This is a genomic window from Bacillus sp. SW14 (genome assembly GCF_047608225.1).
In the GTDB taxonomy this organism is placed as follows: Bacteria; Bacillota; Bacilli; order Bacillales; family Bacillaceae; genus Bacillus; species Bacillus subtilis_G.
In genome coordinates this window covers 2,245,087-2,302,757 of record NZ_JBLKRW010000001.1, presented here as the reverse complement: position 1 = coordinate 2,302,757, position 57,671 = coordinate 2,245,087, and the positions used below count along the sequence as shown (strand labels likewise).

23 protein-coding genes and 3 pseudogenes (1 of these 26 running past the window's edge) are annotated in these 57,671 nt (G+C 45.9%); 5 read left to right on the top strand and 21 right to left on the bottom strand.

What is annotated here, in order from left to right; genetic code table 11:
* Positions 1–87: 87 nt before the first annotated feature.
* Both ACMX2I_RS12110 and ACMX2I_RS12105 read left to right on the top strand, forming a co-directional pair.
* Positions 88–1,587: a cellulase family glycosylhydrolase gene (locus ACMX2I_RS12110; RefSeq protein WP_414957071.1), complete on the top strand. Its 1,500-nt coding sequence runs from the start codon at positions 88–90 to the stop codon at positions 1,585–1,587.
* Positions 1,588–1,661: 74 nt separating this feature from the next.
* Complete coding sequence (locus ACMX2I_RS12105) at positions 1,662–1,928, top strand: YnfE family protein (protein WP_414957070.1); 267 nt, start codon at positions 1,662–1,664, stop codon at positions 1,926–1,928.
* A gap of 460 nt (positions 1,929–2,388) precedes the next feature.
* Here the strand turns inward: ACMX2I_RS12105 and ACMX2I_RS12100 are convergent.
* The 4 genes and pseudogenes from ACMX2I_RS12100 to ACMX2I_RS12085 all read right to left on the bottom strand — a co-directional run.
* A pseudogene (locus ACMX2I_RS12100) lies at positions 2,389–3,422 on the bottom strand (choline esterase).
* A 583-nt stretch (positions 3,423–4,005) separates the two neighbouring features.
* On the bottom strand, positions 4,006–5,277 hold the full coding sequence (gene xynC / locus ACMX2I_RS12095) for a glucuronoarabinoxylan endo-1,4-beta-xylanase XynC (RefSeq protein WP_414957069.1): 1,272 nt from the start codon (positions 5,275–5,277) through the stop codon (positions 4,006–4,008).
* 71 nt (positions 5,278–5,348) lie between these two features.
* Complete coding sequence (locus ACMX2I_RS12090; RefSeq protein ID WP_414957068.1) at positions 5,349–6,887, bottom strand: glycoside hydrolase family 43 protein; 1,539 nt, start codon at positions 6,885–6,887, stop codon at positions 5,349–5,351.
* A 470-nt stretch (positions 6,888–7,357) separates the two neighbouring features.
* Positions 7,358–7,558, bottom strand: a pseudogene (locus ACMX2I_RS12085) (6-carboxyhexanoate--CoA ligase); the annotation flags it as partial.
* A 195-nt stretch (positions 7,559–7,753) separates the two neighbouring features.
* On the opposite strand from ACMX2I_RS12085, the gene ACMX2I_RS12080 reads away from it, so the two are divergent.
* The 3 genes from ACMX2I_RS12080 (at position 7,754) to ACMX2I_RS12070 (ending at position 9,782) form a co-directional block, all read left to right on the top strand.
* A complete protein-coding gene (locus tag ACMX2I_RS12080; protein ID WP_414957067.1) occupies positions 7,754–8,212 on the top strand; it encodes a GtrA family protein in 459 nt (152 codons plus the stop codon).
* 6 nt (positions 8,213–8,218) lie between these two features.
* On the top strand, positions 8,219–9,112 hold the full coding sequence (gene galU / locus ACMX2I_RS12075; RefSeq protein WP_414957066.1) for a UTP--glucose-1-phosphate uridylyltransferase GalU: 894 nt from the start codon (positions 8,219–8,221) through the stop codon (positions 9,110–9,112).
* Between the two features lie 73 nt (positions 9,113–9,185).
* Positions 9,186–9,782 (top strand): DedA family protein, encoded by a 597-nt coding sequence (locus tag ACMX2I_RS12070; protein WP_148961693.1) that lies wholly within the window; start codon positions 9,186–9,188, stop codon positions 9,780–9,782.
* Positions 9,783–9,830: 48 nt separating this feature from the next.
* Here the strand turns inward: ACMX2I_RS12070 and nrnB are convergent, their stop codons facing one another.
* The 17 genes and pseudogenes from nrnB to ACMX2I_RS11985 all read right to left on the bottom strand — a co-directional run.
* Complete coding sequence (gene nrnB / locus ACMX2I_RS12065) at positions 9,831–11,030, bottom strand: oligoribonuclease NrnB (RefSeq protein WP_414957065.1); 1,200 nt, start codon at positions 11,028–11,030, stop codon at positions 9,831–9,833.
* Positions 11,031–11,199: 169 nt separating this feature from the next.
* On the bottom strand, positions 11,200–12,735 hold the full coding sequence (locus ACMX2I_RS12060; protein ID WP_414957064.1) for an acyl-CoA carboxylase subunit beta: 1,536 nt from the start codon (positions 12,733–12,735) through the stop codon (positions 11,200–11,202).
* A 10-nt stretch (positions 12,736–12,745) separates the two neighbouring features.
* Entirely contained in the window at positions 12,746–13,528 is a 783-nt protein-coding gene (locus ACMX2I_RS12055; protein ID WP_414957063.1) for an enoyl-CoA hydratase, read from the bottom strand.
* A 17-nt stretch (positions 13,529–13,545) separates the two neighbouring features.
* Positions 13,546–14,448, bottom strand: a complete 903-nt coding sequence (ldeG, locus tag ACMX2I_RS12050) for a hydroxymethylglutaryl-CoA lyase (RefSeq protein WP_414957062.1) — start codon at positions 14,446–14,448, stop codon at positions 13,546–13,548.
* Positions 14,449–14,462: 14 nt separating this feature from the next.
* Positions 14,463–14,684 carry an acetyl-CoA carboxylase biotin carboxyl carrier protein subunit gene (locus ACMX2I_RS12045; protein WP_087991394.1) on the bottom strand — a complete coding sequence of 74 codons (222 nt, stop codon included), beginning with the start codon at positions 14,682–14,684 and terminating at the stop codon, positions 14,463–14,465.
* A gap of 14 nt (positions 14,685–14,698) precedes the next feature.
* The gene (locus tag ACMX2I_RS12040; RefSeq protein WP_414957061.1) at positions 14,699–16,033 is read right to left on the bottom strand and encodes an acetyl-CoA carboxylase biotin carboxylase subunit; all 1,335 of its coding nucleotides are present in this window, start codon (positions 16,031–16,033) and stop codon (positions 14,699–14,701) included.
* A gap of 9 nt (positions 16,034–16,042) precedes the next feature.
* On the bottom strand, positions 16,043–17,689 hold the full coding sequence (locus ACMX2I_RS12035; RefSeq protein ID WP_414957060.1) for an AMP-binding protein: 1,647 nt from the start codon (positions 17,687–17,689) through the stop codon (positions 16,043–16,045).
* 42 nt (positions 17,690–17,731) lie between these two features.
* Positions 17,732–18,874 (bottom strand): acyl-CoA dehydrogenase family protein, encoded by a 1,143-nt coding sequence (locus tag ACMX2I_RS12030; RefSeq protein WP_414957059.1) that lies wholly within the window; start codon positions 18,872–18,874, stop codon positions 17,732–17,734.
* Between the two features lie 385 nt (positions 18,875–19,259).
* Positions 19,260–19,727 (bottom strand): GNAT family N-acetyltransferase, encoded by a 468-nt coding sequence (locus tag ACMX2I_RS12025; protein WP_414958332.1) that lies wholly within the window; start codon positions 19,725–19,727, stop codon positions 19,260–19,262.
* Positions 19,722–19,826 (bottom strand): annotated as a pseudogene (locus ACMX2I_RS12020) (alanine acetyltransferase); the annotation flags it as partial. The gene ACMX2I_RS12025 and the pseudogene ACMX2I_RS12020, both read right to left, overlap by 6 nt.
* Positions 19,827–19,940: 114 nt before the next feature.
* Positions 19,941–21,473, bottom strand: a complete 1,533-nt coding sequence (locus tag ACMX2I_RS12015) for a glycoside hydrolase family 10 protein (RefSeq protein WP_414957058.1) — start codon at positions 21,471–21,473, stop codon at positions 19,941–19,943.
* Between the two features lie 152 nt (positions 21,474–21,625).
* Positions 21,626–22,018, bottom strand: a complete 393-nt coding sequence (locus ACMX2I_RS12010) for a DUF1360 domain-containing protein (RefSeq protein ID WP_414957057.1) — start codon at positions 22,016–22,018, stop codon at positions 21,626–21,628.
* A gap of 109 nt (positions 22,019–22,127) precedes the next feature.
* Positions 22,128–25,958, bottom strand: a complete 3,831-nt coding sequence (locus ACMX2I_RS12005; RefSeq protein ID WP_414958331.1) for a non-ribosomal peptide synthetase — start codon at positions 25,956–25,958, stop codon at positions 22,128–22,130.
* 7 nt (positions 25,959–25,965) lie between these two features.
* Entirely contained in the window at positions 25,966–36,777 is a 10,812-nt protein-coding gene (locus tag ACMX2I_RS12000; RefSeq protein WP_414957056.1) for an amino acid adenylation domain-containing protein, read from the bottom strand.
* Between the two features lie 25 nt (positions 36,778–36,802).
* Positions 36,803–44,470, bottom strand: coding sequence for an amino acid adenylation domain-containing protein (locus ACMX2I_RS11995; protein WP_414957055.1), 7,668 nt, complete (start codon positions 44,468–44,470; stop codon positions 36,803–36,805).
* Positions 44,471–44,489: 19 nt separating this feature from the next.
* Positions 44,490–52,172: an amino acid adenylation domain-containing protein gene (locus ACMX2I_RS11990; RefSeq protein WP_414957054.1), complete on the bottom strand. Its 7,683-nt coding sequence runs from the start codon at positions 52,170–52,172 to the stop codon at positions 44,490–44,492.
* 24 nt (positions 52,173–52,196) lie between these two features.
* Positions 52,197–57,671, bottom strand: the 3' portion of a protein-coding gene (locus tag ACMX2I_RS11985) for an amino acid adenylation domain-containing protein (protein ID WP_414957053.1). Its footprint extends 2,211 nt past the window's final position; 5,475 of the gene's 7,686 nt are visible here — the last part of the coding sequence; the start codon falls outside the window, past its right edge; its stop codon occupies positions 52,197–52,199.

Below are 57,671 nucleotides of genomic sequence, written 5' to 3'. Positions count from 1 at the left end.
TCGTGGTAAAAAAGCGAAAGGGAGGAGAGCGGTGAGTTACTAGGCATATTTTTTACATATTGATTTGAAGGAGGAAGAATATCATATATGAAACGTTCAGTCTCTATCTTAACCGTATGTTTATTCATTGCATTACTAGTGACCGGCGGCTTGGCGGCTCCAGAAACATCTGCAGCAGGGGCAAAGACGCCGGTATCCATAAATGGCCAGCTTAGCATAAAAGGCACACAGCTAGTCAATCAAGATGGCAAAACGGTGCAGTTGAAGGGGATCAGTTCACACGGATTGCAATGGTTTGGCGATTTTGTCAATAAAGACACCTTAAAATGGCTGAGAGACGATTGGGGCATTACGGTTTTCCGAGCGGCAATGTATACGGCAGACGGCGGTTATATTGATAATCCGTCTGTGAAAAACAAAGTAAAAGAAGCGGTTGAAGCGGCAAAAGAGCTTGGGATATATGTCATCATCGACTGGCATATCTTAAATGACGGCAACCCAAATCAAAATAAAGAGAAGGCAAAAGAATTCTTCAAGGAAATGTCAAGCCTTTACGGAAACACGCCAAACGTTATCTATGAAATTGCGAATGAACCAAACGGCGATGTGAACTGGAAGCGTGATATTAAACCGTATGCGGAAGAAGTAACTTCCGTTATCCGGAAAAACGATCCCGACAACATCATCATTGTCGGTACCGGTACATGGAGCCAGGATGTGAATGATGCTGCCGATGATCAGCTTGCGGATAACAATATCATGTACGCGCTTCATTTTTATGCCGGCACACATGGCCAGTTTTTACGGGATAAGGCAAACTATGCCCTCAGCAAAGGAGCGCCTATTTTTGTGACGGAATGGGGGACAAGCGATGCTTCCGGAAATGGCGGAGTATTCCTTGACCAGTCACGGGAATGGCTGAATTATCTCGACAGCAAGAACATCAGCTGGGTCAACTGGAATCTTTCTGATAAGCAGGAATCGTCTTCAGCTTTAAAGCCGGGAGCATCTAAAACAGGCGGCTGGCCGTTGTCAGATTTATCGTCTTCAGGAACATTTGTAAGAGAAAGCATTCTCGGTACCAAAGATTCGACGAAGGACAGCCCTGAAACGCCGGTTCAAGATCAACCTACACAGGAAAAGAGCATCTCTGTGGAATCCAGAGCAGGGGATGGAAGTGTGAACGGAAACCAGATCCGCCCGCAGCTTCACATCAAAAATAACGGCAACTCCACGGTTGATTTAAAAGATGTCACTGTCCGTTACTGGTATAACGCGAAAAACAAAGGTCAAAACTTTGACTGTGACTACGCGCAGATCGGATGCGGCAATGTGACCCACAAGTTTGTGACGTTGCATAAACCTAAGAAAGGCGCAGATACCTATCTGGAACTTGGATTTAAAACCGGAACGCTGTCAACCGGAGCAAGCACAGGGGATATTCAGCTTCGTTTTCATAATGATGACTGGAGCAATTACGCACAAAGCGGGGATTATTCCTTTTTTCAATCAAATACGTTTAAAACAACGAAAAAAATCACATTATATAATCACGGAAAACTGATTTGGGGAACAGAGCCAAAATAGTTCAGCTTTTGGCGGGCATCAGCACTGATGTCCGTTTTTAGCATCTTAAACAGCAAAACAAGGAGGATTACGTTGTGGATGACATATTGAAACAGTATATGGTGCTGTTCAAACATATGAATGATGTGATAAACGGCCCGGACTATCCAGATAAGGAAAAAGATATTCAAAATCAAAAAGAACAGATCGAACCTTACGAGACACAGCTGCAGCAACGTTTTTCTACGGATTATGACTACGATGAATTTGCTGATTCAGCTATTAAATGTGCATATGGCGATATGACGCTGGAAGATTTAGAAGCCGTTTATTATGAATTAACAACACCATTTTATGATTGAGTTTTAAGAAGCGTAAAATTTCATTTTCTGTCTCACCAACTTAAGTATACTTTGATATTGAGACGGGAAATGATTTATTTTGTTTACTTCCTAGAATATATATTATGTAAACTAATAAAATGAAAACAGACAGCGTTCACTTACTTTCTTCTCGCACTCATTCCGAGGTAGAATTTATAAATAATATATCTCGATCCATTTTTAATTTGTCTGACTCACAAACAAAGGATTGACTTTGGAAAGACCCCTTTTTGTAGTGTAATATTAAAAAACCTCTACGTCCTTAATAAATTAAATTGGTCATAGGTCATAAAGGTTTTTCAGTTTGAGTATTTTAATTTGTCTCATTCATTCCTTTCATTTTTCTCAAGTGTTTTTTTAAAATAATTATTATAAAAGTTTTTAGACAAAACAAACGGCTAACTCTTTGGCATGCTTTATCAGCAACCTCTTGATTATGTCACTTGTTGCTGGTCTTCTTGATCAAGTCCACGTCATCGTATGCCAGACTTTCCACACTTGCAGCCTTCTGCAGTATGTAATGATCAAAAAAGTTCTTCGTATAGTCTGTAACAAGATTTCGCATCTCCATAGCATCCCGTTCGCCTCTGAGTTCCTCATTAACACTGGTAAACACGATGTCGCAGTAATCTAAATGCGCAACACGATCAACAGAGAAATAGTAGGTTTCCATGCTATTGTTAGCGCCAATTATCGCATTCATGTTATAGTTAGGTTCACAAAACAGTAGCAAAAAGGGTTTCTTTAGGTCGCTGTCGAGAAGGCCGAACGCACCGCTATCCAAGCCAATCCCGCAGGCGAACCGGTCGTCGTCCCGGCAAACAATCGCCGTCGTAGGCCCTCCATAAGAATGTCCGACTATGCCCATGCCGATGTCAAGCAACAATCTGTCCTTAAAGATGGAATTCAGTTCTCCAGAGTCCAGTTTGTAAAGATAATCGGCTACATACCTTACATCTTCTGCCTGTAATTCACTATACTCTGTTAACTTGGAAACTATAGGCAGTGTAAGAACGTTACGGCACATCTCAATGGCAGTTTCATCGTCAGGCCGCATCTCCATCTTACCAGCCAACGACAGCATCTCCGGATCTTCAGAAAACGCCATAATGACATCCGAAAAATCCTTTGATACATTAAACAGGCGCCCATCTTTACGCTTATACATCGTGCTATTCTGATGGCCGATGCTTACCACAACATATCCCATGCTTGCCAAGTCTGTACAGATCACTGTACCCCATTCTGGAGAACCGCCCCCGCCGCAAGCATAGAATAACACCGGATAGCGCTTTTCCTTCACGGAGAGAGCAAGGTCGTCGTAACACTGGGTCTTGATATCTATAGAGAAAACATCCTTAACGCCGTCAATTCTCTTTTAGAGTGATCTGATACCGTGTACTCAAAATCCATCTGGGTTCGACCGACAGTATAGCCGCCAATTGGTTCTGGAAATGCGTCATAAGTTTTCATTCTCTTGTTCCCCCTTAATTAATAAAAGTGGCGAATGTGAAATACATACATTGCGCTATAAGCGCTTTTCAAAACTGTTTTAGGGTCTGTTTCAACAAGAACCCAAAAATCATATTCTAGATCACTGAACAAACGAACATTCCTTTTACCGAACTTGCTGCTTCTTTTAATGTTAATGGGCGAATACATGTACACACCTCTTTTAACAAGATATTTCTATAAAATTTCGCCAAGGTTCTACAATACCCTTCTATAAATATTCATAATGTCTCAGTAATAGTGCATCAGTCGTTCAGAATGGATTCAGTTTTACTTTCCCAAATAATAATGAATCCACTTTACTTTCTGCAAAGAGAACATAAAAATGGATTCATTAAATGATAAAATACTTATTTGACTAGTGTTTACAACGCATAAAATGGATCTATGTTTACTTCCTTGTACACTTCTTCTCCCTCTAATTTAGTATCTTCTTCAAAATGACGCACGACACGAAAAAAGCGATTTTCTGATCAGAAAATCGCTTAAATTCAGACATTCTATTGAAAATGAGACTTGATCGGCACCCTTTGCCTTAGTACCCTTAACGATTTGCGACAAATGTTGTCACGCTTTGAGCTGGAAGATGGGCCCAAAAATGATTGCCCGTTACATTGAGATTCGTTCCAGGTTGAAGATTGCTGCTTCCGCTTGTTATCCATCTAGATACCTGAGAAGCAGATCCATTCTGCAAAACAAAGTTTTGGTTAACTCCTGTGTTGCTTTTGTTAATGGCAACAATAACGACCTTGTTGTCACCTTTATAGGCTGACACGTAAACGTTCGGATTAGGATTTTTCGTTGCATCAATCCTTACATATCCAGGGCGCACAAACTTTGAGAAATGAGCCATATTGTAGCCACGTTTGCTGATCGTGCCATCTTCTTTCATAGGACCATATGATCTTCGGATGTACCACCAAACATAAGCTTGAAAATCCCCTTCAACCATCGAATTGTGAATATGTTGTGAAACATCCAAGGCCTCGGGCCATCGATCCGCCGAGTTGTTATCACTGTTCGGATAGTATACTTCCGTCATCCAAAGGTCCTTCCCCGCTCCTTTTTGTTTAAAAAGAGGATAAGGGAATTGACTGACCTGAGTTCCATACAGGTGGGTTCCGAGAATATCCATATTGGCAAGAGCCTGAGGATCGTTCAAGATTGGGTCAGACAAATTCTTCAAGTATTGAAATGACTCGGGTGCAATGACACGGGCATTTATCGAGCCTGCGTTTTCTCTCATAAAGCGAAGTATTTCTTGCGGCGTCCACCACGTCCACTCGTGAGCGTAATCAGGCTCGTTTTGGATGGAAATCGCATACAGATTCACTCCATTACTCTTCATGAAGGTAACGAAATCGTTAAGGTGCTGCGCGTATGCGGCGTACTTATCGTATCTTAGGCGTTTAGCTGATGTGTCACCATTATGATTGAAGGTCTCAACCATATTGCTTGGAGGATTCCAGGGAGAAGCAAAAACGATTGCTCCATGTTTGATCGCACTCTTTGCAGTCTCCAGTTCTCTGTACCAATTATTTCTATTTTCATCCACATGAATTCTTAAGATTGAAAAACCTAACTGATTCTGTCCATTGCCAAAAGCGGTTTCTCTTTGAGCTGCTGTCAAATCTCCAATCCAAGCCGGGTGGTTCATGCCTCCAAAACCGCGAATCACTTGTTTATCTGCAGATAAATTAACTGTTACATCACTTGCTGCCAAAACTTCAGTAGCGCCTGGCCCGGCTAACATTACTGACAGCATAGTGAAACATACCAATAATACACAAATTGGTTTTTTTACCCTTGAAATCATTTTTTCCTCTCCTTGTCTTTTATGGTATTAAAAAATCTATCTGTCTCCTTTTATATTGCAAACAACCGGTGCTATCTTTGCGTAAACTGCCAGTAATCAAAATTAAACAAGTTTCCTGTACCTGTTCCGGTAAATACAAAGAAAACTTTGTGCACACCGGTTGCGCCGCTTACTGCAGTTTCTATTTCTCTCCAGGTTTGCGCTCCACCTGTGGAAGGTACATTCAGGGTTCCTGCAAGCTTGCCGTTTGCGCTATCGAGACGCACTTCTATTTTTCCGCCTCCAGCAGATGCTACATTTGCTTTAAACGTCCTGGCACCGCCTGACCCGAAGTCTGCATTTCCTACAGCAATCCAGTCTCCGTTATGAATGTTTGTGACATGTTGATTATTGACTGGCCCGCCGGGTGCTGAGGATGCCTCTGTCAAAATCCGTCCGTTCCAGGCAAACGTTTCCGCTTCTACCCGGTTATATGGATTCAAGTTGGAAAGCTGTGTTACGCCTGCATAATTTGCCGCAACCTCTTGAAGGGATCCATCTGCATTATGCACCAGCTTATTAATATGGGGAGAACGGTATCCTTTGCCGGCCCCGAACAGAGCGGAACTGACAGTTTGAGCATGGTACACCACATACCACTCGTTTTTTAAATTGAAAACAGCATGATGGTTGTTTCCGCCGCCTCCGAAAAATGCACCCGGGTTTTTCAGGAAGTGCCCTCTATACGTAAAGGGACCCATGGGACTTGAGCTGGTCATATAGCCGATCTCACCTGGGGGTTTATCGGCCGGATGCGTGCCCCCGAAATTGATGCAATAGGAATAATAATATTTTCCGTCATGCTTATGCATTCCCGAATCTTCAAACATAAAAGGCGCATCAATCGTAGATGCACTTCCAACAACACTGGTCATATCAGGCCCTAATTTCATGACTCTTGCTGTTTTAGGATTGGCCCATTGCCCCTGCGTGGGATTTGAACCGCCCGGAACGCCTCCGCCGGCATATAGGTAACCGGCACCATCATCATCTACGAATACTGCCGGATCAAAAAGCCATACAACACCGGACATTCCTGGCGTATTTGGCGTTACCAGCGCTTTTCCGATCGGATCTGTCCATGGGCCGGTCGGGCTGTCTGCGGTGTGAACCCCGATACCTCCGCCACCGTTTGCGAAATAAAGGAAAAATTTATCCTTACCATTGATCTTTTTCACCGCGGCTGACGGGGCCCATGATGCTCCTGCCCATTTGGCAATCCCCCGGCCGCCATTCGCCCCATTGGCACCCGCTATCGGAATCGCTCCGTGATCTGTCCAGTTCACCATATCCGCTGAAGATATGACGAATATTTTATTCAAATTGGCAAATGAATTATCCTTAATCGTTCCGTCGCTATTATATTCATAGTCATCGCTTGACATATAGATGTAGACTCTTCCGTTATAGGTCAGCGCAAACGGATCTGCTCCCAAATGATGGTCTATAAGCGGGTTTGAATTGCCTGGATGTTTTGCAATTGTAGTACTGGCAGCATACGCAGACTCCCCAAATAAGCAACTCAATAATAAAGCAAGGACCCATAAACATACGCTACACTTTTTACTCATAACTTAACACTCCTCCTTTTTCTTTAAAATGGGGGTCTTTTAACATTTGAGGACAAATTGTAGACCGGCAGCAAAAGCAGACTCCGCAGATAAGCAACTCAATAATAAAGCTAGAACCCATAAACATAGGCTACACTTTTTTCTAATAACTTGACATCCTTCTTTTTCCTTAAAATGGAGGTTATTTTTTACCATTTGATGACAACTGGTCATGAAGAACGCATAAATTGGACGATTTCTAGAGTAAGCCTTACAAACACAGGAGTATTACTCTCGCCTTTTTAATAAAAAACGCCGCTGACTGCCAGGCCAGCGGCGTTTTACACTTGATCATTTACATTTTGTCAAACTTTGCGTCTCCCGCAAACGATCCCATTGACAGTTGTTCATCAAGAACAAGTCCTTGATGATGCCGTTCTTCAATCCTTTTGATAATAGATCGAATTGCATCCACATTTTCTTCGATATTATAAAGTGCGGATCGTTTTGATCGGTTCATTAGCGCTTTTAAGCTGAATCTGTCCTCTTGAATGCGAGAAGCCATTATGTAATAAGCCATTCACCGCTTCCTGTAAACTGCTGTAAGTGATGAGCCGTTCTCCGCCGGAAATGTGTTTTCCGCCTTGTTCATGGGGGCGTCCTGGGAAGCTCTTATATGTTTCTTCCTGCATCACATTCCCCTCCTTTCTCATCTTAAAAAATAATGCTAACTAACATGATTATTAACACCTATACAGAATATTAAAGTTTCTAGCAAAATGTTAACGTAATGAATCTGCAAGGCCTCATTATTTTTTCATGTTTTGTTCATATTTTAGTAATTGTTTATTCAACACTGTCCGCTAAAGTAATTCATATCAACAAATGTGACAGCCATCTGCATTTTTTATGAAGGGAGGTCAAAACCGAGTGCCGTTATGCTGAAAGAAAAAATAAAAACATTAGGCCGTTTTTGCACCGTGGGCGTCGGCAATACGCTGATAGATTTTGGTGTCTTCTTTCTTCTCACCGCTTGTCATGTCCCTTATCTGCTGGCACAGATCTGCTCCTATTCGGCAGGTATCATCAACAGCTATGTGTGGAACCGGAATTGGACGTTTCGTGTAAAACGTAAGGCTGACGGAAAAGAGATCGTGCGCTTTCTCATGATTAATATTGCCGCGTCGGGGATCACCTTTTTGCTGCTTTATTTGTTTCAAAAAGTCGGCTGTTCGCTTTTGGTGAGTAAGCTCGCCGCCACTATCGGCGGAATGATGATGAATTTTATCGGAAACCGAATCTGGGTATTTGGAGATTCGCTGAAAAACATACAGGATCAGGAGTGAAGATGAATGAGAAAAAAAGTGAGAAAAGCGGTCATTCCCGCAGCGGGTTTAGGAACGAGATTTCTGCCGGCGACAAAGGCGCAGCCGAAAGAAATGCTCCCGATTGTCGACAAACCAGCAATTCAATACATTGTAGAAGAAGCCGTAGAGTCAGGAATTGAAGATATACTGATTATTACAGGGAGAAACAAACGCTCGATTGAAGATCATTTTGACCGATCGGCGGAATTGGAATTCAATCTGCGGGAAAAAGGCAAGACGAAGACGCTTAAGGAAATGCAGCAGATTGCCGATTTGGCCAATATTCATTATATCCGCCAGAAAGAACCGCTTGGATTAGGTCATGCTGTGCTGTGTGCGGAGCATTTTATCGGAGATGAACCGTTTGCCGTCCTCTTAGGCGATGATATTATGGTGTCTGAAAAACCGGCTCTTCGGCAATTAATGGATGTATACGCCGCTTATGGCACAGAGGTTGTCGGCGTACAGTCTGTTCTTCCTGAGGATGTCAGCAAATATGGTATTATTCAGACATCAGGCTCTCAAGGCCATGTGTATGAAGTGAACGATTTAGTTGAAAAGCCGTCTCTGGAAGAAGCCCCTTCCGAAATTGCAGTGATGGGACGATATGTACTGAACCCTTCTATCTTCCCTGTTTTGAAGTCGATCGGGAGAGGCGCAGGCAATGAGATTCAATTAACAGATGCACTTCGTGAGGTTTGCCGCACCCAGCCTATTCATGCGCGGCTTCTGGAAGGAAAACGATATGACATTGGCGATAAATTGGGCTGTTTTAAAGCAAGCACCGAAATCGGCTTAATGCGTCCTGAAATGAGATCTCAGCTTTTAGCTTATTTAGAAGAAGTGCTCAAACGGGAAACAAAAGAAGTGCTGCGATAAAAAAATTTGTAACCATCTTGCTCGTCAATCAGTCATATAATAGTGAAAAAGATAAGGACAGGTTGTGAAGAATGTGGGCAGTTTGATAAGCGAAATTTTAACTTGGCTGACGAATATGGGATATGCGGGCATTGCAATTGGTTTGATGATCGAAATCATACCGAGTGAAATTGTATTGGCCTATGGCGGCTATATGGTATCGGAAGGCACGATTGGATTTATTGGCGCCATTATTGCGGGTGTTATAGGAGGCACCATTGCCCAGATCTTTATTTATTGGATCGGTCGCTATGGCGGCAGACCGTTTTTGGACAAATACGGGAAGTACTTATTGATTAAAAAGCATCATATTGATATGTCAGAAAACTGGTTTCAAAAGTACGGCACGGGGGTTGTCTTCTCGGCACGTTTTATACCGGTTGTCAGACATGCGATATCCATCCCCGCAGGCATTGCCAAAATGCCGTTTTCCAAATTTGTGGTCCTGACTGTACTCGCGATCATTCCGTGGTCTATCCTGTTTGTTTATTTAGGCATTCAGCTCGGAAGCCAGTGGGATGATGTTGAGAACATTGCGGGCACTTATACAACACCGATTATGATACTGGCTATTGTCGTGATTGCCCTTTATTTTGTGATTAAAAAACGCACAGCCATTTTTAAACGATAGCTGGCGGATATGCATAGGGATGATTGATGCACCCCTATGCATATTTTTTTATCTGCGCTGTTGGTTTGCCAGCTTCAAGTGTTCCGCTAAAAATGCGACAAATACTTCATCACGCACGAGCGATGCGGCATAATTTCTTTTCATAAACCATTCTGCTTCTTCAAAAGATGTGAATGTTTCATCCTGTGTTTCCCCGTTAATTTGGATATTCCACTCGTTGTCTAAAGGAAACAGAAAAAATCTCATTTGTGCGCGATTTTCATATAATGATCCGTTGGCAGACCCCTTTAGGTTATAGAAGTTACGGAAAGCATCCGGCCTGACAGGATCAATTCGGAATGCTTCAGCAACAAACAATTCGTATACTTCGTCGGTTATAGAACAGCCGGATGCCTTTGCATGTCCTCCGCCTCCGTATCGGCCGGCGATTTCTGACACATCGATGTCATCGTGAATGGTGCGCAGGCTGACTCGTTTTGACCCCATGCTTAAAATCGCAATGTAATCAAGATGCGGATTTTCTTTTCCAAGTCTGTTTCCAAGCTCTGAATGGTACGATTCTGCGTGAACGATGCCCGCACAGTGTTCGTGAACAAAGGTTTGCACCAATTCCCTTTTCTTCCTGCGAAGGTAGCGCTCGATTTTTTCGTCTTCTAAATCAAGCAGCTTTTCTTCAAATTCATCAAAGAAAAATTCATCATGCGCAGAAAGACGCTGAATCATTTTTTTTTCAAATTCATCGATTGACAGCAAAAAGAAAAGGTCATTAAGCCGCTTCGCCTGTTTTTGATCGTACCGCTCCCATTCCCATGTATCATATTGGCGGACGAGTTCTGTGAATTGATCTAAGGCATTTGTCGGTTTCATGAAGCCATTTTTAACGAGATAGTCATATAACAGCGATGTGGCCGATGAAAGCCGTCCATCATCGTATTCCACTTGGACAAATCCCCATTCATGCTCATTTAAATGAAGAGCTGTTTTATGATGGTCAATCAGCTTCACTTTTCCGCCCGCATGAACATACTCATTCAATCTCTCTTCGTTTTCTTCGTTAACAGCGAGATCGGTGATGAATAACGCGTCTTGTCTGTTGTTCTCTTTCGCTTTTTCTAAAAAGTGCTGCACCTGAGCGTTTAAGCCGTTGACAGAGTTATACCGGATCTCAACATCTTTCCCGAAAGCCAATTTTGCTACGATTCCGCACCCTACTCCGTCCAAGTCGTTATGTGAATATAAATGATACATCATGTAGGCCCCTTTTTATGATGAACTGATAATTGCCGCTAGTGAGGCAGCCTTTATTTACTATTCTAAAAAACATAGCGTTTTATGCAAAGTTGATTAGTTAACATAATGTGATTATTGTTAATAAAGAAAGAGCGCCTTTTGCGCTCCTCCCTCATTCCTTGCTTTTTTACACCGGATAAACCGGATGCTTTCGATTGGTAAATGTCATTTCCTTTGTCATATATGCCTTGAGCCGTTTGGCCAGTTCATCACGCAGCGAATTGGCTGGAATGACGGCATCGATGATCATCTCTGAAGCCAGGCGGTATATATTGATGTCCTCTTTGTATTCCTCCCGTTTGCTGCTGATAAATGGCACCCTCTCTTCTTTCGGCAGCTCGGCGATTTTTTTCGCGTAGACGGCGTTTACAGCTGCTTCTGGGCCCATGACGGCGATTTGGGCGGTTGGGAGCGCCAAGCAGCAATCCGGTTCAAATGCCGGCCCTGCCATTGCGTACAACCCCGCTCCGTACGCTTTTCGGACAATGACAGAGAGCTTGGGAACAGTTGCCTCTGACATCGCTGAAATCATTTTTGCTCCGTGCCTGATGATGCCGGCTTGTTCTACCTTTGTGCCGATCATAAAGCCGGGAATATCTGCTAAGAACAGCAATGGGATATGAAACGCGTCACATAAGGTAATAAATTTAGCCGCTTTGTCTGCTGAATCATGGAATAAGACGCCTCCTTTTACCTTCGGCTGATTTGCAACAATGCCGACAGGCTGCCCGTGAATTCGTGCGAGGCCCGTTATTAATTCAGGTGCGAATAAAGCTTTGATTTCAAAAAATGAGTCTTCATCAATGACCCGCTCTATCAGCTCATGCATATCAAATGGCGCATTTTGGTTCTGCGGAATGACGTCGGCAAGCGGGCTGTCGAAGTGTTGTGGCGGGCGTTTATCCTGAATGGGCGCTTTAGCTTGATAATTAGCCGGAAAGTACGATAAATAAGCCCGTGCCAGACGTATGGCTTCTTCTTCAGTGTCTGCAAGAATATCTCCGCACCCTGAGATTGAGCAATGCATACGGGCGCCGCCCATTTCTTCGAGAGACACTTTTTCGCCAATGACCATTTCCGCCATCCTTGGTGAGCCTAAATACATGGAGGCGTTACCGTCTACCATGACGACTATGTCACAAAAGGCCGGGATATAAGCGCCTCCTGCGGCAGACGGCCCGAATAGCAGGCAGATTTGCGGAATGCGCCCTGATAATTTGACTTGATTGTAAAAAATTCTTCCCGCGCCGCGTCTCCCTGGAAATACATTGATTTGGTCGGTGATTCTAGCGCCTGCCGAATCGACTAAATAAAGGAGCGGACAGTTTAATTTTTCCGCTGTTTCTTGGATTCTGATGATTTTTTCAACGGTTTTCGCTCCCCATGAGCCTGCTTTTACCGTTGAGTCATTGGCCATGGCGCAAACGGTTTGGCCGCCGATTTTGCCGATGGCTGTTATGACTCCGTCAGCGGGAAGCCCGTCTGACATGCATTCCGCAAAAAAAGCGTCTTCAAGCTCGATTTCATCGTCAAACAAAAGAGCAAGCCGTTCTCTGACAAAGAGCTTGCCTTTTTCTTGGTTGCTCTGATGATACTTTTCCGCCCCGCCTTGTCGTATCCGATCGGCCCGTTCTGTTCGTTCCTTTTCATAATCCATGAGCATTGCCTCCCTTTTATATTCCCTTGTATACGGCCCGTCTTTTTTCTTGAAACGCCTGAAGTCCTTCTCTTCTGTCTTTTGTCGGAATGGTATGTTCATATGCTTTTTGTTCAATCGCCAGACCTGTAGCGAGATCTGTCTCCAATCCTTTATTGATTGCGAATTTAGCCTGACGGACAGCGATCGGCCCGTTGGCAGAAATGGCTGCGGCCAGTTCCTCTGCTTTTGGCATGAGGTCACAGGGTGCCGTGACATGCTCTACAAGGCCTATCTCCTTTGCTTCGTGTGCAGTTACGCGTCTGCCTGTATAAATTAATTCTTTTGCTTTTCCTCTGCCGATCAGCCGCGGGAGCCTTTGGGTTCCTCCAGCGCCTGGGATAATGGCTAACCCTGTTTCCGGAAGGCCCAGCACGGCAGATTCAGTTGCGATTCGAAGGTCGCATGCCAATGACAATTCAAGACCGCCGCCCAATGCGCTTCCGTTTATCGCAGCTATAACCGGCTGCGGCAGGGCTTCAAGCAAAGCCGCGGTTCTTTGAATGAGAGATACACTTTCAAGAACCTGATCTTCTTTCAGCTTTAGCCGTTCTTTTAAGTCTGCCCCCGCGCAAAACGCTTTTTCGCCGGTACCTGTGAGGATGACGCAGCGGATGTTTGCATTGAATTCAATTTCCTGAAGAATCACATGCAGGTTTCTGAGCATTTCCGCTGAAAGAGCATTTGCCGCCTGAGGCCTATGTAAAGTGATCACGGCAATGTGGTCGTTTTGAACGGTAAAAAGAATAGATTCTTCCATTGTATTTGTCCTCTCTTTTATGAAGATGATTTAAACACCTGTAAATTTCGGCTCGGCAGTTGTTTGCCCATTTTCTCTTCTATCCATTTGGCCGCAGAAAGCAGTTTATCGAGCTTTACATTTGTTTTGATGCCCATGTGTTCAAGCATATACACGATGTCCTCAGTTGCGGCGTTTCCTGACGAACCTGGAGCATATGGGCAGCCTCCAAGCCCGCCTGCCGAGCCGTCGAACACAGTGATGCCCATTTGGAGCGCTGTGACCATGTTGGCCAGCGCCGTTCCTCTCGTATCATGAAAATGCAGGGCCAATTGATTGGCGGGGAATCGTGGCAAAAGAGCTTCAAGCACGGTTTCAACTTGGGCGGGATTTGCCGCTCCGATTGTATCTCCAAGCGACAGTTCAGAAATTCCAAATTCAAATAGGGCTTCAGAAAGGCGAATCACTTGTTCAATGGGGACATCTTTTTCGTATGGACAGCCGAAAACGGTTGAGAGGTAGGCTCTTGTTGTGAGGTTTGCTTTTATTGCGTCATCGTTTACTTGTTTGAGAATGTGAAGAGTTTCAGAAGTCGATTTGTTGATGTTTTTTCTATTGTGCGTCTCGCTGGCGGACATAAAGACGCAAGCTTCGTCAATGCCTCCTTCAAGCGCATTCTCCAGTCCCTTTTGATTCGGAACAAGTGCCGCGTACGTTACCTCCTTTACACGGTCGATGCCTTTTGCGACGTCTATCGCATCTCGAAGCGCCGGAATCCATTTCGGGTGCACGAAGGATGTGATTTCGATGTAGGAAATCCCTGTCCGGGAAAGCTGGTTGACCCAAGTGATTTTATCTTCTGTTGCGATCCATACGGGCTCGTTTTGTAAGCCGTCACGCGGACCGACTTCTTTGATCTTCACTTTTTTAGGATATGGCATGTTCTTCCTCCAGATTATTGAGTGGAATCGCTCAGTACGAGCAGCACATCTCCTTCATTTGCGAAATCGCCCTCATGTTTTTTGACTTCTTTTACGATTCCGCTTCTGTCTGAAACGATCGGTATTTCCATTTTCATTGATTCCAGAATGGCAACTTCCTGGCCTTTTTCAATTTGGTCGCCGGCTTTTACGTGCACTTTCCACAGGTTTCCCGCCATTTGTATCTTAACTGTCATGACAACTGCCTCCTTTATAGGTGTTGTTTCAAAAAGTCAGTCGTAACATCCCCTTCTTTAAATGCTTTAGATGCCGCAGCCTGTATGAGAAGCGGAAGATTTGTTTTGATTCCCTCTATCAGATAGTCGCGGAGCGCTGTCTCCAGTTTTTCAATTGCCTCCTCTCTGTTTTGGCCTTTGACAATCATTTTGGCGATCATCGGGTCATAAAAAGGGGTGACAGTACTGCCTTTCGCTACCGCACATTCGTGTCTGACGCCTGTTTGGCCAGGGAGTGAAAACGCAGAGATCGTTCCCGGTGACGGATAGAAGGTCTTCGGATCTTCCGCGTATATTCTGACCTCTATCGCATGCCCGTTTCGTTTGATGTCTTTTTGAGAGAATGTGAGAGTTTGGCCCGCAGCAATACGTAACTGCTTCTCTACTAAGTCTAGGCCTGTTATTTCTTCAGTCACGGGGTGTTCAACTTGCAATCTTGTATTCATTTCGAGGAAATAAAAGTTTTGATTCGGATCAACTAAAAATTCAATGGTTCCTGCGTTCGTATAGCCGATCGCTTTGGCTGCTTTTACTGCCGTTTGCCCGATCTTCATTCTCAGTTCATCATCTAAAAATGGGGACGGCGCTTCTTCAATGACCTTTTGATGGCGTCTTTGAACTGAGCAATCGCGTTCAAACAGGTGTACTGTATGGCCATGCTGATCGGCCAAAAGCTGAACTTCGATGTGGCGGGCATGTTCAATGACTTTCTCTATATACATCGACCCGTCGCCGAAAAAATCTGCGGCGCGCTTTTTGTTCCCCTCGTATGCCTTTCTTAATGCTTCTTCGTTCTGAACAAGCTGCATTCCGATGCCTCCTCCGCCCGCTGAAGCTTTCAGCATGACAGGGTAGCCGATTTGACGTGCGGTGAGGCAAGCTGCCTGAATGTCTCCGAGGGATTCAGAAATGCCGGGAACGACAGGGACTCCTGCTGCCTCCATTGCTTTTCGCGCTTCAATTTTGCTGCCCATCTTTGCGATGATATCGGGTGCAGGGCCGATAAACACGATGTTTTCTTGCTTGCAGCGTTCAGCGAATCGGCTGTTTTCTGATAATAACCCGTATCCCGGGTGGATCGCGTCGGCGTTTGCTTTTTTTGCCGTCTCTATCATTCTCTCTATATTTAAATAACTTTCACTCACTCTTGATTCCCCGATCAAATAAGCCTCTGTGGCCGCCTTTGTATGGGGTGCGTCTCTGTCTGCTTCTGAATAAACCGCGACCGTTTTGATGCCGAGGCGGCTGCACGTTCGGATAATTCTCATTGCGATTTCTCCGCGGTTGGCGATTAGTACTTTTGTAAACATGGCTTCACCTCATTGACATGATAAGTTGAACAGTTCAATCGTTTTTTCACGCAGTTTATATTTTTGAATTTTACCTGAAGCCGTCATCGGGTACTCGTCTGTAAAAATCACATAACGCGGAATTTTATGGCGGGCGATTTTCCCTTTGCAATAGGATTTAAGCTCTTCAGATGAAACGCTTTTTCCGTCTTTTAGTTTAATCCACGCTGCGGCCTCTTCCCCGAATTTGGCATCAGGCACACCAACGACCTGTACATCTATAATAGCGGGATGCCGGTATAAAAATTCTTCGATTTCCCGAGGGTAAATGTTCTCACCGCCTCTGATGAGCATATCTTTTAATCTTCCGGTGATGCGGCAGTACCCGTCTTCATCCATGACAGCAAGATCTCCGGTAAACAGCCATCCGTCGTAATTGATTGCTTTTCTAGTCGCTTCTTCGTCTTTATAATAGCCTTTCATGACATGGTAGCCGCGGGTGCATAGCTCTCCCTGCACGCCTCTTTGAACTTCTTGACATGTTCCGGGCTCTACAATTTTCACTTCTGCATGAGGCAGGGCGCGGCCTGTTGTATCGACTCTCCTTATGAAGGAATCATTGGCTCTCGTTTGCGTAATGACCGGTGAGGCTTCGGTTTGTCCATAGGCGATCGTAATATCTTTCATGCCCATCTTTTCAATGACAGCTTTCATCACTTCACTTGGACAGGGAGAGCCGGCCATGATGCCTGTTCGGAGCGTCGATAAATCATATGCTTCAAAATCGGGATGATGCAGCTCGGCGATAAACATGGTCGGCACGCCGTGGAGCGCTGTACATTTCTCTTTTTCGACCGTTTTAAGGACGGTAACGGGATCAAATTCCTGTACAGGTATCATGGCTGCCCCGACGGACACACACGCCAAAACCCCGAGCACGCATCCGAAACAGTGAAAAAACGGGACAGGGATGCACATGCGGTCTTGAGAGGTTAATGCCATACATTCAGCGATATTGGCAGCGTTATTGATGACATTAAAATGGGTCAGCATCACACCTTTAGGAAACCCTGTCGTTCCTGATGTGTATTGCATGTTGATCACATCGTCTTTTTCAAGGCTGTTCATTCTTGCTTCCAGCTCAGCATCTGTCACTGTTTTTGCAAATCTCTCTGTATCCCCCCAATGATACATGCCCGGCAAAGGTTTATCGCCAATATAGATCAGCATTTTTAAAAAGGGATAGCGTTCTGATGTCAGCTGCCCGGGCTCGGCGGTTTGCAGCTCTGGAATGAGGCTGTTCAGGATGTCTGTGTAAGAAGTGCCCCGGTATGAATCCATGACAATAAGCGCCGCGGCATCCGATTGCTTTAACAAGTAATCGAGCTCGTGTGCTTGGTAATTGGTATTGACGGTCACGAGCACGGCTCCGATTTTTGCGGTGGCGAACTGAACGGCCAGCCATTCGGGGATATTTGAAGCCCATATGGCTACGTGGTCTCCTTTCCCAATCCCCATCCGCATGAGTGCTTTAGCGGTTTGACGGCACAGGCTGTCAAATTGGGCGTACGTATAGCGGATATGTCTGTCTGGATAAACAACCGCTTCTTGGTCGGGATAGGTTTCAGCGGTTTGTTCCAGCAGTCTGCCGATTGTGGAATGGATGAGTTCAGCCATGCATTGTTCCTCCTTTCTAAGAGGTGGGAAAGCGTTTACATTTTACGTTAAAAGCTGTCTGGCGATCACGATACGCTGAATTTCAGATGTGCCTTCACCGATTTCCATTAATTTTGCGTCCCGCAGCATCCGCTCTACCCCATATTCCCTCATATAGCCTGAACCTCCATGGATTTGAATAGCTTGATTGCAAGCTCTTGTCGCCATTTCAGATGCAAAGAGCTTGGCATACGCCGCTTCTTTTGTGAACGGTCGTTTATGGTCTTTCAGCCATGCGGCTTTTAACACCATTTGCCGCGCCAGATCAATTTCCATCGCCATGTCGGCAAGCTTAAATTGTATCGCCTGAAAGGAAGAAATCGGCTGTCCGAACTGCTTCCGTTCTTTCGCATATGCCAATGATGCTTCAAGTGCGGCTTGGGCAATGCCGACTGCAAGAGCGGCGATAGAGATTCGTCCGCCGTCCAGCGTGTATAGAAACTGCTTAAACCCTTTTGTTGGATCACCGAGTAAGTTGCCCGCAGGCACTCTGACATCTTCAAGCAAAATTTCCGCTGTGTTTGAACCTCGGACGCCCATTTTATCGTACGGGCTCGTAATCGTAAGTCCGGGTGTGTCGGTTGGCACAATCAATGCGGAAATGATGTTTTTTCCGTCTTTGTTTTTGCCTGTTACTGCGGTCACAATCACCGTGCGTGCGTAGCTTGCATTTGTGATCCAGCATTTTTCGCCGTTAATCACGTACTCGTCACTGTTTGTTACCGCTTTCGTTTGAGTGCCTCCTGCATCTGATCCGGCATTTGGTTCCGTTAGGCCGAATGATCCGAGTGCTTTGCCCGACGCCAGCGGAGTCAAATGCGCCTGTTTTTGTTCTTCTGTTCCGAAGTAATAAAGCGGGCTTGCGCCGAGCGAGACCGCCGCTGCATAGCTTAATCCAGTACTGCCGCAGGCTTTGCCGATTTCTTCAACCGCTAAGGCATATGAAATCGTATCTCCTCCCGATCCGCCGTATTCTTCTGGAAATGGAATGCCCATCAGCCCGATTTCACCCATTTTTTTAAATGTTTGAATCGGGAACTCGCCTGTTTGATCTACATGTTCAGCGTGAGGAGCAATTTCTTTTTTCGCAAAATCCTTTACCATTTCACGCACCATTTGCTGTTCTTTTGTCAGCTCAAAATTCACGTGGTTTCCTCCTTCACATCTTTGTAACATCCTATTAGGCGAGTTCTGTAATCATTCCCTGACAAAAGAAGTCTGAAAATTAAAATGGGGTCATTTTTTATGTAAAAACATCTACGGGATGAGCATACATCCACATCGCAAACGCAATGGCGTGCCTATTTAATAGTGTCGGGAACTGTGATCGATCCAGTTTTTGATAGAGAAAGAACATAGGCATAAAACAAGAGCGGTGCCCGGTCAGGAAAAAAAAGTGCAGCAAAAAGGGTTCTTCAGCCGAATCAGTTAAAATGGCGTATGACCAGACTAGATTGGAGATTCGCCCCGCAATTAAGTGAGCTCTTCTGTCAGACATTGATATTCGGATTGTATTTGAAAAAAGAAAGACTTATATGTATTCGTTTTTAAGAAGGCCGTATATCTCTACATCAACAACTCCTTTACCTGACCAATAGGACTCCTGCCTGAGCAATCCTTCTTTTATAAAATTGTTTTTTAAGAGGACGTTTTTTGAAGCTTCATTTTCAGGCATGACTTCAGCTTGAATCCTGTTTACATTGACGTTTTTAAATAAAAATGCTGCAAGCATGCGGACGGATTCTGTAGCAAACCCTTTCCCCCAGTATTCTTCACCTAAGTAGTATCCAATTGTCACCATGTTTACTTTTTGATTAAAATCCATCGCTTCAATAATCCCAACCAGTGTATTCTCTTGATTCTTCGGAAAAATCCCCCACTTAATTCTGCTTTTTTTGTTGTAATCCCGATCAAAATGGCCGATCATTTTATGTATTGTTTTTATGTTATGTTTCGGGATGATGCCGCAATATTCAAATACTCTGACATTATCATAAATCGAAAATACGTCCTGTACGTGCACCTCTTCAATTTTACTTAAAACTAGATTCTCAGATTCCAATACTGGGAAATGTCCAAAAACCGCTTCCATATTCATATGAGTCTCTCCCTTGCTTTTTTTCTTTAACAAATTCAGCGGCTTATCATAAGAATCCTGTCTCCAACATCACTTTTAAAAAAAGACGACTTTGAAAGCCGTCCTTCTCACTTCTTATTTTGTCTTTCGTTTGGAAGCTTTGCTTTCGTTATGGAGCTGGTCTGCTGAAGTGACATAATACGTATACTTCTTATTTGGGTCTGCTGTTTCATCTAAGAAGGTTTGCTGCCCATTTGTTTTTCTCACGGTTCCCAGCAAGGTTTTGGTCGATTCCCCTTCGGCTCTGTATATCGCATAATAGGTAGTTTCTTTCGTTTTTTGATTTGACGGGTGGTCTTGAATGAGCAGCAGATTGCCGTTTTTGTCTTTGGTGACCTTCATAAGCTTTGGTTTTTTTGGTGCGGCACTGTCAAGCCAAGGCATTTGCGGAACCAATGCCGGTTTGCTGTAAAGCTTGGTGATGAGCCTGTCTTTAATGCCAAGCGGATTTTTGTTGAGGTCTTTGAGACTGAAGTGCATGCTTCCTTTTACAAGCTCAAGCTGACGGTTTAAGGTGATTTGTCTTACATACTCCTCAGGGTCGGACCATGGCGGATCAAAGTTGTTGTTGATTTTATAAGCTGCCTGCCCAATATATAAATGAACAGGCCTATTGTTGACTTCATTGCTCCACCAATCAGCCAGCACGTCGTAAGCCGCTGCGTTAAAGCCGATGCTCCAATAGATTTGCGGCGCAATATAATCGATGTCTCCTTCTTGAATCCAATGTCTTGTGTCGGCGTATAGGTCGTCATAATTCCTGACGCCTGCTTTGGTATTTGAGCCGGTCGGGTCATCTGCCGCGTTTCTCCATACACCAAATGGACTGATGCCGAATTTGACGTAGGGTTTCGCGGCCTTGATCGTTTGGTTGATTTGTTTGACTAGCTGGTTCACATTATCACGCCGCCAGTCATCAATATTGGAAAACGTGCCTTTTCCATATTGTTCATATTGTCTTTGATCAGGAAACTCCTGTCCCGCTATTTTATAGGGGTAAAAATAATCATCCATATGAACAGCATCGATATCATAATGTTTTACGACTTCCTCAATGCTTTTCACGATAAAATCTCTCGCTTTAGGAATGCCCGGATGGTAATAAAGCTGGTTTCCATAAGCGGCAACCCATTCTGGATGCTTTCGTGCCGGATGATCCTCAGACAATTTATCGAGATCCGTATGATTCATCGTAATACGGTAAGGATTAAACCATGCGTGAAATTCCAAATTTCGTTTATGGGTTTCTTCAATCAAAAATGCTAGCGGATCATAGCCCGGGTCTTTGCCTTGGACACCGGTTAAGTACTCAGACCAAGGTCCGTAAGCGGACGGATAAAAGGCATCTGCCGTCGGTTTAATCTGAACAATAACGGCATTCATTCCCATTGTCTGTACATCGTCAAGCAGTTTGATATACTCTTGTTTTTGTTCTTCCGTTGTTAAACCTTTCTTTGACGGCCAATCAAGGTTTAAGACGGAAGCAATCCATACGGCTCTTAGTTCCCTGTCAGGATGCGCATTGGCCATAAATGGAACGGAGATGACAAACGTTCCGATAATCAAGCTGACAAGGAAACGGACAATCGGCTTTTGGCGAACCTTCATTCTGTTTCTTCTCCCCCATTACATCACTTTCACTTTTCGCTATTACGGTATTCCCGGGCTGTAAAAGGGTGCTTAATCGGTTTGAAGAAATCAGGATTTACGTCTATATCACCAGATAAACGAAAAAAGTCCTGAAGCATATTTGCTCTGCTTTAGGACTTTTTATCATTTATCATGGTTTGCAGGTTCTTTAACACATCAACGAGTTTTACGCCGACACCGACAGCTGTTTCAAGAATCGCTTGTGCTCCTGCGATGGCTAAAATAAAGATGACTGGAACTGCAATACGAGGCAAAAAGAGATAGCCCAATCCGATCAAGATCGCACACCAAACGCCCGCACACCAGTAGCAATTGAGCATATACCCAAAGTTAGAAGCCGGAACGTTTTTTACATCTACATGCCCGTTTTGATCAACGATCCTTTTCTTCTTCATAAAAGGTTTTCGGATAAATTCTGTGATTTTGTCGAATACAATCAAATGTGTCAGCCTGTAGCTGGCAAGAATCAGCATGATAAAAGTAAGCCAAGAAAGATCATCCATGACAAGCCTCCAAGAAAAAGGATGATGTTATCATTCCCTAGTGTCCTTTATCCATTCTTGATACAAAAAAGAAGACGGACAGAGAAAGGGTCTCTATCCGCAAATCGCTTTATCGTTTGTGCAGTATTGCTTGATTTGTAGTGATCTTGTCTAAAACGTCAAGGATGATGGCAGCGTTCTTTTCAGCATATGTGCTTTCCAGCATGTCTTTATGAGCGCCGAAACCAGTGTATTCGCTGTAGCTTCCGAAGGCGGCGCCTTTCCATTTCGTTAAGCCTGTATGCCCGGTTTCGGTTTGAATTCCAGCTTCAATAAAATGAATGTTTGCTTTGACCTGCCCTTCATTCAGCAGCTGCGCCCAATATTCCTGATAGTTTCTTTTTTTCGTCATCACCTTTTTTCTGACCGCTTCAGGCAGGTAAGCTGCCGATTCGTCATGTCCAGCATCGATAGGGATAGGCTGTTCTTTTAGATAAGCGTCCACGATAATAAAGTCACTGACTTCCAATCCTCTCTGCTCCATAGCCTGTACCACTTCAAAAGCAAGGTTGCCTCCCGCGGAGTAGCCTAATAAAACGTAAGGGCCTTCAGGCTGTATGTCTGTGATGCTATTGACATATTGTTCAATGCGGGTGTCATGTTCAATAAAGTGAAATCCATAGACAGATGCCTTGTTATTCAGCAATAAAGCAAGATCTTTGAAATAACTGCCAAATCCTGATATCGGCGGAAAGCAGAAAAGGTTTTGCGCGCCTTGCTGATTTAATTTGATCACATGTTGTTCATCTGCCGCTGTCAGCTGTTTGGAATAAAGTTTTTCGGCAAGCTGAGCGATGGTCGGATATTCGAACAAGAGATCAATCGGTATGTCTATTTGCTGCTGATGCTTTAATGTGTGTATGACTTGCAGTGCTTTTAGCGAATGTCCGCCAATAGCAAAGAAGTCATCATCAATACTGATGGTCTGGACACCAAGAACATGTTTCCAGATGTTCGCCAACTCTTCCTCAACCAAGTTTCTGGGCAGTGTGATGTTCTGGCGTTTGTCAGGTTTATTTTCTGGTATAGGAAGAGCGCTGCGGTCTATTTTTCCGTTTCCGGTAAGCGGCATCCGGTCTACACGCACCCAGTGCTGCGGGATCATATAGTCCGGGAGCACACGCGCCAAATCTGCGCGGATTTCCTTTTCTGTTCGTTTGCCATCGCTGACGTAATGAGTGTGCAGCTGCGCCTCTCCGTCTTTTTCTTTCATTGTCACTGCCGCTTCCTGCACACCTTCCATTTCTAACAGGCGCGCTTCAATTTCGGCGGGCTCAATTCGTTTTCCCCTGATTTTCATCTGCCTGTCAATCCTGCTGATGTATTCTAAGTTTCCATCGGGCAGCCAGCGAGCTAAATCACCGGTACGATATATTCTTTCTCCAGACAAGAAAGGATGAGGAGAAAAAACATCATTTGTCAGGTCATCTCTGTTCAAATAGCCTTTTGCGACCCCATCACCGCCGACACAAAGCTCGCCGGGAACACCTATTGGCAAAAGGCGTCCTTGTGTATCTAAGATGAATGCGGTACTATTGCTGATTGGTTTTCCGATCGGAATCGGCCCTGCATAGTCTCTTTTTATCTTAAAAAATGTTGAAAATGTTGTGTTTTCCGTAGGCCCGTAAATATTATGAAGTGCGAGATCTGGACAGGCGTGTCTGACAGCATTCATAAGGGCAGGCGCGAGTGCTTCTCCACCGACATATAACGTATGGAGCCCGCGGAACATGTCTGCTTGTACCTGTGCCAGCTGATTAAAAAGAGCCGTAGTTAAAAATAGCACTGTGATGCCATTTTTAAGCAAATACGCCCCAAACCGATCAGGTGCCAGCATTGTCGATTTATCAATGATATGAAGACTTGCACCATTTAATAGCGCACCGAACATTTCAAAGGTGACGGCGTCAAAGCTGATAGATCCAGTCAGAATAAATCGGTCATCAACGGACGCAGACGTGTAATTGCTGTTTTTGACAAGGGACACGACATTGCGATTGGTGATCATGACGCCTTTCGGCCGGCCTGTTGATCCTGAGGTATACATGATGTATGCAAGATCGTCCGGGCTGGAGCCGACGTTGATAGGGGTATCATTCTCTTCCATCCAGGCATGTGCATCTGAAGTCATACATGTTCCTGAGAACGAAGCGTTTGCCTCTAACCCTTTTTGGATAATTAGTATTTTCGCTTGTGTTTCCTCGAGCATAAAGCTGACACGTTCAGGCGGGAGCTCGGCGTCAAGCGGGAGGTATGCTCCTCCTGCTTTTAAAACGGCAAGCACACTGATCATGAATTCGGCAGAATGAGCAGCCAATATGCCGGCTGTCTCGTTCTGCCGAAACCCTTTTTGATATAACGCTCTGGCGAGTGAATTAGAGCGTTGATCAAGTTCTTTATACGAAAAAGTCAAATTCCCACACACAAGTGCGATATGGTCTGGCGTCTTTTCTGCTTGTTCACGAAATAAATCTATAATTGTATGATTCTTTGGATATTCTGTTTTTGTATGGTTGAACTGTGTGACAATCTGCTCTTTTTCTGTAGCATCAAGAAAAGAAAAATCAGCAATTGGCGTATCAGGGTGATGGGCCGCTGTGCTTAGCGCTTGTGTAAATTGCCTCTTGATACAGCTGATCCAGGCAGCATCGTAAATGAACGCATTATAGCTGAATTTGATGATCAGTTCTTCGCCGGGAGCAACGACAAGATTAAAGTGATATCCTGATTGCTCGGATACCTTCACTTGATCGATTTGCAGCGGTGAATCCGCGGAATCGGCGATTTTCTGCTGTATCGGATAGTTTTCAAAGACAATAATGTGATCAATCAGTTCCTGTTTTAAAGCGGTGTTTGCCTGAATATCAAATAAAGGCTGGCAGGTAAACGGCTCAGCTTCCAGCATTTCTTTCTGGCATCGTCTGACCAGCTCCTGAAACGTTTCGCCTTGAAATGTTTTAATGCGAACCGGAATGGTATTGATAAACAATCCTATCATTTGTTCCACACCCGGAATTTCTGACGGTCTGCCTGAGACAACCGCGCCAAATACAACGTCGTCAGTGCGGTTATATTGCTGCAGCATCAAACCCCAAACTGCCTGAATAAAGGTGGCAAGCGTGACGCCATGTTGTTTGGCAGTCTCTTTGAGCTTGTCTGTCAGTGGTTTATTTAATGAAAATATCAAATCTTCACGTTGATAACCCTCTTTTGTTTCTTCATCAGACACACGAGGCAGCGGTGATGGGGTGCTGTAGTTTTTTAAATAGGAATCCCAGTACTCCGCCGCTGTTTCTTTGTCACGGTTTGTCAGCCAGGAAATATAGGTGCTGTACGGACGGACAGGGTCTAAAGAAAGCGGTTTTCCTGTATGAATCGATTGATAAATCCGCATAAATTCCTGAAGAACGATGCCAAGGCACCAGCCGTCCATTAAAATGTGATGGTGGCTCCAGATGCAAACATGCTCCTCTTCAGCTGTTTTGAATAGATAAATCCGCATCAGCATGTCTTTTTGCAAATCAAAGCCTTTTTGCTTGTCCTTCTCCTTAAAGCATTCAATATACTCATTCTGCCCGTTTGTGGGCAGATGGGAAATGTCTTCGCTGTACAAATGGAATTCGCGTTCTGTCATCACGACTTGCCGAGGTCCCGACAAATGCGGGACGTGCGGCAAAAACACGGTTCTGAAAATGTCATGGCGGTCGATGATGGTTTGAATGCTGCGCTGAAACCATTCATAACTGAGGCTCCCTTTAATGGTGAAGAGCGACTGCTCAACGTATGCCCCCTCCTCTTTACGGAGGAAGGAATGAAACAGCATTCCCTCCTGCATATGACTCAGAGGATAAATGTTCTTGATTTTTTTGATGTTATCCATAGTATCTGCACCTTTCTTCACGGATTCATTAGTGAAAACTGAGCATATCAGCAATCTCTTGCAGCGCGTCCTCGGTCAGTTCTTGATCATCAAAATCACTGATGGTCTTTTCTGTTTCGCTTTTGTTCTGGCAGTGTTCGATCAGCTGTAATAAAAATTGACGGCATGTTTCGCTAAGCTGTTCGATGGTTTTGCGCTCAAAGCGGGCATTGTCATAAGTCATATTGACAGTCATTTTTCCTTCTGCAGCGATTGCGCTGATATCCAGCGACTGTTCACGGTTCCATGTTGTGCTGATATCATCCCCGGCACCAAGCGGAGAGAATGAGAAGGCGTCCTCCTCAGGTGCTTCAGCTGGGCTACCGCTTTCAAATTGCCCCAAATAATTGAAGCTGATTTCTGGCGCGCCTGTGAAATTGATGTCTTTTTTGTCAGGCGGCGTCAAATATTTGATGACACCGTAGCCGAATCCTTTGTCCGGTACACGTCTCAGTGTATCTTTTGTTGTTTTTAGCACATGAACCATGCCTTCTTCCGAATCTGGCAAGTCTGCGTTCAGTTCAATCAATAACGGATAAATGGCAGTAAACCATCCAACCGTACGGCTCACATCAATCCCGTCTAATACATCCTCTCGCCCGTGGCTTTCTAATGATAGTTTGAAGGCGGATTGATTGGTCCAATGGCGCAGCGCGAGAATGACAGAAGCGAGAAGCAAATCCTGAGTATCTGTGTTGTATGCGCTGTTGGCATCTTTTAAAAGCGCAGCTGTCTCTTTATCGTTTAATGTAAACGAAATGGTGGATCGTTTTCTCTCGTTTGCTATGGGCCCGTCGATTTGATCAAAAGGCAGTGCTGCTGTTTGATATTCTTCGGTTTCGCGCCAATACTTGAGCTGTTTTATAAGCTGCTGGCTTTCTGCATAGCCAGAAAGCTTTTTCGCGTACGCTTTAAACGAGCTTGTTTTAGGCGGCAGTTTGATATCCTCCCCGCCAGCAGCTTTGCGATACCCTAAAGACAAATCTTCAAGCAGAACCCGCCATGAGATGCCGTCAACGACGAAGTGATGAGCCGATAAAAATAAGAAATCACCGTCAGTTGTGCGGAAAAGACCGGCTTGCAGCAGCGGACCATTCTTCAAATCCATTTTCTGCTGAATATCACGTACATGGTGTTTGATAATAGGCTCATACGCTCTATTTCCGTTAGTGTCTTCTGGAGCTGATAAATCAATCATCTGAAGGCCATACAGTGCATCGTCCGAATGACTGATCGGCCGATTATATTGATTCCAATATCCTTGTTCATTCTGTGAAAATACCATCCGCAGCGCATCATGATGACTTGTTATTGCTTTTAACGTTTTGCGCAGTGCGTCTTCTTGTATAGAGGTGCTTCGATGCAGCATTACGGACTGATTAAAATGGTGTTTTTCTTTTATATCTTGAGAAAGAAACCATTTCTGAACAGGTGACCATTGCACGTCTCCCTCAACAGAAGCTTGGGTGGAACTTGTATTTGAATCACGGATATAAGCTGCCAATTCTTGAATGGTCGGATGGCTAAACAAATCTTTCACTGCCATTTGCTTTTCTATCCGGTGAAGCCGTGCCGATACCTGTAACGCTTTGATCGAATCTCCGCCAAGCTCAAAGAACGAATCAGCAGTCCCGATCTTTTCTGCCCCCAGCACTTCCTTCCATATATCTTCCAGTATTTGTTCCATCTTGCTGGCTGGTGGGAGGAATGGACGTTCAGCTTCTCTCTTTGATACGGGTTTTGGAAGTGCTCTGCGATCCAGCTTGCCGTTTGGTGACAATGGAAGTGAGTCCAGTTTTTCAATATATGCAGGGTGCATAAACACCGGCAGCTTGTTTTGTAATGCTGAACGTACTGTATTTGTGCTCAGCTCTGGTTTTGTCACAACATAAGCGCTTAATTCGGTTTGTCCTGACGCTGTTTCATGAGCAACTACTGCGGCGTCTTGTACACCGTTTATACAACGGATGACTGCTTCAATTTCTTTCGTTTCTACACGATAGCCTCTGATTTTGACTTGATCATCGATTCTTCCCAGATATTCGATTGTTCCGTCGGCCATCCATCTGGCGGCGTCTCCTGTTCGGTACATTCGTGTTTCGGGTTTGAATGGGTTCTGGATGAATGCACTCTCTGTCAGTTCAGGAAGGTTGACATACCCTCTTGCAATCCCAGTTCCCGCTATACAAAGCTCTCCCGCAACACCGATTGGCTGAAGCTGATGATTACTGTTTAAAATCAGCACTTGGGTCCCGTCAATTGGCTGGCCGATGCTAACGTATGTCTGCTTTTCCATATGTCTCATGACGGTAGTGGCTACACTGTTTTCTGTCGGCCCATATTCGTTGGCGAGTTCGGTATGCGGACATATGGCCATACTGCGGTCGATCAACTCGCGGTCAGCTGCTTCTCCTGCCAGTGTGACGACTCTCAGCGTCTTTACATCTTCCGGCTGCACTACGTCCAAAAGCGCTCGATATAAAACAGGCACAATAATCATATGTGTAATCCGGTGACGAGACAGCTGATGCTTAATGGCCAGAATGTCCTTCGCTTCCTCTTCATAAAGCAGAACTGCTTTTGCACCTGACAAAAGCGGTGTGAACATACTAGTTAAAAAGCCGTCAAATGAGAAAGAAAAGAGCTGCAGGATAGTATCTGTCTCGTTGAAAGCATAAGCGCTTCGCCGCCATTGAAGAGTGTTGGCAATGCCTTTATGCTCGACCATCACCCCTTTTGGGCGGCCCGTCGTTCCTGATGTATAAATGATATAGGCCAAATGATGAGCAGACGATACTTGCGGCAGCGGTGATTTGTCGTATGCCTTCGCGTCTTGTACGGTCAAGATCTCTCCTTCAAAATCATCATCAGCTCTCCAATCCGCTTCATTTACTGTCAACAGCAGTTTCGTTCCGCTATCGCTGAGAATATAGCGTTTCCGTTCCGATGGGTATTCAGGATCAATGGGAACGTAACAGCCGCCTGCTTTCCACACACCAAGTATAGCTGCTACCATGCTGAACGAACGAGGCATCATGATGCCTACTGGTGTGTCCGGTTTAACACCTCTGCTGCGCAATGTGTGTGCGATTCCATTGGACCACTCGTCAAGCTCCTGATATGTGAGTGTTTTGTCTCCGATGACAAGTGCAGAGGCTTTTGGTGTTCGTGCAGCTTGCTGCTCAAACAATTGACTGATTGTTTGTTCTTCGTATTGATTTGCTTTCCTGATGTTAAACTCATTGAGCAGCTGGTTTCGCTCTTCTTGGATCAGGATGTCGATACGGTTGAGTGTCACCTCTGGATTTTTTCCGATGATGCGAAGTACATTTGTCAAATGAGATGCCCAGCGTTCCATGGTGGTTTTCTCAAACAGTGCGGTTGAATATTCAAAAAGAAAATGTATGTTCCCGTCACCCTCAGATGCTTGTAGTGTCAAATCGAATTTAGAAACGAGATGAGAAACTTCTGCCGGCTTCATTTGCAAATCATGCAGATGCAATGGCTCGTAATCATTATTTTGGACAACTAACATGGTATCAAATAGCGGGTTTCTGCTCATATTCCGCGTCACTCCAAGCTTATCGACAAGCTCTTCGAACGGATAATCCTGATGCTCATAGGCTTCCAATGCAGTGGCGCGCACTTCCTGCAAATACTGTACAAACGGCTTCCCGCCCTCCGGGCGTGCCCGAAGCGCCAGCGTGTTCACGAACATACCGAGTATCGGCTCAAGATCCTTGTGCGGACGGCCGGCAATTGGCGAGCCGACTATGATCTCTTCTTGTCCGCTTAAGCGTGATAATAACGCTGTGTAAGCCGCAAGGAGCACCATGTACAATGTGCTTCCATTCTCCTGTGCCAGCTTATAAAGGCCTGATGCAGTTTCTTGATCAAGCGTAAAGGAGACCTTGTCACCCGCGAAGCTTCGCACCGGCGGGCGGGTATGATCAGCCGGGAGATCCAGCACCGGCAGCTCGCCCTCGAGCTGCTTCAGCCAGTACGCCTCCTGCGTCTGGTACGAGTCCCCTTTTTTAAACCCTTCTTGCCATACGGCGTAGTCTTTGTATTGAATGTGAAGCGCCGGGAGGTTCCGGTTGTTGTAAAGCGCCCCGAATTCCCGAATCAGAATGTTGACGGAAACACCGTCTGAAATCATGTGATGCATATCAACCAGCAATAGATGCCGTTCCTCTGATGCCTTTATGATTTGGGCACGGAACAGCGGCGCTTGGCTGAGATCAAACGATTTGATAAACGCGGCTGCCGCTTCCTGTTCGGTTTGTTCGCCGAGGACTGCTGTTTGTAATGCAAACGGCACTTCGTCATGGATGCGCTGCACCGGCTCGCCGCCTTCGTCCTGTTCAAAGGATGTCCGAAGCGACTCGTGGCGCTTGATCAGCTCTTTGAAAGCCCTGTCCAGCCTTTCGGGGTCAAGCTTCCCTTCCAGTTCTAATACAGCCGGCATATTGTAGCCGGTCCCTCCGTCCTCCAGCTGCTGAAGGACATAAATTCGCTTTTGAGCAGAGGAAACCGGATAGGTATCACGCTGTTCCGCCGGTTTCATCGCTTCATATGGACTGTCCGTTCCTTCACGGATAACGGAAGCCAGCCCTTCTACCGTCGGATGGGTAAACACATCTTTCAGCGGCACCTGAACATCGAATTCTTTTGAGATCCGGGACACAAGCGCCGTTGCTTTTAGAGAATGTCCTCCGCGGTCAAAGAAGTTGTCGTGAATCCCGACAGGGCCGTTTTTCAGTACGTCCTCCCACAGCTGAGCAAGCTTCATCTCGGTCACATTTCTCGGCGCCGTGTAGGTCTCTTCATCTGCCGCTCCGTCAGGAGCTGGCAGGGCCTTTCGGTCAAGCTTTCCGCTTGGCGTAACCGGCCACTCTTCCATCTCTATCATATGAGCTGGGATCATGTAGCTCGGCAACACTCTCTCAAGCTGCGCCCGCACCTCATTTCTTCCGAATCCTTCTGCATAGGCGCATAATTCCGGTTCGCCGCTGTCTGTCCGTACGGTAACGGCCGCCTCCCTTACGCCTTCTATGCTTCTAAGCGCCGCTTCAATTTCTCCGGGCTCAATCCGGTAGCCTCTGATTTTGACTTGATCATCCAACCGGCCGAGGAATTCAACATGTCCATCAGGGAGCCAGCGCGCCACATCCCCTGTTTTGTACATGCGTTCACCCGGGTAAAACGGATCCTCAAGAAAACGCTCTTCTGTTAATGCCGGCTGATTCAAATAGCCTCTGGCAACACCGGCTCCTGCAATGTACAGTTCGCCGATACATCCGGCAGGCAGCATCCGCTGCTTTTGATTGAGGATATACAATCTGACATGATGAACAGGTTTTCCAATTGGAATACGTTCAAGTTTTTCATACAGCGGACAATCAAAGAACGCAGCTTCTACGGTTGCCTCCGTTGGTCCGTAGGAATTGGTTAATGCAACATTTGGAAGCAACTCGCAAAATCGGGAGACGAGATGGGTTCCCAGCTGCTCTCCCCCGGAAAACACCCGCTTGAGTGCCTTTGTCTTAATCGGTACAGGGCGATATTTTATATGTTCTAAAAATGCATGAAGCATTGAAGGCACAAAATGCATAGCTGTAATCTTTTGTTCTTCTATAGCCTGCGCGATCACTTCAGGTTCTTTTTCGCCTCCCTGAGGAAGCAGATAAACAGAAGCACCAGCATAAGGCCACCAAAACAGTTCCCATATTGAAGCGTCAAATGAATAGGATGTTTTATGCATAATCACATCTGATTGCTTCAGCCGATAACGGGACTGAAGGGAATTCAAAAAATTCACCGCTGATCGATGTTCAACTTCAACACCCTTAGGCCTCCCGGTAGAGCCGGATGTATAGATGACATATGCTAAAGATTGCGGGAGAACGTCCGCATTCGGATTGGACAAACGATGTTTCAGCCCGCTATTTGTCTGATTGAGATAGACAATCTCCCCTGCAAATGCCGGAACACGCAGGCCGGCAGACTGAAGCAGGAGAATGTTTGTACCACTGTCCTCCAGCAGAAAGCTGATTCGTTCTTCCGGATAATCCGGGTCAATGGGCAGATAAGCGCCGCCAGCTTTAAGAATGCCATAAATACCAATCAGCATTTCAGGCGAACGCCTTCCCATAATGGCAACTGTTGTTTCAGATTTTACTCCTCGTTCGATCAGCTCCCAGGCGATACGGTTAGCCTGTTCGTTCAATTCTTTATAGGTTATCGCTCCATGTTCAAAGATAACGGCCGGCTGATCAGGCGTTTTTGCTGCCTGCTCTTCGAATGCATAGTGGAGAGTTCGATTTATCGGATAGCCTGTCTCCTGAAACGGATGGCATGATTCAACGAAAGCCCTCTCTTCTTCTTTTGTTAAGAGTGGAATGTTGTCCAATTCTGTTTCAGGGCTGACAGCTGTATGTTCCACAAGGGTGGTGAAAAGGCCGGCCCACCTTTGGATGGTTTCTTTCTCAAACAAAGCTGTACTGTATTCAAACTGACAGAATAGCTCGGAATCGTGTTCTGTCACATACAGGGAAATATCAAACTTCGATATTGGATGCTGCAAATCGTGCCATTGAAGCTGTACCTCTTTCATTTTCAACTTATGCTGTTCCATATTCTGAAGAACAAGCGTTGTGTCAAACAATGGATTCCGGCTCATTTCCCGCTGCACACCGAGTTTATCCACAAGCTCTTCAAACGGATAATCCTGATGCTCATACGCTTCTAGTGCCGTCTGTCTGACTTCTTTCAGAAATTCTTCAAATGTCTTATTACCGGCCGGGCGTGTCCGGAGAGCCAATGTATTAACGAACATCCCAAGAACAGCTTCAAGGTCGGCGTGGGGCCGTCCGGCGATAGGTGAACCAATCACGATATCATCCTGACCGCTTAATCGAGACAAAAAGGCTGAATACAAAGCGAGAAGCGTCATGTAAAGCGTGCTTCTGTTTTGACGGGCGAGCCGTTTTATGCTGGCCGTAATCTCTTTATCCATTTGAAAGGTTACTTTTCCGCCTGTGAATTGCCGTTCTGCCGGACGGCGTTTATCTGTCGGAAGCTCTAGTACAGGAAGGTCCCCGCTAAACTGCTGTTGCCAATAAATCTCCTGCTTTTGGTACGAGTCCCCCTTTTTAAATTGCTGCTGCCAAACGGCGTAATCTTTATACTGGATCCGCAATGGCTTAAGCTGCCGGTTTGCATAAAGATCGGTGAATTCTCGGATTAAGAGCTGGACGGATACGCCATCTGAAATGATATGATGCATGTCCACCAGCAATACATGCTTCTCGTTCGCCACTTTAATAAGGCCCGCTCTAAATAACGGCGCCTGGCTCAGATCAAAGGGACGGACAAAACCCTCGATAGCGGTCTCTTTACTTAATGTGAACGGCACTTCGGTATGGATACGCTGAACCGGCTCGCCATCAGCCCCAGATACAAATGAAGTTCGAAGCGGCTCATGCCGACTGATCAATTCTTTAAATACAGCAGACAGTTTAGCGACATCCAGTGCCCCTTCCAATTCTAAGACCGCTGGCATGTTGTAGGCGACACCCTCATCAAGTTGCTGAAGCACATATGTCCGTTTTTGTGCCGAGGATACAGGATATGTCTCCCTTTCTTCTGCTGGTTCAATTGCTGCATACGGATTTTGCTCTGCATCTCGAATGATTGAAGCCAATCCTTCTACCGTAGGGTGGCCAAAGATGTCCTTAAGCGGAACTTGCACATGAAATTCCTTTGCAATCCGTGACATAAGGACTGTTGCTTTCAACGAGTGGCCGCCATGGTCAAAAAAGTTGTCTTGGATGCCTATATGACCATTTTTCAGCACATCTTCAAATATTTGCGAAAGCTTTGCCTCTAACAGATTACGAGGGGCAGTATATGGAATCCCGCTGATTGAATCATCTGATTCAGGAAGTGCTGATTGATCTACTTTTCCGTTTGGGGTAAGAGGTATGCTGTCAACCCATACCCATTTCGCAGGGATCATGTATTCCGGGAGCTCACTAGCCATATAGCGGCGTAAATCTATTGCATCCAGCTTTTGTACACTGCAATAGTAAGCGCATAATTCATGTTCACCGCTTCGGTCTTGCCTGATGAGAATGGCGGCTTCCTTAATGTCCGGGTGGTTCATCAGTGTGATTTCGATTTCTTGCGGTTCAATTCGATAACCTCTGATTTTCACTTGATTGTCTGCCCGTCCGATATATTCGATGCTGCCGTCTTCAAGTCGTCTGGCCAAATCACCCGTACGGTACATGATCGCTCCGGGCCTGAAAGGATCAGGTGAAAATTTGTCACGTGTCAGGCTATCGTGATTGACATATCCTCTGGCAACACTTGCGCCGGAAATATAGAGTTCACCTGATACGCCGCAGGGCTGCAGCTGTTTTTGATGATTCAAAATATATAGTTCAGTACAGCCTATCGGTTTACCGATTGGAGGAAACTCAGGAATAGGGTCTCCCGGATGAATGGTATGCGTAGATACCACATGAGTTTCTGCAGGTCCGTAATGATTGTGCAGGTGCATGCCGCGTTTACGTAATGCATCTTGAAAAAGGCTTGAAATGATTAATTGTTCTCCAGCTGCAATCAGGTGTTTGACACCGTAAGGAAACGAGTTCGCAAAGTGCTGCTCGCTGAAAATCATTTTGATAAAAGCCGTTGGGACAAACACAATATTCGTCTGATGCTTGTTTATAAATGCAAACAGCTGAGGCACATCTCTTTTTATGGCTTCTGGCACGATGTGCAGTGTGCCGCCTTTAAGAAGCGCTGAAAAAATTTCTTGATAACAGACGTCAAAGGCAGGTGTCGCAAATTGCAGAACATCTGCTTCAAAGTCAATGCCGGAGTGAGTATATTCGAACTTCAGCAAGTTAGCCATGTTTCGATGTTCAAATTGAACACCCTTTGGTTTACCTGTTGTGCCTGATGTGTAAATCATATACAGGAGATCGTCCGCATTGTTGACTGACTGTAGGTTACTGTCATCTTTTTGGCTTTCGAAATCTTCTGCATGAGTGATAGAGTAATTGTTTTCAAGCGATGAGGAAAGATGCGCTTGTGAAACAACATGCGAACAGCCGCAGTCATTTAGAATATAATGGATTCTGTCAGCCGGATAATACGGATCAATCGGAACAATGGCACCGCCTGCCTTTAAGATTCCAAGAACACCGGTGATAAACGCCGCAGAGCGTTCCATCATGATCGCAACAGGCTCCTGTCTCGCAACACCTTTCATTCGCAATTGCCGTGCCAATCTGTTAGCCGATTTGTTCAGTTCTCTGTATGTTAACGAGCAGGCTTGATCAATTACAGCATAAGCGTCCGGTGTCTTTTCCGCTTGTGCTTCAAACATAGCATGGATGGTTTCGTAAACAGGTGATAGGTCTGCCATTTCACCAATCAGCTGCTGCTTTTCAGCGTCAGTCGTGATATCAATTTCTGAGGGTGGAAGATTCGGATTGTTTAAGATTTGTGATACGGCATTCAGAAGATGCCCCTTGACAGAAAGCACAAAAGACCGATCATGCTGTTCAGCATCATAGCTCATTTTAATATGGATTTCTTCACCTGGCGCTACCATAAGATAAAAGCTGTAGTTGGTTTCATCTGCCACAGTGAAGTTATGAATCTGAAAAAGATCAGAAGCATGTTCCTGTTTATTCAGCATCTGAATCTCTTGCTGTACCGGATAGTTTTCAAATACGAGAATATGATCAATCAACCCTTGCTTAACCGCTGAACGGGCTTGAATCTCATATAAAGGGTGGTAGCTGTATGCTTCAGCGGCAAGACGGTCTTTTTGCATATCTTTTATGAGCTGTAGAAATGGCGTTTTTTCTCCCTGCACCCGAACCGGTATCGTGTTAATGAAAAGGCCTATCATCTGTTCAATGCCTTCGATTTCGGCGGGCCTTCCTGACATGACAGATCCGAATACGGCGTCATCGTTATTATTATATTTTTGAAGCAGAATGCCCCAAATGGTATGGAAAATTGTACTGAGTGTTACTTCTTCTCTTGCGGCAAGCTCCGAAAGCCTGCTGCTTTCTTCCTTAGAGAATGAAAACGTAACGTGTTCCTGCCTGCTTCTCCCCTTTGTTTTTTTCTGCTTCGGGAGCATGGTTTGCTGTTCATGGCCGGATAGATAATGTTCCCAATATGAAACTGCCTGCTCTTTGTCTTGCTCCATCAACCATTTGATATACCTTCCGTATGGCTGGACCGGCTCCAATGATATAGGGGAGCCGTGTACAAAAGATGCGTAAATATGGAGAAACTCCTTTAACACAATGCTGAGGCACCAGCCGTCCATCATGATGTGATGAAAGGTCCAAATACAAGTGTATTGGCCCTCTCCTGTTTGAATCAGAGTGATGCGCATGAGCATATCTTTTTGCAACTGAAACCCTTGAGCACGGTCCTCTTCTTTCAATTGCTCGATAAACTGTGACTGCTTCTCTTCGTTTAAATGCGTGATGTCTTTTTCCTGTACGATGACATTCCGTTCTCTCAGGACAACCTGCTGGGGAGATGAAACATTTTGACTGATAAAAATCGTTCTGAAAATATCGTGTCTGGCTACAAGAGCATTGATGCTGTTTTGAAAATACTGCGGGTTGACTTTCCCTTCTATTGTAAAAGAAGCTTGCTCGACATATGCCCGTGAATCTTTTTGCAGGAGGGAATGAAAAAGCATCCCTTCCTGCATGTAAGACAGCGGATAAATATCCTGAATTGAATTCGCTTTTGTCATGTTCATGTCTCCCTGTCACGATTTTCTACAATTCTTCCACCAAGCTGGATATACTGTCCAAATCCTCTGCCGTTAATGATTGGCTGCTAAAATCGCTCAGTGTCTTTTCTGCTTTCTGTTTACCGGCGCAGTGTTTCATAATGTCCAGCAAAAAGTGTTCGATCCTGTTGATAAGCTGATCCATTGTGTTTCGATGAAAGCGGGCTGGCGGATAACTAAGACTGAAATGAAGCTTGTTGTCTGCTGCCATAGCACTCATCTCGATGATTTGCTCACGCTTCCATGTAAGAGTGATATCCTTTCCGTTTCCAAGACTTGATGGGCGGAAACTGCCCTGTCTTTCTATGTCATTGAACTGGCCCAAATAGTTAAAGCTGATTTCAGGTGTTTTTGAAAACGTAATGCTTTTGTTTTCAGGGTGTGTGAGGTATTTCAGCATACCGTAACCCACCCCTTTGTTTGGTATCCGGCCCAGTGTATCTTTAACGGTTTTTACTGCCGTCCCGAGCTCATTCCTATGATTTTCAAAGCTTATGAGGGCCGGGTAAATGGATGTAAACCAACCGACCGTCCGGCTGATATCTAACTCCGGCAGAATGTGTTCTCTCCCGTGTCCTTCCATAGCGATTCGGAGCTTGCTTGCGCCTGCCCATTCACAAATCGCCAAGGAAGCCGCGGTTAACAGAATATCTTGTGTATCTGTACCATAGGCGTGATTGACGTTTTGCAGCAAAACGTCAGTGTCTGCTTCAGAGAGTGAAAAGCTTACCGAGTCCCTTTTGCTGCAGTCGGTGTTCTCATGATGCGACATGTCATATGGCAGTTGCGCAGCTTGCTGTTCTTCTGCACTTCGCCAATACGCTTCCTCACGAATCAGCTTGCTGCTTTGGGCATAGCCCTGTATTCGTCTTGCGTATTCCTGATAGGAATCAGTTTTAGGCGGAAGTTGAATCGCCTCGCCTGCAGCAGCTTGTTGATATCCAGCTGACAAATCCTCAAGCAAAATCCGCCATGAAACCCCGTCAACGACAAGATGGTGGATGGTAAGGAACAAGTAATCTCCGGACAGTGTTTTAAACCACACGGCATGTAACAATGGTCCTTTCTGCAAATTGATGCTTTGCTGAAGATCTGCAACTTCTTGTTTGATTTGTGTTTCCCAACCGCCTTCTGTCTGTGAAAGATCAGATATTCTTAAACTATATAGCTGTGATTCATGTATGCTTTGGTTGATTTGAGTCCACCGCCCGTCATCGTTGTGATAAACCATCCGAAGCGCATCATGATGCTCCGCCAGTTTTTTTAAGGATGCTCTAAGAGCGTCTTCAGACAAACGGTCAGAATGGAAAAGCATGACAGACTGGTTGAAATGGTGTCGTTCTTCAATATCTTGTGAAAGAAACCATTGCTGAACAGGCGTCCATGGAACCTCTCCTTCAACGGGTCCTTGCTCTATGATTCTTTCTGTTTTACGGATAAATGGTGATACGTCTTCTATCTTTGGATGACGGAATAAATCACTTACCTGCAGGCTTAACCCGTGGCGTCCGAGGCGTGCAGAAACTTGAAGGGCCTTGATTGAATCTCCGCCCAATTCAAAGAACGAATCCTCTATTCCGATCCTCTGGATGCCTAGAACCTCCTGCCAGATCAATGCCAGCTGCTCTTCAAGTTCGTTGCGTGGCGGGACGTACGTTTGTTTAGATGCAAAATCTGGTTCAGGCAGTGCTTTCCGGTTCAATTTTCCGTTTGATGTCAGCGGAAGTGTATCCATTTCAATGATGTACGCCGGAATCATATAATTTGGCAGTGAACGCGCGAGAAGAGAACGCACTTGCTCAGCATTCGTGCCTGCTTTCACACTGATGTAGCCAAACAGCTCTTTGCTCCCTGTCTGTCCTGTACGTGCCAATACAGCTGCTTCTTTGACCCCCTCTATTTGGCGAAGTGCTGATTCGATCTCACCCAGCTCCACCCGGTAGCCTCTGACTTTTACTTGATCATCAATACGGCCAACGTACTCAATTGTGCCATCGGGAAGCCAGCGCGCCAGATCACCTGTGCGGTACAGTCGATCGCCAGACGCAAATGGATTTGGGATAAATTTCTCTCTCGTTAAATCAGGACGGCCCAAATATCCTCTGGCGACGCCATCTCCGCCGACACAAAGTTCGCCAACAGCTCCGATCGGCTGCAGCATTCCCCATTTATTTAAGATATAAGCGGTGGAATTACCAATCGGCCGCCCGATCGGAATGGAAAGTTCATATGTTTTTTGAATGTGAAAGCACGTCGAAAAAGTTGTATTTTCGGTTGGCCCATATCCGTTCCATATCGATACTTCCGGGCAGACATTTTTAATTCGATTGATGTGGCTCACCGACAAAGCTTCTCCGCCTATAATCAGATGGTTCAGCTGTGAAAATGTTGTCTCATTTTGCTCTGTCAAATGATTGAATAGAGAAGATGTCAGCCACATCGTTGTGATCCCGTGATGTTCTATGTATCTCTTAAGCTGATGGGGATCGAGAAATACCTGTTTCTCGGACAGGTGCAAAGCTGCCCCATTTAGCAGCGGTCCAAATATTTCAAATGTCACACCATCAAAACCGATAGATGATGTCATGAGAAGACGGTCTGCAGGTGTAAATGCAATATAATTGCTGTTTTTAACAAGGCGAATGACACTTCGCTGCTCAATCATGACACCCTTTGGTTTACCGGTTGATCCAGAGGTATAAATGATATAAGCGAGCGAATGCGGCCCTGCAGACGATTCAATATTCGTCGTTTTTCCCTGCTTTTGAATGTCTTCGATTATGATTTGTTCACATTCAATGTCTAATAGCCGTTTGTCGACTTTTTCAGATTGAAGAAGGAATGTCGCTCCGCTGTCTGAGAGGATGTAAGCTATTCGCTCAACAGGCAGATCAGAAGCAATAGGCAGGTAGGCTCCCCCCGCTTTCAGAATACCCAGCATTCCTGCTATGAGTTCTGGTGTTCGTCCTGTCCACAAAGCTACAACACTCTCAGGCCCGACTCCCTTTCTCTGTAGAACAGAAGCGATTTGATTTGCCCGTCTGTTCAGGTCCGCGTAAGTTAACACTTGTGTATCGCTGACAATTGCTACGGCATTAGGCGTTTGTTCAGCCTGGACTTCAAAGAGCCTGCTGATGGTTTCATTTCTTGGATATTCTATTTTTGTACGATTGAGCTCATGGATAAGGTAATGGGTCTCATCCTCATTCAGTATATTTATTGTTCCGAGAGCGGCTTTGCTGTCTTGGATGATGGAGAGTAACATATTGATGAAATAATGAAGCCACTTTTCTATCGTTTTTTTCTTATATAAGTCCGTACTAAATTCCATTTGGAACGTCAGCAACCCCCGGGGCTGTTCGTGAGCATACAGGGTTAAATCAAATTTGGATGTTTGATGCCCGTTGTTTGCTGCAGGTTTGAGACACAGTTCATCCAGCTGCATTGATTCCTGATCCATATTTTGAAGAACAAACATCACGTCAAACACTGGATTCCGGCTCGTATCCCGCGTCACCCCAAGCTTGGCGACAAGCTCTTCGAACGGATAATCCTGATGTTCATACGCTTCCAATGCTGTGTCACGCACTTCCTGCAAATACTGTCCAAACGGCTTCCCGCCCTCCGGGCGTGTCCGAAGCGCCAACGTGTTCACAAACATACCGAGTATCGGCTCAAGGTCCTTGTGCGGCCGGCCGGCAATTGGCGATCCAACGATGATCTCTTCTTGTCCGCTTAAGCGTGATAATAACGCTGTGTAAGCCGCCAGGAGCACCATGTACAGTGTGCTTCCATTCTCCCGTGCCAGTGTATGAAGACCTGATGCGGCCTCTTGATCAAGCGTAAATGAGACCTTGTCACCGGCGAAGCTCCGCACCGGCGGGCGGGTATGATCAGCCGGGAGATCCAGCACCGGCAGCTCGCCCTCGAACTGCTTCAGCCAGTACGTCTCCTGCGTCTGGTACGCGTCTCCTTTTTTATATCCTTCCTGCCATACGGCGTAGTCCTTATATTGAATGTGAAGCATCGGAAGGGTTCGGTTGTTGTAAAGCGCCCCGAATTCTCGAATCAGAATGTTGACGGAAACACCGTCTGAAATAATGTGATGCATATCAACCAGCAACAGGTGCCGCTCATCTGATACCTGTACGATTTGGGCACGGAACAGCGGCGCTTGGGTGAGGTCAAACGGCTGGATAAACGCGGCTGCGGCTTCCTGTTCGGTTTGTTCGCCAAGGAATGCGGTCTGTAATGTAAACGGCACCTCGTCATGGATGCGCTGCACCGGCTCGCCGCCTTCGTCCTGTTCGAAGGATGTCCGAAGCGACTCGTGGCGCTTGATCAGCTCTTGGAAAGCCCTGTCCAGCCTTTCCGGGTCCAGCTTCCCTTCCAGCTCTAACACAGCCGGCATATTGTAGCCTGTCCCCCCGTCCTCCAGCTGCTGAAGGACATAAATCCGTTTTTGGGCGGAGGAAACCGGATAGGTCTCCCGCTGTTCCGCCGGCTTCATTGCTTCATATGGACTATCCGTTCCTTCACGGATAACGGAAGCGAGCCCTTCCACCGTCGGATGGGCAAAAACATCTTTCAGTGGCACCTGCACATCGAATTCTTTGGCGATCCGGGACACAAGCGCGGTTGCTTTTAAGGAATGTCCTCCACGGTCAAAAAAGTTGTCGTGAATCCCGACAGGTCCGTTTTTCAGCACGTCCTCCCACAGATGGGCAAGCTTCATCTCTGTCACATTTCTTGGCGCCGTGTAGGTCTTTTCATCTGCCGCTCCGTCAGGAGCTGGCAGGGCCTTTCGGTCAAGCTTTCCGCTTGGCGTAACCGGCCACTCTTCCATCTCTATCATATGAGATGGGATCATGTAGCCGGGCAGAAGCGTTTCAAGCTGCGCCCGCACCTCGTTTCTTCCGAGTCCTTCTGCATAGGCGCATAATTCTGGCTCGCCGCTGTCTGTCCGTACGGTAACGGCTGCCTCCCTTACGCCTTCTATGCTTCTAAGTGTTGCTTCAATTTCTCCGGGCTCAATCCGGTAGCCGCGGATTTTGACCTGATCATCCAACCGGCCGAGGAATTCAATATTCCCGTCAGGGAGCCAGCGCGCCACATCCCCGGTTTTGTACATGCGTTCACCCGGGTAAAACGGGTCCTCGAGAAAACGCTCTTCTGTTAATGCCGGCCGATTCAAATAGCCTCTGGCAACACCCGATCCGGCGATGTACAGTTCGCCGGCGACACCGCAAGGCTGTACGGCTAAATGCGGATCTAAAACATATAAACGCGCACCGGGTACAGGCTTCCCGATCGGAATCCGCAAGCGATCCCTGTCTCGCTCTGGGTCCAATACGTAAAATGCCGCGTCTACCGTTGCTTCTGTCGGCCCGTAGCCATGGATCAGCGAAACCTGCGGAAATAAAGAAGCAAAACGGGCCGCCGTATGGGGCGCAAGCGGTTCACCTCCGGCGAATACACGCTTCAGGCTTGTCCCGTCACCCAGCGATTCCATTTCCGCTTGATCCAGAAAGCTGTTCAGCATAGCCGGAATAAAATGAACCGTTGTCACTTTTTCCTGATGAATGGATTTTACGATCAATGCCGGGTCTTTCTCCCAGCCGGGCGGAAGCAGATAAGCTGAAGCGCCGGAAAGCGCCCACCAAAACAGCTGCCAGACAGATGCATCAAAGGAAAAAGAGGTTTTCACCATGACAATGTCCTCTTCCTGAAGCGGAAATTGATGCTGCATACCGGTCAGAAAGGAAACGGCCTGGCGGTGCTCAACGGCCACTCCTTTTGGCTGTCCGGTGGAGCCTGACGTATAGATGACATAGGCGAGAGAACCGCTGTCAGCGGGAGCAAACACATGACTTTCTGCTTTTTCGTTCGCAAGAGATGCCATGTCAACTTCAAGTGTCTCTCCGGAGAAGGTCGGTGCGGAACATCCCGGCTGCGTCAGCACGAGAGCTGCGCCGCTGTCTTTCAGCATGTAGCTCAGCCGCTCCTCTGGATATGCAGGATCAAGCGGCAAATACGCCCCGCCTGCTTTCAATACGGCAAGTACAGCTATCAGCATGTCAGGTGACCGCTCAGACAGGATGCCGACGATGCTTTCCTTGGTGACGCCGCGTGCCGCAAGGCGCGCGGACAGCCGGCTGGCATACATGTCAAGCTCAGCGTATGTCAGCGAACCGCCGGAAAAACGGATGGCTGGCCGCTCCGGTGTGCAAGCCGCCTGTCGTTCAAACAGTCCGTGCAGGGTTGGGGCTTTAGGCGAAACGGATACAGACCTGTTATTTTGAGAAACAATTTTCCTTGTTTTGTTCTCATCCAGCAATGTCATCTTTGACACGGAAAGAGTTGGATCAGAGATGATGTCAGAGATCATGTGCTGTAAATAATCTTTTATCTCAGACATCATATTTGATTGATAAGCGCCAGTATGAAAATGAATCCGAACGTACAAGGTACGGCCTGGGATCACTTTGACACTGCATCTATAGTTGGTCTCCTCTGCCATCTCAAAATCTTTCACGGAGAAATCAAATGATCCAGCCTGATTCAGCCCTTCAATCTCTTGCTGGGTAGGTGTATTTTCAAAGACGATAATATGATCGATAAGCTCTTGTTTAAGAGCACTCTGCGCCTGAATGTCATATAAAGGGAAGTAACTATACGCTTCTGCTTCAGTCATATCCTTTTGCATCCTGCTGACTAGGTCAGAAAAAGAAAGGGAATCACTTTGGACTCGAATAGGAATGGTATTGATAAAAAGGCCGACCATGTTTTCCACATCTTTTAGCTCAGAAGGTCTGCCTGATATAACTGATCCGAACACAACATCGCTGCAGCGATTGAACTTTTGGAGCATGATTCCCCATAAAGCTTGGAAAACAGTGTTTAGCGTCGCACCAGTCGCTGTTGCGATTTTCTGTAATTCGGAGGTTTCTTTTTCAGAAATAGTGAACGTGATCTGCTGTAATGTCCCATCTGGCATTTGATCTGTTCTTTTGGGCAGAGGCGTCGCTTTTTCGAAATGCAGAAGCCTCTTTTTCCAATACTCAGCTGCTTCTTCTCGGTCTAGCTGCATCAGCCATTTAATATACGTCCCGTACGGCTGTACGGGAGGCAAATCAGGAACCTGTCCTTTTCTGAGCGCTTGATAAATGTGGAGAAAGTCTTTAATAACAATACCTAAACACCAGCCATCCATTAAAATATGATGATGGCTCCAGATACAGATATAACGATCAGGCCCCCATTTCAAAATAGATATTCTCATCAGTACATCCGTTTGGAGATCGAAGCCTCTGGATTTATCTTGTTCTTTGAATGCCTCGGTGCAATGTTCTTTATCACTTTCATTGAGATGGGAAATATCTTCAAAATGAATATGGCAAGGACGATGCTTGAGCACGACCTGGCGAGGTTTGGCTACATTTTTATAGATGAACGCTGTTCGAAAGATTTCGTATCTGTCAAAAACACCATCCATACTTTTTTGGAAACGCTCCAAGTCAAGCTGTCCATGTATCGTAAAAGAAGCCTGTTCAAAATAAGCTCTTGACTGTTCATCATACAGTGAGTGAAAAAGCATCCCTTCCTGCATAAATGACAAAGGGTATATATCCTTTATTTCGGGTTGCTGCGGCATCAGTATGAATCTCCTCTCCCTATAGTTTGTTGACGACTCCCATAATCTCACTCAATTCATCAAGCGTTAAATCTTCATCGGTGAAGTCAGATGCGCTCCATTCTCGGTTTTCTTTGCCCGTACAATGCTCAATGATGTTTTCCAGAGTCTGTTTAAAATGCCCGGCAAATGTTTGGATTGTTTTTTCCTCAAATTGAAGCCTGTTATAGATGATGTGCATGTTCAGGCAACCCGAAGAAACAGCTCCGCTGATATCCAGAGCATAAGGCCGCGCCCAGCTCGGGCTGATCTCATTTTCTGGTTTGATGTCAGAAACCTCAAAGGCTTTTGATTGAATATCCTGATCAAACTGGCCTAAATAATTAAAGCTGATTTCCGGGGTGTTTTTCTCAGAGCCCCATCTTTTGCTGATATATTTCAGCACACCGTAGCCTGCGCCTTTATTCGGTATACGATGCAGCATATCTTTTGTCTGTTTAATGAGATGGCCCAGCCGTTCATCTTTGTTCTTGTGATCAGAATCGCTCATATCAAGCCACACAGGATAAATCGAGGTGAACCAACCGACAGTTCTGCTCATATCAATGTCCGCAAGATATGACTCCCTTCCATGGCCCTCCATGCTGATTTTAAACTGGTCAGAGCCCGTCCATTGTTGTAGAGCAAGACCTAAAGCTGTCAGAAGAATATCATTCATCTCCGTGCTGTATGCTTTATGTGCAGCAGTTAACAATAATTCGGTGTGATGGCGGGACAGCTCAAATTCAATCACTTCTGTATCTTTGAATAGGTTAGGCGCTGCTTCATTGTCTTTAGGAATAGGTTGAATGCGACGGTTCTCGCGCTCTTCCCAATACGCTGCTTCGCGCTGCATCTGGCGGCTTTTAGAGTAGTCAGCTATTCTTTGTGAATACGTTAAATATGAATCTGTTTTTTGCGGCAGTTTAATAGATTCTCCTGAGACTGCCTGTTTGTAAGCTGTTGAAAAATCCTCGAACAAAATGCGCCATGAAACCGCATCAATAACCAAGTGATGAATCGTCAGAAACAAATGGTCACTATTTTCGGTTCTAAACAATCCAGCGTGAAGCAAGGGGCCGGTTTCCAAACGAATATGCTCCTGCATCTGGCTGGCGACTTCCTTAATCCTGTTATGTGCTTCTGTTAAGTTACCCTTTACATCAAACAGTTCAAGAGAATATAGCTCCTTATCTGGCAGATCTATCCCTTTATTTATCTGAACCGGCCTGCCATTTTCATACCGGCATACGATTCTCAGTGCGTCATGATGAATCACCAGGCTTCTTAGCACCTTTCTAAGCGCAATTTCATCAAATCGTTCAGTCCGGTTGAGCATAACGGACTGATTAAAATGATGCATCTCCAGAGATTGCGAGAAAAACCATTGCTGGACAGGTGTCCAAGTGATCTCGCCTTCGACCGGACCTTGGTCAATGACGTGTACGGCTTTTCGAACACGAGCGGACAGTTCACCCAGAGTCTGATGTTCAAACATCTCACGTACTGTCGTTTCGAATCCGCGTTGCTTCAGTCTGGCGCAAACTTGCAGCGCTTTAATAGAATCTCCGCCAAGTTCAAAGAAATTGGCGCTTATGCCCAGCTCATTCACATCAAGAAGCTCCTCCCAAATATCAGCCATTACCTTTTCAATCTCATTTCTAGGGCTGATATCATCAGCAGGATAAGCATGTTTATCAGGTTCCGGCAGAGCTTTCTGATCGAGCTTTCCATTAACAGTCAGCGGGATGCTGTCAATCTGTATCAGACGGGCGGGCAGCATAAAGTCAGGCAGCATGTTTTTTAGAGAAGTTCGGATATCTGATGTATTTGCGGCCTGTTGATCTGTTGTCACCATGTATGCATATACAGCTGTTTGCCCTTGCTCATCTTTTCTTGTGATGACAGCCGCCTCTTTAATAATCGGATGCTGAAGAAGAGCCGCTTGGATTTCGCCTAACTCGATACGATGCCCTCTGACTTTAACCTGATCATCAATGCGGCCTACGTATTCCAGCTCGCCATTTGACAGGCGTTTAGCAAGATCTCCCGTTCGGTATAATCTGTCCCCCGGAAGATACGGATTGGGTACAAAACGGTCAGCGGTCAGCTCATCTCTGTTGAGATATCCCCGTGCTACACCTTCACCGCCTATATAAAGCTCCCCTGGAACTCCGATCGGCTGCAGATTCATATGAGCATCCATCACATAAGCCTGCAGAGTTGAAAGCGGCCGCCCGATATTGCTTTTATTATTTGCAATGTCAGCTGCGGACAATTTTTTGAATGTGACATGTACTGTCGTTTCTGTAATACCGTACATATTGATCAGGTCAGTATGTGGATATTGATCATTCCAGCTTTGAAGCATGCCGGGCTGTAAAGCTTCGCCGCCAAAAATGACGTATCGGATGTTTAACCGGTCCGAATGGTTTTGATCTTCATGCATCAGCCCGTAAAAAGCTGTCGGGGTCTGATTGAGTACAGTGACGCGTTCTTTCTTTAACAATAATCGGAATGCCTGAGGGTCACGGGCTGTTTCCTTAGAGACCACAACTAGTGTACTTCCGTTCAATAACGCACCAAACATTTCCCATACAGAGAAATCAAAGCAATATGAATGAAAGAACGTCCAGACGTCTTCATGGCCAAATTCAAAAGGCCGGTTTTGATGCTTTAAAAGACTGATCACATTGCGGTGCTCGACCATGACGCCCTTTGGCCGGCCCGTCGTTCCGGATGTGTATATTACGTATGCAGGCTGATCCGGCAGAGCTTTTTGGATTTTTAAATCAGCCGGAATTGAATCATTTTTAGCTTCATCGATATACAACATTTTCCCGCTGTAGTCTGCAGGTTTATTTTGTCCGCGCTCTGTCAGCAACAGTTCTGTCCCGCTGTCATTGAGCATAAAACTGATACGGTCCTGAGGATATTCAGGATCAATCGGCAAGTAGGCCCCTCCCGCTTTTAAAATTGATAAAATACCAATGATCATATCAGGTGACCGATCGAGCATCAGACCGACGATATCCCCAGTGCCGACCCCTTGTTTGATGAGCATAGCAGCTGTCCGGTCTGCTTTTTCTTTCAGGTCTCGATAAGTAAGCTGAGAGTGGCCGCACACCACTGCGATATGATCAGGATGTTCAGCCGCTTGCTTTTCAAATAAGCTTACAATGTTTTCATTTCTCGGATAAGCTGCATACTGTCCCATTTTTTCAAGGAGCAGCTCTCGCTCTGCAGCAGGTAGCAATTGCATTTCCGAAATTCTCATCTCGTTATTCGCTATTACATTTTTCACCAGTTCAATAAAATAGGATGCCCATCGCGCAATGGTCTCTTCTTCAAAAAGAGCGGTGCTGTATTCAAAACGGCAGCGAATTCCGTCTAAATGCTCCTCAGCGTGTAATGTCAAATCGAATTTGGATATATCGTGTCTTGGAGTGACAGACAAAATCGATAGACCTGGCACTTCAAACTGGAAATCTTCACTGTTTTGAAGCACGAGCATCGCATCGAACAGCGGGTTGCGATTTACCTCTCGATGTGTATCGAGCTTATCTGCCAGCTCTTCAAAAGGATAATTCTGATGTTCATAAGCTGTCAGAGCCAGACGGCGAATATCCTGCAAATACGAGCTGAACGTTTTGTGGCCCTCGGGCTGGCTGCGCATCGCTAATGTATTTACGAACATCCCGATGACGCCCTCCAGATCAGCGTGCGGTCTTCCTGCAGCGGGCGAGCCGACAACAATATCCTCTTGCCCGCTAAGCTTGGATAGCAAAATAGAATAGACAGCCAGAAGGATCATATACAACGTTGTTCCCGTTTCAGCCATTAAACGGTGCAGCTCATTTACGGTGTCTTGATCAATGTTTACTTCAATTGTTCCGCCGCTGAAATCAGGGAGACGCGGTCTTGTTTTATCAAGCGGTAAATCTAATACAGGAAGACTCCCGCCAAGCTGATCAAGCCAGTAGGCCTCCTGTTTTCTGTATAGGTCTTTCGGGAACTTCTCTTGCTGCCAAACAGCAAAATCCTTATAATGCAGATTTAAAGCTGGCAGTTCCTTTCCGCAATATAAGTCAGTAAATTCTTGGACAAGCGTGCTCATCGAGACACCGTCGGCAATGATATGGTGCATATCGAGCAGCAAAAATCCGTGATTATTGCCCATTGAAATGACACATGCTCTAAAGAGCGGACCGGCCGATAGATCAAACGGTTTGATAAAGGACTCGATTGCAGGCTCAAGCATTTTTTTTGATTCCATTTCAAGCTCTTTCAGGTCAAAAGCCATCTCTGGATAAATGATCTGCACGGGCTCTCCACTGTCAAGCACAAAAACAGTCCGCAATGTTTCATGCCGATTCACAAGTTCTGTGAGAACTCTTCTCAACCGCTGGCGATCTAGATTTCCGCACAATTCAAGTACAGCGGGCATGTTATAGCCTGTGCTGTCATCTGCCAGCTGATGAAGAGCATATAATCGTTTTTGCGAGAAAGACAGCGGATAGACCTCTCTTTGCTCCGCAGGCTCAATCTGTGTAAAAGCATGTTCTTTTAAGCTCATCAATTTGACTGCCATGCTTTCAATTGTAGGGTAAGAGAAAACCTCACTGAGCGGCAGCTCGACATGAAGCTTTTTATGTATTCTTGATACGAGTGCGGCCGCTTTTAAGGACTGTCCGCCTAGTTGAAAGAAATCATCACGAATGCCGATTTTCTGTTTATGCAGCACATCTTCCCAAATCTGTGCGAGATCAGCTTCGATTAAGGTTCGGGGCGGCATATATGTGAGAGCCGCATTGTTTTTTGGTTCAGGAAGTGCTGAACGGTCAAGTTTCCCGCTGGATGTTAATGGCATTTTGCCGATGTTGATAATACTTGCGGGTATCATATAGGATGGCAATGTCCCAGCAAGATGGCGATGCAAATCCGGGAGACTGCTTCCCTTTTCCGGAACGATATAAGCAATAAGCTCCTTGTCCTCAGCAGAAGCATCACGAGCCAATACCGCTGCTTCCTTCACCCCCGGTGCCTGTCGAAGAACTGTTTCGATCTCTCTCAGTTCAATGCGGTAACCCCTCATTTTTACTTGATCATCAAAACGTCCAATATATTCAATCGTTCCATCCGGCAAAAAACGGCCTGCGTCACCTGTTCGGTATAAACGCCTCTCTTCAAGGAATGGGTGATCGGAAAATGCTTTCTCTGTCAGTTCTGGCTGTTTGTAGTATCCTCTGGCAAGACCCGCGCCGGAAATACACAGTTCGCCGGCCGCACCGATCGGCTGCAGTTGATTTTCGTGTAACACAAATACTTTTGTGTTCGCAATCGGGTGTCCGATTGTGATCCTCTCGTTTTCGTTCAGATGACGCAATATTGTTGTTGCCACACTATTTTCTGTAGGCCCGTATTCATTTGCCAGTTCTGCAGAAGGACAAATCTTTTGACTCATCTCAAGCAGATCAGGTGTCACCGCTTCACCCGCGAATGTCACAATACGAAGACTTTTTGCATCCTCAGCAGTCATCACTTCCAATAACACCCGGTACAGAGATGGAACAATGATCATGTGACTGACCTTATATCGGGTTATTTTTCGCTTAAGAGCTAAAACATCTTTCGCTTCGTCATCTGTTGTCAGCAGTACGCACGCACCGGATAAAAGCGGGGTAAACAAGCTCGTCACACAACCGTCAAACACATATGAAAACAGATGGAGAGATAGATCCTCTTCGGTCATGTCATACTCTTCCCGTCTCCATTGCAATGTATTGGCAATGCCTTGATGATCAACTAGAACACCTTTGGGGCGTCCTGTCGTTCCCGACGTATAGATTAAGTAAGCGAGATCACCAATCGTCACATCTGGAGCCGCTGTTTGGTGACTTGCTGTATGTTCTATCGTTATCACATTTCCTTCATAGTGCGGCGGGATGAATGACATAAGGTCTTCTTCTATCAGCAATAGATCCGCTTGACTGTCCTTCAGAAGGAAAGAAAGGCGTTCTGTTGGGAAACTTGGATCGAGCGGCATATAAGCCCCCCCTGCTTTCCAAATCCCAAGCAGAGCGGCAGGCATCTCCATTGACCGGCCCATCATCACAGCTACGATATCTCCAGGTCCAACACCCTTTTCTACTAGGGTGTGCGCAATCTGGTTGGCTCTTACATGTAATTGGCGATAGGTCCAACATTCATCACCCATTTTCAATGCATCAGCATCAGGTGTTTTGTAAGCTTGTTCCTCGAACAACTGGGCTATCGTTTTGTTCCTATAAGGCCGTTCTGTCTCGTTAAACAATTGGATAACTTTTTGCTCCTCCGGGGGCACGATATTGATGTCATTGACGGTAATATCCGGATTTTCCAAAATGCAATCTAGTGCTTGTTTTAGATGTCCCTGGATCCGCAGCATCTCCTCCCGTTCGTAAACGGCTGCGTTGTAGCTGAATTTGATATAAAATGATTCTCCCGGTACGATAACGATATTAAAGTCGTAATTGGTTTGCTCTGACATTGAAATGTCACCCAGCTTCAGCGCATTTTCCTCATTCTCGCTCTCAATGCGTAATGCCTGATCAAGCTGTACAGGATAATTTTCAAAGACAAAAATATGATCGATCAAACCTTGCTTTAATGGACTATGGTTTTGAATGTCATAAAGCGGGTAATACCCATGCTGTTCAGATGATAAAATATCCTCCTGCACGGCTTTGACCAGCGAAGAAAACGTCATGCCCTCCGCAGATCGAATTCGCACTGGGACCGTATTAATAAACAAGCCGACCATTGATTCAATCCCATCAATCGCTGACGGGCGTCCTGAAATAACGGAACCAAAAACTGCATCATCAGCTGCGTTATATCGGTGCAGAAGCACGCCCCAAATGCTCATAAACAACGTGTTTAAAGTGACTCCCCATTTTTGGGCGGTTTCTGCCAGTTTCTCAACTGTTTCCGGCGCTAAAGAAAAGCGGACCTGAGCGGCTTCATAATCCCCGTCCGCTGGGCGGCGCTTTATCCGGGGAATAGAAGCGGTATTGCCGTATTCCTTCAAATATCCGCTCCAGTAAGCGGCAGTCTCTTCTTGATCTTGTTCTCCAAGCCATTCAATATAACGGCTGTACGGTACCGTGCTTCCAAGCTGCACAGGCCTGTTATTGCTGAGTGAATCATACATGCTGAAAAACTCTTTAAGAATAATGCCGAGACACCAGCCATCCATGATGATATGGTGATGTGTCCATACACACGTATATTTGCTATCGCCTCTATCAAAAAGGGCAAGACGCATTAAAGGATCTTTTTGCAAATTAAATCCTTTTTCCCGATCCTTGGTCATAAATTCATCGATCAGGGCCTGCTGTTCATGATCAGCCAAGTAAGAAAAATCTTCTCTATACACTGTCAATTCGCGGTTTGATAAGACTACCTGCTGCGGCCCTGTAAGATCTGGTACTTCTTTAATAAAAATCGTTCTGAAAATATCATATCGGGAGACAAGAAGGTTTAAGCTCTTTTGAAACGAGTCGATACATAGATTCCCCGTAATCGTAAACGAGGTCTGTTCAACATAGGCTTTTGAGCTGAAATCCATCAGTGAATGAAACAGCATTCCTTCCTGCATGTGTGATAACGGATAAATATCTTGAATTTGTGCCGATTGTGCCATCAATTCCACACACCTTTTCAAAAGTTAAAGATCTTTCACAAGATTTTCGATGCTAGATAATGCAGACAACGTTAATTCCTTATTGCTGAAATCACTCAGCGTTTTTTCGCGTGCTTTTTTCTGCGAACAATGCTCAATTATCTCGATAAGGTGCCTGTGAAAACGATCCATAAAACACTCAATTGTATGTTTGCTGAATACTGGGGTGTATACCGCTTTTACTTGAAGCCGTCCGTCTGTAATGAGAGCATTGATGTCGAGCTCATATTCTCGTTCTCTCTCACCCGCTATTTCGTAACGAGGCTGGTAATATGATAATTGAAATGTTTCAGCTTCCTTCTCTTCGCTAAATTGGCCGAGATAATTAAAGCTGACCTCAGGCTCTTTATGCGGCAGTTCTCCTTTGTGTGTTAACAATCCGTAGCCAGTTCCTTTGTTCGGCACTCTTCTCAGCATATCTTTTGTCGTCTTAATTCGGTAAGCGAGCTGATCTTCGAAAGGCTCGGGAATACTCATGTCCAGCAGAATAGGATAAATGGAAGTAAACCAGCCAACTGTACGTGAAATATCAATATTTGGCAGATGCCCTTCTCTTCCGTGTCCCTCAGTGCTGATCACGATTTGATCGTGCCCTGTCCATTCAGAAAGCGCCAATCCTAAAGTCGTAAGCAAAAGCTCGTTGGCATCAGTGCCATAGGCTTTCTGAGTTTCAAACAGCAGTTTTTCAGTCCAGTCCCCGGATAGTGCAAACATCGAGCTATCACTGTTCAATTGCAGTCTGTCCGGCATATTTTTCGTGTCCTTAGGCAAAAAAGCATTGTGAGCGTCCAAAATCGTTTGCCAATACGGTTTTTCTGCAAGCAATTGTTTATTCTCAGCTATGTGTGCAAGACCACTGGCGTAGGACAAATAAGAATCGGTTTTTGGTGGCAGTTGGATCTCTTGTTTTTCTAGAGCCTGCTGGTATGCTGCCGCTAAATCCTCAAGCAGAATTCTCCATGAAACGCCATCTATCACAAGATGGTGAAGCGCAATCAGGAGATGATCCCCTCCTGCCGTTTTAAACAAACCTGCTTGCAGCAGAGGCCCTTTTTGTACATTCATTTTGCTTTGAATGACGGTTTCCTCAGCGGATAGTTTTTCATCAAGATGAGTTCTTTCCAGCAATTCTGTTGTCCAATCTGCGATGTGAAGCCCGAACAGTTCATGATCTTTGTGATTCATTCCGCGATTATACTGAACGACATGGCCGTTTTGGTCTTGTTGAAAAACCATGCGAATTGCATCATGATGCTCGGTTATTTTACGCAGCGCTAGACGAAGCGCGTTAGCATTAAATCCTTTTTCACTGAAAAGCATGACGGACTGGTTGTAATGATCGTGAAAAGCATGAGCCTGTCCGAAAAATCTTCGCTGAATCGGGGTGAGGTTAGCTTCACCTTCCGCAGGCCCCTGATCCGCTTGAGATGCCAATGGTGTGATATGTCCGCTTAGTTCCTGAATTGTTGGATAACGGAATAAGTCGCGTATAGTCATGCTCCAGCCTTCAGCTGCCAGACGTGCTGCCACTTGTAATGCTTTAATTGAGTCTCCGCCAAGCTCAAAAAAGGAATCGTGAATGCCGACTCGTGACATGCTCAGTACATCTTCCCATATATACGCCATCGTTTTTTGTATGTCGTTAACTGGTGCGGTATATGGGCGCGAGAACACATTATCTGGAGCCGGCAAGGCATTTCTGTCCAGCTTTCCGTTTAGGGTCAGCGGCATGTTTTCTAAAGCAATTAGTTGCGCAGGAATCATATACGCCGGCAGTTCCTTTGTTAAAGCAGTACGAAGCGCATTCGTGTTGACGTCTGAAGGCACGATATATGCTGATAAACCAGCCTGTCCATTCTTATCATGCTGAACGGTAACAGCAGCTTCTCTGACAAGCCCCGTTTGAAGCAGAACACTTTCAATTTCTTCTGTTTCAATTCTGTATCCATTTATCTTCACTTGATAATCCATTCGGCCAAGCAGCCGGATCGTTCCGTTTGGAAGCCAGCAGGCTCGATCACCGGTTCTGTACAGCCTTTCCCCAGAGACAAATGGATTTTCTGTGAATTTCAATTGTGTTAAGTCAGGTTTATTATGATAGCCTTTAGCAATACCGGCCCCGCTGATGCCCAGCTCGCCGGCAACGCCAATCGGCTGAATTTGATCAGTTTGGCTGAGTATGTACATGTGTACATTCGGTAGCGGGATGCCGATGGGTACGTTATCTCCCGAATACTCTTCTCCCATACTTGTTTCATAGCTGCTGGAATCAATCGTTGCCTCTGTGACGCCATAACTATTGATGACGCGCATGCTTTGGCCAAAGCGCTCTGTCAATGTTTTAAAATCTTGAGCTTTTACCATGTCGGAACCAAGAATCAGTATGTTTAAGTCAGGAAGCTTGAGCCGGTTACGATATACATACTCCATCATCGGGATAATGAGGGCCGGTGTCGACTCCATGATCGTGATTCGCCGGGAGCACATGATTCCATATAATTCAGCAGGCTCCAGCCTCTTTTCATCAGGACAAACGATTAGCGTCCCGCCGTTGGTCAATGTTCTCGCCAAATCTCCTGAAAAGACATCAAATGAAAAGCTCGCCATTTGAAGCAGTCTGACAGGCTTCCGATCCAGTTCATAAATTTGACGCCACGCAAGAGCTGCATGAGTAAAGTTCCGATGGGTGACAATAACGCCTTTAGGCGCGCCCGTAGTTCCTGACGTATAAATGATATATGCTGCATCTTCAGGAGCAGGAGATAAGTCAAGGTTGCAGCTGTTTTCTTCATAAGAGCCCTCATTGTCAAGGCAGATGTGAGACATATCACATAGAGAAGAGTTTGAAATCAAATGCTTCAACTCCTGCTGCAAAAGAAGAATGTCTGCCCCGCTATCACGGATAAGATATTCAATACGGGCTTTTGGATAATGTGAATCGATTGGGATATACACTCCGCCAGCTTTCATCACTGCTAGGATTCCAACAATTGCATCAATGGACCGCTTGGCTAAAACAGCCACAGTTGGCCTCGTTCCTTTTCTTTTTTGCAATGTCCGTGCCAGGCGATTGGCTTTTTCGTTTAAAATCCGATAGCTAATCTGTGTTTCGTCATCAATAACAGCTATATGTTCTGGTGTTTCTTCAGCTCTCGCTTCAAATATGCGATGAAAAGGAACATCTTTTTGAGAAAATTCAACTTGAGTTTTGTTGAATTCAAAGGCTATTTTTTGTTTTTCTTTTTCACTAAGTATATTTATTTGTGAAAGGTTTGTTTCAGGTTTAGAAAGTGCCGCATGCAGAAATTCGCTGAAATGAGCTGCCCAGCGTTCAACCGTGGCTTTCAGGAATACCTCTGTACTGAATTCCATTTCACAGCAAATGGCTCCATCTGTTTCCGTTGCTATAAACGTCATATCGAATAAAGAAATGTGATGCGGGAAATTGGCTGGCCGGACTTTTATTTCTTCCAGTTCTATGTCCTGCTTTTCTGTATTTTGAAGGATAAACATCGCATCAAACACTGGATTCCGGCTCATATCCCGCGTCACTCCAAGCTTGTCGACAAGCTCTTCGAACGGATAATCCTGATGTTCATACGCTTCCAATGCAGTGGCGCGCACTTCCTGCAAATACTGTCCAAACGGCTTCCCGCCCTCCGGGCGTGTCCGAAGCGCCAGCGTGTTCACAAACATGCCGAGTATCGGCTCAAGGTCCTTGTGCGGCCGGCCGGCAATTGGCGATCCAACGATGATCTCTTCCTGTCCGCTTAAGCGTGATAATACCGCTGTGTAAGCCGCCAGGAGCACCATGTACAGTGTGCTTCCATTCTCCCGTGCCAGTGTATGAAGGCCTGATGCGGCTTCTTGATCAAGCGTAAATGAGACCTTGTCACCGGCGAAGCTCCGCACCGGCGGACGGGTATGATCAGCCGGGAGATCCAGCACCGGCAGCTCGCCCTCGAACTGCTTCAGCCAGTACGCCTCCTGCGTCTGGTACGCGTCTCCTTTTTTATATCCTTCCTGCCATACGGCGTAGTCCTTATATTGAATGTGAAGCATCGGAAGGGTCCGGTTGTTGTAAAGCGCCCCGAATTCTCGAATCAGAATGTTGACGGAAACACCGTCTGAAATAATGTGATGCATATCAACCAGCAACAGGTGCCGCTCATCTGATACCTGTACGATTTGGGCACGGAACAGCGGCGCTTGGGTGAGGTCAAACGGCTGGATAAACGCGGCTGCGGCTTCCTGTTCGGTTTGTTCGCCAAGGAATGCGGTCTGTAATGTAAACGGCACCTCGTCATGGATGCGCTGCACCGGCTCGCCGCCTTCGTCCTGTTCGAAGGATGTCCGAAGCGACTCGTGGCGCTTGATCAGCTCTTGGAAAGCCCTGTCCAGCCTTTCCGGGTCCAGCTTCCCTTCCAGCTCTAACACAGCCGGCATATTGTAGCCTGTCCCCCCGTCCTCCAGCTGCTGAAGGACATAAATCCGTTTTTGGGCGGAGGAAACCGGATAGGTCTCCCGCTGTTCCGCCGGCTTCATTGCTTCATATGGACTGTCCGTTCCTTCACGGATAACGGAAGCGAGCCCTTCCACCGTCGGATGGGCAAAAACATCTTTCAGTGGCACCTGCACATCGAATTCTTTGGCGATCCGGGACACAAGCGCAGTTGCTTTTAAGGAATGTCCTCCACGGTCAAAAAAGTTGTCGTGAATCCCGACAGGTCCGTTTTTCAGCACGTCCTCCCACAGATGGGCAAGCTTCATCTCTGTCACATTTCTTGGCGCCGTGTAGGTCTTTTCATCTGCCGCTCCGTCAGGAGCTGGCAGGGCCTTTCGGTCAAGCTTTCCGCTTGGCGTAACCGGCCACTCTTCCATCTCTATCATATGAGATGGGATCATGTAGCCGGGCAGAAGCGTTTCAAGCTGCGCCCGCACCTCGTTTCTTCCGAGTCCTTCTGCATAGGCGCATAATTCTGGCTCGCCGCTGTATGTCCGTACGGTAACGGCTGCCTCCCTTACGCCTTCTATGCTTCTAAGTGTTGCTTCAATTTCTCCGGGCTCAATCCGGTAGCCGCGGATTTTGACCTGATCATCCAACCGGCCGAGGAATTCAATATTCCCGTCAGGGAGCCAGCGCGCCACATCCCCGGTTTTGTACATGCGTTCACCCGGGTAAAACGGGTCCTCGAGAAAACGCTCTTCTGTTAATGCCGGCCGATTCAAATAGCCTCTGGCAACACCCGATCCGGCGATGTACAGTTCGCCGGCGACACCGCAAGGCTGTACGGCTAAATGCGGATCTAAAACATATAAACGCGCACCGGGTACAGGCTTCCCGATCGGAATCCGCAAGCGATCCCTGTCTCGCTCTGGGTCCAATACGTAAAATGCCGCGTCTACCGTTGCTTCTGTCGGCCCGTAGCCATGGATCAGCGAAACCTGCGGAAATAAAGA

Coding starts and splice junctions, on each gene's coding strand:
- xynC (WP_414957069.1), bottom strand. CDS start 5,277: ATGATTTCAAGGGTAAAAAAACCAATTTGTGTATTATTGGTATGTTTC.
- ACMX2I_RS12040 (WP_414957061.1), bottom strand. CDS start 16,033: ATGTTTACAAAAGTACTAATCGCCAACCGCGGAGAAATCGCAATGAGA.
- ACMX2I_RS12110 (WP_414957071.1), top strand. CDS start 88: ATGAAACGTTCAGTCTCTATCTTAACCGTATGTTTATTCATTGCATTA.
- ACMX2I_RS12015 (WP_414957058.1), bottom strand. CDS start 21,473: ATGAAGGTTCGCCAAAAGCCGATTGTCCGTTTCCTTGTCAGCTTGATT.
- ACMX2I_RS12010 (WP_414957057.1), bottom strand. CDS start 22,018: ATGGATGATCTTTCTTGGCTTACTTTTATCATGCTGATTCTTGCCAGC.
- ldeG (WP_414957062.1), bottom strand. CDS start 14,448: ATGCCATATCCTAAAAAAGTGAAGATCAAAGAAGTCGGTCCGCGTGAC.
- nrnB (WP_414957065.1), bottom strand. CDS start 11,030: ATGTATCATTTATATTCACATAACGACTTGGACGGAGTAGGGTGCGGA.
- ACMX2I_RS12045 (WP_087991394.1), bottom strand. CDS start 14,684: ATGACAGTTAAGATACAAATGGCGGGAAACCTGTGGAAAGTGCACGTA.
- ACMX2I_RS12060 (WP_414957064.1), bottom strand. CDS start 12,735: ATGCTCATGGATTATGAAAAGGAACGAACAGAACGGGCCGATCGGATA.
- ACMX2I_RS11995 (WP_414957055.1), bottom strand. CDS start 44,470: ATGCCGCAGCAACCCGAAATAAAGGATATATACCCTTTGTCATTTATG.
- galU (WP_414957066.1), top strand. CDS start 8,219: ATGAGAAAAAAAGTGAGAAAAGCGGTCATTCCCGCAGCGGGTTTAGGA.
- ACMX2I_RS12035 (WP_414957060.1), bottom strand. CDS start 17,689: ATGGCTGAACTCATCCATTCCACAATCGGCAGACTGCTGGAACAAACC.
- ACMX2I_RS12090 (WP_414957068.1), bottom strand. CDS start 6,887: ATGAGTAAAAAGTGTAGCGTATGTTTATGGGTCCTTGCTTTATTATTG.
- ACMX2I_RS12000 (WP_414957056.1), bottom strand. CDS start 36,777: ATGACAAAAGCGAATTCAATTCAGGATATTTATCCGCTGTCTTACATG.
- ACMX2I_RS12055 (WP_414957063.1), bottom strand. CDS start 13,528: ATGGAAGAATCTATTCTTTTTACCGTTCAAAACGACCACATTGCCGTG.
- ACMX2I_RS11990 (WP_414957054.1), bottom strand. CDS start 52,172: ATGGCACAATCGGCACAAATTCAAGATATTTATCCGTTATCACACATG.